The organism is Streptomyces sp. rh34 (assembly GCF_002551245.1).
Lineage (GTDB): Bacteria > Actinomycetota > Actinomycetes > Streptomycetales > Streptomycetaceae > Streptomyces.
The window spans coordinates 1-41,891 of the sequence record NZ_NTGZ01000036.1; the positions used below are offsets into that span (position 1 = coordinate 1).

Consider the following 41,891-nt stretch of genomic DNA (forward strand, 5'->3'; position numbering starts at 1 on the left):
GCCCCGCCCCCAGCGGGTCGTCCACCAGCCGCTGGGCGGCCTCCGCCCGGACCAGCACCTGGGCCGGATCGGTGTCCGGCAGGGCGCGCAGGGCGGCAGCCGCCTTCGCGGCGTCGCCCGGGGCGGCGCTCAGCCACCATTCGGTCGCCTCGATCGTGGCGGTGGGCCGGTGGGCCAAAACCTCGGTGACGGCCTTCAGGTCCAGCAGCAGCGCGCCGCCGCTCGCCACCGGGTCCGGGGCGCCGGACGAATCGGCGGCCCCGGTGGTCGGCAGCCGTCGCACCGCCTCCGCCAGGGTCACCCGGACGGTGTTCCCGGCCAGGGTGAGGTCGATCTCGTCGCCCAGCTTCGAGCTCGTGCTCTTCAGATAGGCGTCCGTCGCGACCGCCTTGACAGCGGCGGCCTTCGGCCGGGCGGCGGTGATCCGCAGAGTGCCGGAGGCCTGCTCCCAGGTGTCCTGGCTGCCCACCCCGGTGTCGTACGTGAAGTCCGGCACGCCCGACGTCCCGTTGCGCACCGGCGGTGCGCCCGGCCGGTCCTCACCGAACTCGGTGAGCGTCATGGACGCGTCCCAGCGCACCGATTCCGGTGCCGCCACCGGGCGTTCGGAGCCGGCCCCGGTGACCACCCGTACGTCGCTCACCGAGATCCTCCGCTTCTGCGCGTAGTCGGACGGCGGCACGGCGTCCACCTCCAGGCCCGTCACGGCCAGACCGCCCGCCGCCGACACCGGTACGGACACGGGGACCGGGCGGCCGTCCACGGGCACCGGACCGGCCAGGGCCCGGTAGGGGAGCCCGTAGCGGTCCTCCAGGAGCACGGTGACCACCGGCGGTTCCTCGTCCGTGGGCGCAGAGGATCCGGAGCGCTTCGGCGACACCGTGGTGATCCGCAGGTCCAGCTTCAGCCGGGTGCTGTCCTTCGGGAGTACGAGCCCGGGGCGCGACGCCCGCTCCGGGGCGATGGCCGCGAACAGCTCGCGCGGGCTTCCGTCGGCGAGGTCGGAGCGCATCAGCATCCGCTCGTCCGCGTGGGCCGTGTCCAGGGCGAGGACCTCGGCGGTGCGCCCGCCGGAGGCCTCCACCGTCGCACGGTAGGCGGGTGCCGCCTGCCGCACCCCCTCCAGGGCGCTGTAGGCGCCGGCCGTCGCCGGACCGCTCCCGTGCCCGCCCACGAGCCGGACCGAGGCGCCGGAGCCGAAGTCGGCCTGGTCGGACTGCGAGCGGTTCCAGGAGGCGCTCTGCCCGATCGCCAGCATGCCCATCGCGACCGACAGGACCAGCAGCAGCACCGGCCCCGCGCCGCGCAACGGGCGCCGGCTGAACTGCCAGCCCGCCAGGGCCGCGGGAAGCCCCCGGCCCTTGGCCGCACGCCGTTCGGCGAGCTTCGCCGCGGGCGGCAGCAGACGCAGCGTGAGGACCGTCCCGGCGAGCAGCGCCAGGGCCGGAGCGGTGACCAGCAGGGGGTCGATCCCGAGGTTGCCCGCCTGGTCGCCGCTGAGCGCCCCGCTGCCGGACTGCCGGTCCAACTGCCAGTACGCCACCGCCGCGATGAGGAGCAGCCCGAGGTCCGCGCCCGCCCGCACCGGACCGGGCAGCGACGCGGCCCGGGTCCTGAGCCCGCCGGCCCCGGCCGCCAGCGACGGAGCGACCACGGCCAGGGCGCAGGCAAGAGCGACGGCCGCGGAGACCAGCCACACGGTGCCGGTCGAGGCCTCCTGGACCTTCAGCCCGATCCGGGACAGGGCGCTGCGCTCGGCCAGCAGCCCGGTCAGCGGCCCCGCGAGCAGGGGGGCGATGACCGCGGCGGGCACGGCGAGCAACAGTGCCTCGATCGCGGCGAACGAGGTGATCCGGCCCCGCGAACCGCCCCGGGCCCGCAGCAGTTCGCGCTCCCCGTCGCGCTCGCTGTTCAGCAGCCGGGCCACGAGCAGCAGGGCGTACGCGGCGAGCAGCACCAGCTGCACCGCGACGATCATCAGCGTGGAACGGGAGACCAGCAGCGCCCGGTCGAGCTGGTCGAGCACGGTGGGCAGCGACGTCCGCACGGTGAGCCCGGACGCGAACACCGGTGCGGCCGCGAGGGCCTTCGGGGCGGCGGCCGACGTCTCGCGCAGCCCCTCCATGGAGCCGGTGGTCAGCTCGGTGAAGTCGGCGGACGCCAGCCAGGACGTCTCGCCCTCACTGAGCACGCCGGCGGAGAGGACCGAGGGATCGGTGAGCAGGGGGCCGTACGTCGTGAAGGCGAGCTTGCGCACCCCGCGCCCGCCGAGCGGATCCAGCTGCCAGTACGGGTCGGACCGGTCGGCGGCCTCGTAGACGCCGGTGACCAGGACCCGCTGCTGCTTCTTGTCGTGCAGCCGGTCGGTGACGGTGAGCCGCGCGCCCGGCTTCAGCTTCAGAGCCTCGGCGGCGACGACGGGCAGCGCGACCTGGACGGGGCCGGAGCCGTCGGGGGCTTCGGGCGCCTTGCCCCCGGTGATCCGCACCCGGCTCGGGTCGAGGGCGGCGAAGTGGGTGAGGTCCGGCTCGCCGCGCCGGGCGGCCGGGTCCTGCAGGTCCCGCGGCAGCGCGTAGGACCCCGAACTCTCCAGCTTCCCCACGGTCACGGGCAGGCCGTCGAACGCGTCGCGGGAAGCCTCGCGGACGGCTTCGTCGGCTTCCGTGCGCTGTTCGTGGTCCACGGACGCGGAGACGACGAGGGCGGCGGAGGCGGCCGACCCGTGGGTGAGCGTGTGGCGCAGGGCCGCGTCGCCCACGGAACCTACGAGCGCAGTGAGCGCCGCCAGGACGGAGGTGGTCAGCAGGACGGCCAGAACGGCCGCGGACAGCAGGAGGCGATGAGCCCTCACCCGCAGAAGGACGAAACCCGTCACCTGATCCCCCAGCCCCGGAAACACCGCGTGCGCACGCCCCCCGACGTACGGGTGATGCTTTCAGAGGCGACAGGTTCTGGTAACCGCTTGCAGGCGCACCTTGATGCGATCGTGATCGTTATGCGGAGGTGCGGTGGCGAATTTCGGAGTTGCCCGGTTACAGATCGTGCATATGTGATCAGTGGGCGCTGGTGGCGGTGATCAGTCGACGTGATCTGTCGACGGTGATCAGTCGACGGTGTTGACCATTGAGGCGGCGGCGTACGTCAGGTAGTCCCACAACTGCCGCTCGTGCTCGGGCGCGAGCCCCAGTTCGTCCAGCGCGACCCGCATATGGGCGAGCCAGGCGTCATGGGCCGCCCGGTCCACCCGGAACGGCGCGTGCCGCATCCGCAGCCGCGGGTGGCCCCGGTGATCGCTGTAGGTGCGCGGGCCGCCCCAGTACTGCATCAGGAACAGCGCGAACCGCTCCTCGGCCGGCCCCAGGTCCTCCTCCGGATACATCGGCCGCAGCAGCTCGTCGCCCGCCACGCCCTCGTAGAAGCGATGCACCAGGCGCCGGAAGGTCGCCTCGCCGCCGACCTGCTCGTAGAAGGTCTGCTCCTGAAGCGTGTCGCGCGGAATCTCAGTCACCCGTCCATGGTCGCAGACGCACCGACCGGGAACGGGGGTCCTAGGACCAAGGACCGGGAGCCCGGCCGAATACCGTCGGACGGGGAGCCCGCCGCCGGATACCACCCGACGGAGACCACCGGCCGCATACCGCCCCGCCGTATCCGCGTCCCCCCGCCCCGGCCCGTCGCCGCTCGCCCGCGCGGCTCCGGCGCAGGACAGTGGAGACATGGGTGCACACCGGCAAGGCCCCTCCCCGACCGACGCCGAGGCCGACGCGGCGCGGGAAGCCCTCGTGCGGGAGATCGCCGCGCGGGGCGCGTTCACCGACCCCGCCTGGCGCACCGCGTTCGCCGAGGTGCCCCGCCATCTGTTCGTGCCGTTCTACTACGTGCACGGCATCCGGGGCTACGAGCGCCTCTGGGGCGAGGACCCCGACCCCGAACGGCGCTCCCGCTGGCTGCGCGGCGTGTACGCGGACGGTGCGCTGGCCACCCGGCTCAAGGACGGTGAACTCGTCTCGTCCTCCAGCCAGCCGTCCCTGATGGCCCTGATGCTCGACGCCCTCGACGTACGGGACGGACACACGGTCCTGGAGATCGGCACCGGCCCCGGCTACAACGCGGCGCTGCTCGCCCACCGGCTCGGCGACTCCGCGGTGACCAGCGTCGACCTGGACCCGGAGATCACGGAGTCGGCCCGGAGCCACCTCGCCGCGGCCGGGTACCACCCGACGGTGGTCACCGGCGACGGGGCCCGGGGCTGCCCGCGACGCGCCCCCTACGACCGGATCATCGCGACCTGCACCCTGCCGTCCGTGCCGGAGGCCTGGCCGGAACAGTGCCGTCCGGGGGCGCGCATCCTCGCGCCGCTCGCCACCGGCCTGGTCCTGCTCCAGGTCCGCACGACGGCGCACGGTCCGCGCGCCGAAGGGCACTTCCTGCACACCCCGGCGTACTTCGTGCCCCTGCGCGGAGCGCTCCCGGGCCCCGGCGAGCTGCCGCACCTCGGCGGGCTGCCGCGCCGGGTCGCCGGGGACGATCTCTTCCGGTTCCTCCTGACGCTGACGGCGGGCACCCTCGATCCGCACGAGGCCCTCTCCCTCTGGGAGCGCGAGGAGCGCCCGCAGCGGGAGAGGTACGGCATCACGGTCGGCCAGGGCCGCCAGTGGGCCTGGCTCGACGACCCGCAGGGCCCGTACACCTGGCCGCTCGCCGCCGGGTGAGGCGGCGCGTGCTGCCTCAGTCCCGGCGCACCGTGATCGTCGTCCACGCCCCGACGTGCACCTGGTCGCCGTCCTGGAGCGCTACGGGGACGTAGGGCTGGATCGGGTCCTCGGCGCCGTTCAGCGTGGTGCCGTTGGTCGAGTTCTGGTCCACGACCGCCCAGCTGCCGTCGGGCTGCTGCACCAGTACCGCGTGCTGGTGCGAGACGCCCGGGTCCTCCGGGGGCACCGACAGATCGACGTCGGGGGACTCGCCGGTGCTGTGCCGGCGACGCCCGATGGTGATCTGGCTCCCGGTGAGCGGAAGGCGCTGCTCCGGGGAGTACGCGGGCAGGTTCAGCCCGGTCGCCTCGGGGCCGCTGCGCTGCATCATCGCGAGGAAGTACGCACGGTCGGGAGCGATCACGGCGGTCCATGAGGTGGACTGCTGTGGCCGACCCTGGCCCGGCACCCCACCGTGCTGCTGGCCCTGGTCGTATCCCTGGTCCTGACCCTGGTGGGGGCCCGGCTGCTGGAACGCCTGCGGCGGCTGCGGCGGCTGTTGGGCCTGCTGGGCCTGCTGGGCCTGGGAGGGCGGCGGCAGCATCCAGTCGTCCCCGCCGCCGGTGTGCCCCGACGGCTGCGGCGGCCCGGGCGGTGCCGACTGCTGCTGCGGCGGCGCGAAGGGAGAGGCCTGCTGGGGCTCGAACGGCGAGGGAGCCGATGGCTGCGGTTCGAACGGCGAGGGCGTCGAGGGAGCCGGCTGCCGGGGTTCGAACGGCGAGGGTCCGGACTGCTGCTGCGGCGGGGGACCCTGCTGGAACGCCTGCGGCGGAGGCCCGCCCTGGATGCCGTTCCCGTGCGGACCGCCGTTGCCTTGCGGGCCGTTCTGCTCGGGGGCGAGCGGTTCGGCGGGACGGTTCATCTGCGAGGGACGCGAGCCCTGGTAGTCGAACAAGTCGCGCGGCTGGGGCGCGCCGGGCGGACCGCCCTGGCCACCGGGGCCACCGGGACCAGCTTGTCCGCCGGGGTTGCCGGGGCCGCCGGGGTTGCCGGGACCAGGCTGTCCACCGGGGCCACCGGGGCCACCGGGGCCACCGGGGCCACCGGGCCCGCCGGGGCTCTGTGCCTGGAATCCGGGCGGCAGGTTGAGGCCGGGCGGGGATCCGCCGGGCGTGCCGTGCTGCGGGGCCAGCGGGGTGTAGGAGGTCGCCGTGTTGGTGAGGAAGTTCCAGCGGCACTCCTCGCAGTACGGCGCCATCGCCTCACGCGGCGTGCGGCACTGCGGGCACAGCTCCGCCTGCATGGTGGGCTGGCCACCGCCGGAACCCTGCTGCGGGTAGCCGTAACCGGGCGCGGGCGGCGGCGGGGGAGGCGGGGGCACCGCGCCCGCGGGCGCACCGCCGTTGGCCATGCGGTGTCCGCAGACCTCGCACCAGTCCTCGGAACCCGACTGGTGTCCGTTCGGGCAGGTCGGCATGTCGGCGCTTCCCCCTCTCCTCTTCCGGCCCGGAGGCCGTCATGCTGTCGATCGCGGGCGTCCTCGCCCGACGCGTACGCAGGGTTGTTCTGTGCTCACGGCCCGGTGGTCGTCCGATGACCGTGCCGTGCTACTTCTTGACGCGAACGGTCTTGGTGGAGCGCGTTTCGAGGGTCATCTCGTCCGCTTCCGCAACCTTCGCCTTCAGTCGCACAGTACCTGTCGCGGCATCGACGACGTCGACCACCTTCGAAAGCAGCCTCGCGGTGTCCTGGTTCCCGGACGCCGACGCCAGCTGCACCGCACGGCCCAGTTTCGCCGTCGCGCCGTCGAAGTCACCCGACTTGCGTGCGTCCAGGCCCTGCTGGATGACCTGTGCCAGCTCCGCCTGACCCGTGTAGTGCGCGACCTGCGGATTGATCGAGGTCGACGCCACCATGTCGTCCGTCCACACCGCCCGTACGAGCCCCTGCGACAGCGGCTGCGGAGCGCCCGCGCCCGAGGGGCCGGGCAGGATCAGCGAGACCCGGGCGGCCAGCATCTCCTGGCCGATCCCGGCCTCCGGCACCAGGACGCACACGTGGTAGTCGCGGGACTCGTCGCCCCAGGAGCCGGTCGGGTAGTCACCGGCGCGCGGGCCCGCCTCGGCCCGCCGCCCGGTCAGATCCGCGACCGTGGGTGCGACCTGCTTCACGAACCGGATCTCCACCCCCACCGGCGTCCAGAGCCGCAGCGCCACGTCCGCGACCTCCTTGCCCATGACGTTCTCCATCATCCGCGTGAAGTCCGCCGCCAGGCCCGCCGGGTCGGCGACGATGTCGGCCGTGCCGAGGAGGGCGGCGGCGATGCCGGTGACCTCCTTCACCTCCCAGTCGGTGCCCACCCCGCGGGCGTCGCAGGTGAACCGGCCGGCGCAGGAGTCCAGGGCCGCCCGCAGGTCCTCGGGCGCCTCGTGCTCGTTGCGGCCGTCGGTCAGCAGGATGCCGTGCCGGATGCCCACCTCGGCCGCGCCCAGCAGCCGGTCGGCCAGCCGCAGCCAGGTGCCGATCGCGGTGCCCCCGCCCGCGCTCAGCTTCCGCAGGGCGTCCTTGGCCTGGCCCTTCGTCTGCCGGTCGGCGACCGCGAGCCGCCCGTTGCCCGGATAGACGTCCTTGGCCACATGTGTTCCGGCGACCACCGCGAAGCGGGTGCCCTCGCGCAGGGCGTCGATGGCCGCCGCCGTCGCGTCGCGCGCGTTGCGCATCTTCGTCGGCGGGTAGTCCATCGAGCCCGAGCAGTCGACCATCAGCACCACGGCCGCGTCGGGACCCTGCCCCGGCCCGTACGTGGGCGCGGGCGCCGAACCCGCCAGCGGTACGCCGCCGGTGGTGCCGCCGCCGGTCGAGGTCACGGTGACGATCGCGTTGACCTCACGGCCGCCCTCGGGCAGGAACGCGTTCTGGTACACCTCGACGGAGAACTGCGGCACGTTCGACTTGGAGAAGTTGGCCATCTGGTCGGCTCCTTGAGGCTCCACGGGGGATCAAGTGATGAGAGGACGCGGGCGGCTGACACGGGGTCGGGGCAAGGGCGGAAAACCGGCTCAAACGGTTTCGCAGGCCGATCCTGCCCCGTCCGGCCGTACGGCGAACGGCAGTAGCGCCACTGTTACGTTGTCGTGGCCCCCGCCGTCGAGGGCGTGCCCGACGAGTACCTGGGCCGCGTGCAGCGGCTGTTCCTGGGCGTCGGGCGGGACGGCGGCGGCCATCTCCCCGGCGGATTCCGCGTAGTTCCACAGGCCGTCCGTGCACACGACCACCAGGCCCGGCCGGTCCGGCTTGAACGCGGCGGTGTGCGGCTCCAGTTCGTACGCGTCGGCGCCGAGCCAGCCGGTGATGGCGTGCGCGCGCTCGTCGGCGTACGCCTCCGCCTCGTTCATCAGGCCGGCCGCCACCATCTGCGCGGCCCAGGAGTCGTCCTCGGTGAGCCGGGCGGTCGGCTGGGTCCGGTCCTCCGGCACCCAGTAGACCCGGCTGTCGCCGACCCAGCCGACGACCAGCAGGCCGCCCGCCGTGATCGCGCCGACCAGGGTGCAGGCCGGGGCGTTCTGGTGGCGGTGCGCGTCGTGCTCCCTCGCCCCGGCGGGTTCCCGCGCCAGGGCGTTGACCGCCTCGGACGCGGCGACGATCGCCTCGTGCATCGCCTGCTGCGGGTGCGTACCGCGCGGCAGGGACTCCAGCAGCGCCTCGTTGGCGGCGCTCGCGGCGGCCGCCGACGCCTCGTCGGGCCGGCTCGCCGAGGAGACGCCGTCGCAGACGATCGCGACGACGGCGGGCGAGCCGTCGGGCAGCGCGGTCGAGGACACCGCGAAGGAGTCCTCGTTGCGGTGGTGGCGCAGGCCCCGGTCGCTGACGGCGGCCACCGCGTCGAGCTCCTGCTCCATGTGGTCGCGCTCACGGGGCTGGGCGTGCCCGCAGTTCTCGCAGTAGCCGTCGGGGTCCACCCGGCCGGAGCGGCAGGCCACACAGACCTTCGCCCCGGGAGCGGCGGCGGGCGCGACGGTGTGTTCCGCCGTACGGGGGTCGGGCGCGGCCGGCGCGAAGTCACCGGAGGCCTCCGAACCACCCGGGGCCGCCCGGTCGTCGTGCCGTACCTGGGCGGCCGGGGACTCCGGCCCGCCCGCCCGCTCCGGCCCGGGCGGCGGGGCGCCCAGCCCGGACACCGCGTCCGGCGTGTCCGGCTCCGTCAGCGGCCTGCCGGCCGAGTCCGTCCCCGGCACGTCCGCCGGACGGACCACGGGCGCGGGCATGTCCGAGCTGTCGGTCTCCTCGGCGGCGGGCCACCGGGTGCCTCCCGCCGGGGCGTCAGGAGGCACGGTGATGGCCAGCGTGGGCCGGTCGGCGGGGCGCGCCGGTACGGCCGAGAAGTCGTAGCCGCACGCCCCGCAGAACAGGTCGCCCGCAGCCGGCGGCTCCTCGCAGCCCGGGCACTTCGGCAGGGCGGGCTGCTGGTGGCTCTGTGACATCTTCACACCCACGTTCGGGGGCGGAAACGGTTGGCCCGCTCCACCAGTTCGATCCTTTCGTCGCCCCGCTGCGCGAGCCGGGCGAGCAACCGGTACGAGCGTTCCAGCCCGAACCGCAGGCCCCGCTCGTTCAGTTCGGCGCCGAGCAGCTTGCGTGCCCCCGGCGGACCGGCGGCCGGTCCGGCCAGCCCCGGAACACCGGGACTACCGGAGAGTACCCAGTCCAGCGCCTTGCCCAGTACCTCGGTCGACAACTGCTCGTGACGCACCGGGTCCAGGCCGAAGGCGGCCAGCGTCGCCACCTGGATACCGGCGGCCGTCAGGTCGGCCAGCAGCGGCTCCCGGTGCGAGCGCTCGCGCAGCCGCGCCCGGACGGCGGCCACCCGCGCCGCCGTGTAGTGGATCGAGGCCTCCGGTACCGACTCCAGGGTGCGTACCGCCCCGGCCCGCTCACCGGCGGCGATCTGTACCCGGGCCAGGCCGAACGCGGCGCTGACGAACCCCGGATCGGTCGCCCACACCAGGCCGTAGTACTCGGCGGCGTTGTCCAGCTGGCCCAGCACCTCCGCACAGATCCCGAGCGCCAGCTTGGGCGCCATCTCCCCGGGGAAGGCGTCGTAGACCGCGTCGAAGGAGAGCGCCGCCGTCTCGTGGTCACCGGTCACCAGCGAGGTCACGCCGCGATACCAGACGACCCGCCAGTCGTCCGGGTGTTCACCCTCCAGGCTGGTCAGCGCACGGGCGGCCGACTCCAGCTCCCGCATCTCCAGCCGGGCCCGCAGCTCCCGCAGCCGGGTCTCCAGCGAGGGGGCCGGCACCGTGTGCAGGGCCGTGATCAGCTCGGCCGGGGCGGAGGCCATGAGACCGGCGAGGAAACCGGCGTTCGGGTCCATCGCGTCGACCCGGGGGACCGGCAGCGCCAACGACGTGGCCCGCGTGTCGAACAGGGCGAGCAGGACGCCCCCGGAGGTCGCCCCGAAGGGGCCGTACGGTCCGGTCGCGACGTACGGCCCGACGGACGTGCCCGGGGCCGGCTCGGCGGCCCGGGGCGCCGGGAGCGGAGCCTGCGCCGGGGGAGCACAGGCGAGCGGGGCGCCGCCCTGGGCCGAGCCCCGGACATGGGTCGGCGGCGCCGCCAGCGGAGAGGCCCCCGCCGGAGACGACGGGCGTGCCCCCGCAGGACCGGGCGGCTGGGCGCCCACCGGCAGCGCCCCGGCCACCGCGGACGTCACGGCCCCCGGCGCGACCGATGGCGTGCCGCCGTGGCTCTGCCACGTACCGCCCTGCGCCGGAACGCCGGACGGCGAACGGCCGCGGCCCGTGCGGCGGGCCCGGAGCCCGCCACGCCCCGAGCCGGTTTCCCGGCCGCCCAGCTGCGAGACGTCGTCCGTCTGGCGGGCGAACAACTCGGTGTCGATCACGCGTAGTTCCGCGCCGAACAGCGTCGACAGAGCGGGACGCGGACGACCCGTCCGGAGTGCCACGACCTCCCGCAGCACCCCCGTCAGCTGCTCGGCCATCTCCGCGGCGGAGGCGAACCGGCGGTCCGGGTCCGGGTCCGTGGCCCGCACCAACAGCCGGTAGAACGACTCGTAGGTCCGGAACACGTCGATGGTGTCCGGGTCCGGCAGCGAGTCCACGAAGACGTTCGTGTACCCCTGGAAGTCGAAGGTGAGGACCGCCAGCGTCCGGGCCACCGTGTAGAGGTCGGAGGCGACGGACGGACCCAGCTCAGCGACCTCGGGGGCCTGGTAGCCGACCGTCCCGTAGATGGCCGACTCGTCGTCGTCCATGCGGCGCACCGCGCCCATGTCGATCAGCTTGAGCTGGTCCTCGGTCTGGATCGCGTTGTCGACCTTGAAGTCGCAGTAGAGGAGGTTGCGGCTGTGCAGGTGGCCGAGCGCCTCCAGCGCCTCGATCCCGTACGCGCAGGCCTGCTCGACCGGCAGCGGGTCGCGCTCCCCGGTGGGGGTGCGCCGCTCGTTGGCGATCTCCTTGAGCGACTTGCCGCCGACGTACTCCATCACGATGTAGCCGTCGAGCGAGCCGGTCCGCTGGTCGAGGTGCTCGACGAAGTTGTAGATCCGCACGATGTTGGAGTGTTCGATCTCGGCGAGGAAGCGGCGCTCGGAGATCGCGGCGGCCATCGCGTCCTGGTCGCCGGTGTCCAGCAGGCCCTTGAGGACCACCCAGCGATCCGACACGGCCCGGTCCACCGCCAGATACACCCAGCCGAGCCCGCCGTGCGCCAGGCATCCCACGACCTCGTACTGGCCGTGCACGATGTCGCCGCCGCCCAGCTTCGGCACGAAGGAGTACGGGTGGCCGCACTTGGTGCAGAACCCCTCGGTGCGGCCCTGCCGTTCACCGCGCGAACGGCCCACCGGAGCACCGCAGTCCGAACGGGAGCAGAACCGCTTGCGCTCGGGCACCTCCGGGTTCTTCATCACCGCCGTGCGCGGATCGGGCCGCGGCACGTCCGGGACCTCCACCAGACCGACCCCGAGCCGCCCCCGGGCCGAGGCCGCCGACGTCGAGCCCGAGGAACGCACCGAGACCGAACGGGACGTGGACGCCCCGGACAGCGAGCGCGACAGCCGGCCGGAGACCGAGCGGCGCGAGGTCGACGAACGCGACGAGGAGCGCGCGGAGGCACGGGAGCCGGAGCGCGCCGATGAGCTGTCCCGGCTGCTCGCCCGGCCGCCCCCGGCGATCCCGGTCGGCGGCGAGGAGACCATGCCCGTCGGCGAGACGACCGGAGCCAGACCGCAGGTGTCGCAGTACAGCTCACCGCCGCCCATGTCCTCGTAATTCCCCTCGCACGCGGGGCGCTGGCACTGCGTACTCATCGTGTCTCCCCCTCATCGCCGGTGCCGGTGCCGGTGCCCCACCGGTCCTGCGGTCCGTCGGGCCGGTGAGGCGTCAGCGTGTCCGCGACCGCGTGCTGGTACCGCAGGACGGCCTGCTCGGCGACCCGCAGATCGCACGGCGCGCTCCACAGCATGCGGCGCGCCGCGTCGTACCGTTCGATCAGCACCGGGTCCTCCGCCAGACCGTGCCGGGCCACCTTCGCCTTGTACGCGTCGAGCCGGCCGCGCAGCTCCGCACGGATCGCCAGCGGGGCCGTCACCGAGGTCAACGACTCCCGGGCGCGCAGCAGTTCGTCCTCGGCCTCCTGCTCCAGCGACTCCAGGAGCGGCGACAGCCGGTGCCACTGGGCGTACCTGCGGTGGTCCGACGCGGCCGCCAGCCGCTCCTGGAGGGCGGTCGGAGGCCCACTGACCGCGGGCACCTCGGAGGCGGCGATCTTGGCCAGCACCTCGCCGCGCGCCGCCCGTGCCTCCGTCAGGGTGCGGTCGGCCCGCGAGAGCACGTCCCGCAGCCGCACCAGCCGCGCCTCGGCGTCCTGCCGGACCGCGAGCACCGCCTCGATCTCCCGCCGTACGTCCTCCAGGGCGCGGGCCGCCCGGTCGTAGCGCGAGGTGTCGGGCCGGCCGCCGCCCGGCGCGGCGCTGCCGGGCCCCGGCAGCCAGAACGCCAGCGGGTCGGAGATCACCTGCACCCGCAGCGTGGCCAGCTCCTCGGTGATCTCCGCCAGGTCGTCCCCGGCCGGATGCTCACCGGGCCGGACCCCCACGGAGTGCGCCAGCGAACGCGTCCGGTGCAACTCGGCGGCGAGCAGGTCGATCCGGGCGGGCAGCGCCGACCACACGGAGTCGGAGGAGACGACCATGTCCAGGGACCTGGCGTACAGCTCGTTCATCCGGGCGACCAGCTCCTGGAGGGAGAACCGCTCGGAGAGCCTTGCCGGGCCCGTGACCGAAGGCGGCGGCACCGCGCCCGGGTTGGCGACGGTGACGGACTCGCCGCGCAGCAGTTCGGTCAGCGCGGCGAGGTCCTCCCGGTTCGGGTGGCGCCGCCGCGCACGGATCTCCCGGGCCTCGGACAGGGCGCCGGCGTACGCGTCGAAATAACCCCACAGCAGGGTGATCGACTGCTCGGTCGTGGCCCAGCGCTCCCGGGTGACGCCGGTCAGCTCGGCGCCCTCCAGGAGCCGGCGGCCGGCATGGTCCTGGAGCGCGAGGAGCGAGGTCTCGATGGCCTCGTGCTCCGCCCCGAGCCGGGCCAGCGCACGGTCCGCCTCCTCCCGGTCCATGACCGGGCCGGGGGGCCTCCCCGCGAAGCCGGGGAAGGATCCCGCGACGCCCATCGATCACCTCTCCGCTCTCCCCGCCGGGCCGGTGGCCCGGCGGGATCGGTCTGTCTCGGTCTGCTCCGGCCCGCTCGCCCCGCCCGTGCGCGTGGGGGCGCTCCGGGTCAGTCGCCGCGGTACTTGGGGGCGGGCGGGCCCGCTATGCCGGGCAGTCCGGCCGCCAGCCACTTGCGGTACGACTTCATCCAGGGGCTGTTCTCCTCGCCCGCCCGGTAGTCGACGAGGACCTTGTTCACCCGGGCCACCAGGTCGTCGGCGCCCTTCTTCGTCGCGACGCCGTAGAACTCCGTGGTGAACGGGGCCTTCCCCTTGAGCTCCACCGCAGGGTCCTGCGCCGCCTGACCGGCGGCCAGGGCGTTGTCCGTGACGATCGCGTCGACCTCGCCGAGCTGGAGCCGCACCAGACAGTCCAGCTGGTTGGGGACGGTCAGCAGGTCCCGGTCGCGCTCGGTGCCGTCGAAGTCGTCCCGGTAGAGCGCCCCGAAGGACTTCTTCTCCAGCGCCTCGTACGCCGTGGAGCCCTCGGCCGAGCAGACCCGCTTGCCCTTCAGCGACGCGTCGTAGCCGGTGATCGTCGACCCCTTCGGGGCGAGCACCTGCTGTCCGGCCTGGAAGTAGGCGGTGGAGAAGGAGACCTGCTCCAGCCGCTTGCAGTTGATCGTCATCGTCCGCACGACGACGTCGACCCGGTCGTTCTGCAGGGCGGCGATGCGCTGGTTGGTGGGGATCGCGCGGAAGATCACCGCGTCCGGGTCGCCCAGGACGTCCCTGGCGATGGCCCGCACCAGATCGATGTCGAACCCTTCCAGCTCCCGGGCCGCCGGATTGCGGTAACCCCAGCGGAAGCTGTTCTGGTCGACGCCCGCGATCAGCTTGCCGCGCTCCTTGATCCTGTCGATGCTGGGCCCGTCGGCGCTCGACGCGGGCAGGCTCGCCTCCGGCTCGGTGCACTCCTCGGCCCGCGCCCGGTCGGCCGTCGCCGCTCCGCCGCCCGAGAGGCTCGCTCCGGCCGCCCCGTCGCCGTGGTGGGCCAGCGGCAGCAGGGTGACCGCCGCGGTGACCGCGCACGCCGCCGCCATCCCCGCCACGCCGCCCCAGCCGCGCAGGCCGCCGCGTGCCGGCCGCTCCTTCGACCTGCTCATCGCTGCCCCTCTCACCGGTACTCCGCGAGCCTGCGGTTGACCCCGACGATCACGGCGGCGGCCCCCAGGACCGCCAGCGCCGCAGCGCCGATCGGCAGGCCCCGCAGGGCACCCCGCCCGTCCTTCGCCGCCGAGGAGAACTCGCCCTGCTCATGGGCGAGCGCCTTCTCCAGCGCGGCGTCCACCCGCTGGAACGACTGCCCGGTGGACTTCTCGGTCCCGATGATCTGCTTCAGGGCGCCGTCGTAGTCGCCGCGGTCGTCCGTGGCACGGGCCTCGCGGTGGCGGGCCTGCCACTCGGCCACGCGCTTGGTCGCGTCGAGGACCGGCGCGTTCCCGCGCTCGTCGTCCGCGAGCCGATCGGCCGTCTCCAACCGGGCTTTCAACGCCTTCATCCCCGTGCCGTAGTCCGTCTCGTACTGGTCGGCGGAGCCGTCGGGGGTCAGCACCGCGCCCCGCGCCACCAGGGTGAGGTTCTCGTTGGCGCGCGCCTTCAGGGAGTTGATCCGCGCGTCGTTGAGCACATCCAGGGACGCCTGGCCGTGCACCATCGCCGACCGCAGCTCCGCACGGGCCACCGCGTGCCCCACGGCCAGCCAGAGCACCACCACCGAGACGGCGGCCGTCGCCGCCAGCAGCCCGTGGTTCAGCACCCGGTTCGTCCGGCGGTAGGTGCGCCACTGCATCCACGCCAGCGCGCCGAGCACCAGGATCCCGGCGCCGAGCGACAGGAGGGGCCACTGCCGGGCGTCTGCGGAGTCCGTCTCCAGCCGGCCGGTCTCCGCCGCGTACAGCCGCTCGGCGGCCGGCAGCATCTCGCCGGTCATCTTCTGGTTCGCGTACCGGAGATAGGCGCCGCCCAGCGGCAGGCCCTGGCGGTTGTTGGCGCGGGCGCGCTCGATCAGCCCCGTGTAGACCGGGAGCAGCTTGTTGAGGGTGGCTGTCTCACGGCTGGACGCGCTGTCGGAGCCGGTGCTCCCCGACGCCTTGACCAGCAGCCGGGCCGCCTCCTCGATATCCTTCCGATACTGCTCGTGCACGGCCTCGGGCTCCTGCGCGCCCGCGAGGAACCCACTGGCCGCCGTCGTGTCCGCGTCCGCCAGGAAGCGGTAGATGTCCGCCGCGTCTGCGCTGAGCGGCTGACTGCGACTGACCACGTCGTCGGCGGAGGAGGCCCGTGACGAGATCTCCAGGGTGGTCACCGCGCCGAACGCCACGACCAGCAGGGCCAGGACGGCACCGATGATCTGGAGCCGGCCGGGCTCGGTCGTCGCCACGGCGCGCAGGCGCTCCGTCCGCGCGGCCCACGTGGTGCGGTCCTGTGCGTCCACGCCGGCGTGCGCGGACACCGGGTCCGGCGGGCGCAGCGTTTGCGTGCCGCCGCTCGGCGGGTGTGTCACTCGACCTCCCCCTCGGTCACTGACGGCGGGCCCCGTCCCCGGCCCAGGGACGCGCGCCCGGCCAGAAGTATGGCCGCGGGGACGGGCATCCACACCAGGAACGCCTGTTTCCCGCATCGGCCGCCGCATCGGCCCCACATCAGTCCCCGCATTCGATCAGGGCGGACGCGGCCGATCAAGGCAAGTGGCGCAACGTGCCCTGATACATCCCCATAAGCGAACGGACTCCCCATCAGGTACACGTTCCGGGAGCCCGATCGGTTCCCTCCGGCCCCTCGCGTGCCCGGCGTTCACCCGTACGAGGAACGTCCCCCCACGCGAACCGCGTGGGGGGACGCCCCGTGACGTACGACGGGCTCCGGTCCTCAGACGTACTGCGCGCGCAGTCTCCGGCGGACCTCCGGCGCCGCGCCGGTACGGTCCAGGCCCAGCAGCGCCGCGCCCAGCACCGGCGGCTCGGACACGACGCGCACCTCGGCCTTCGGGGCGCGCGCCGCGAGGAGTTCGGCGATCCGGTCGTCGAGCTGCGGATGGCGTGCGGCCAGCACACTGCCGCCCAGCAGCACCGGAGCCTCCTCCTCCAGCAGACCGAGCCGCCTCAGCGCGACGGTGGCCATCGCCACCACCTCCTCGGCCAGCCGCTCCACCAGCGCGAGGGCCACCGGGTCCCCGCCCGCGGCCGACGCGAACAGCACCGGCGTCAGCTCGTGCCGCCGCGCCGACGGGATCGCGCCCCGGTGCAGTGCCTCGATGAGCGCGTACATCGAGTCGAGCCCGAAGTGGCCGGGCAGCACACGGGCCAGCTCGGAGGGTTCGCCGCGACCGTCCTCGGCGCGCGCGGCGAACCACAGTGCCTCCTCCGCGAGCCCCGAACCGCCGCCCCAGTCACCGGACAGCCGCCCGATCGCGGGGAAGCGGGCGGTCCGCCCGTCCGGGGTCATGCCCACGCAGTTGATCCCGGCCCCGCACACCACCGCGACGCCCCGGGGCTCGTCCACCCCGGCGCGCAGGATCGCGAAGGTGTCGTTGCGCACCTCCACCGAGGCGCCCCACCCGCGGGCCTCCAGGGCCCCGGCCAACTCGGCCTCCTCGACCGGCAGATCGGCGTTGGCCAGGCACGCGGAGACATGGGCGGACGCGCCGGGCGGGCCACCGCCGTCCGGCAGCTCCGCGACGGCCCGCTCCAGCACGGCGGCCAGCACGTCGATCGCGGCCTCCACCCCGACCACGGGCGGCTGGAAGCCGCCGCCGCGCGCCGTGGACAGCACTGTGCCGTCCTCGCCGATCAGCGCCACGTCGGTCTTGCTGTTGCCCGCGTCGATGGCGACGACCGACACGTTCACGCCCACGGGAGGTGCTCCCGGTTGTGCGCGATCAGCCGGTCGGTGAGGCCCTCGGCGTACGCGTACTGGCCGATCAGCGGGTGCGCGAGGAGGGCCTTGAAGACCCGGTCCCGGCCGCCGCGCAGCGCGGCTTCCAGGGCGAGGTCCTCGTACGCCGTCACGTTGGCGATCAGACCGGCGTACAGCGGGTCCAGCGCCGGGACGGCCAGCGGTGTCGCGCCGTCGTGCCCGACCCGGGCCTGGACCTCGATCACCGCGTCGTCCGGGAGGAACGGCAGGGTCCCGTTGTTGTACGTGTTGACCACCTGGACCGGGGAGCCGCCGTTGCCCAGCAGCGAGGCCGCCAGGTCCACGGCCGCCTCCGAGTAGAACGCGCCGCCGCGCTTGGCGAGCAGCTCGGGCTTCTCGTCCAGCGTCGGGTCGCCGTACATCGCGAGCAGTTCCTTCTCCATCGCCGCGACCTCGGCGGCCCGGGACGGCTTGGTGCCGAGCTCCCTGACCACCTCGTCGTGGGAGTAGAAGTAGCGCAGGTAGTAGGAGGGGACGACGCCGAGCCGGTCGACGACCTGCCGGTCCATGCGGAGGTCGTCGGCGATGGCGTCACCGTGCTCGGCGAGCAGCTTCGGCAGGACGTTCTCGCCGTCCGGGCCGCCCAGGCGCACGCCCAGCTCCCAGGTCAGGTGGTTGAGCCCGACGTGGTCCAGGTGCACCTCGGAGGGGTTCACATCCAGCAGCCGGGCGAACTTCCGCTGGAAGCCGATCGCCACGTTGCACAGGCCGACGGCCTTGTGCCCGGCCTGGAGCAGGGCGCGGGTGACGATGCCGACCGGGTTGGTGAAGTCGATGATCCAGGCGTCCGGGTTGGCGCGGCGGACCCGCTCGGCGATGTCCAGGACGACCGGCACGGTGCGCAGCGCCTTGGCGAGGCCGCCGGCGCCGGTGGTCTCCTGGCCGACGCAGCCGCACTCCAGAGGCCAGGTCTCGTCCTGGTTGCGCGCGGCCTGTCCGCCGACGCGCAACTGGAGCAGGACCGCGTCGGCGTCGGCGACGCCCGCGTCGATGTCGGTGGTGGTCGTGATCCTCCCGGCGTGGTCCTGCTTGGCGAAGATCCGCCGGGCGAGACCTCCCACCAGGTCCAGGCGGTCGGCCGCCGGATCGACGAGCACCAGCTCCTCGATCGGCAGCGTGTCCCGCAGCCGGGCGAATCCGTCGATCAGTTCAGGGGTGTAGGTGGACCCGCCACCCACTACTGCGAGCTTCATGTCAGCCCTTTACTCCGGTCAGTGTGACGCCCTCGACGAATGCCTTCTGGGCAAAGAAGAAGACGGCGATCACGGGGGCCATGACCAGAACGGTCGCGGCCATGGTCAGGTTCCAGTCGGTGTGGTGTGCACCCTTGAAGGATTCGAGGCCGTAACTGAGCGTCCAGGCGGCCGGGTTCTCGGAGGCGTAGATCTGCGGTCCGAAGTAGTCGTTCCAGGCGGCGAAGAACTGGAAGAGGGCGATGGCCGCGATGCCGGGCTTGGCCATCGGCAGGACGACCTTCATCAGCGTGCGGAACTCACCGCAGCCGTCGACCTTGGCGGCGTCCAGGTACTCGTTCGGGATGGTCAGCAGGAACTGCCGCAGCAGGAAGATGGAGAACGCGTCGCCGAAGGCCAGCGGGATGATCAGCGGCCACAGCGTGCCGGACAGGTCCAGCTGCTTCGCCCAGAACAGGTACATCGGGATGATGATGACCTGTGGCGGCAGCATCATCATCGAGATGACGAGCATCAGCGACAGCTTGCGGCCCCGGAAGCGGAACTTCGCCAGCGCGTACGCCACCGGGACGGACGAGACGACGGTGAGGACGGTGCCGAGGCCCGCGTACAGCAGGGTGTTGCGCCACCAGGTCAGAAAGCCCGGGGTGTTGAAGACCCGCTCGTAGTTGCCCCACTCCCAGGTGTTCGGGGTGAGGTCGCGGGTCAGCGCCTGCTGGTCGCTCATCAGCGAGGTGAGCACCACGAAGACGAACGGCAGCACGAAGAAGAGCGCGGCGGCGATCCCGAGCGAGTGCACGGCGATCCAGTGCAGCAGCGCCTTGCGGCGGGCGGTGCGCGCGGCGGGCGTCCGCGGGGAGTTCTCCGGGGCGGCGGCGGTCTTGTCGACGGTGTCGAGGAGTTGGGTCATGGCTCAGTCACCGGCCTGGATCAGGTTGTTGCGGCCCCGCATCAGCAGCGCGGTGAAGGCCATGGCCAGGGCGAACAGGACGAGCGCGACGACACAGGCGGCGCCGTAGTCGAAGCGCTGGAAGCCCAGGTTGTAGACGAGCTGCGGGAGCGTCAGCGTCGACTTGTCGGGATAGCCGGGTTCGAAGGACTGGCCGGAGCCGCCGATGACCCCCGAGGCGACCTTCCCGGCGACGAGTGGCTGCGTGTAGTACTGCATCGCCTGGATGACGCCCGTCACCACGGCGAACAGCACGATCGGCGAGATGTTCGGCAGGGTCACGAAGCGGAACTTCTGCCAGGCGGACGCGCCGTCCAGCTCGGCCGCCTCGTACTGCTCGGTCGGCACGTCCAGCAGTGAGGCCATGAAGATGACCATCAGGTCACCGATGCCCCACACCGCGAGCATGGTGAGCGCCGGCTTGGACCAGGTGGCGTCGTTGAACCAGCCCGGCGTCGGCAGCCCCAGGTCCCCGAGGATCGCGTTGACGGGCCCGGTGCCGGGGTTGAGCAGGAACACGAACGCCAGGGTCGCGGCGACCGGCGGGGCCAGGTAGGGCAGGTAGAACAGCGTCCGGAAGACCCCGGTGCCCGTCTTGATCCTGGTGATCAGCATCCCGACGCCGAGGCCGAAGACGACCCGGCAGGTGACCATGACGAGCACCAGCCACAGCGTGTTGCGCAGCGAGGGCCAGAACATCGGGTAGTCGCTGAAGACGTAGCTCCAGTTGGTCAGCCCGTTGAAGACCGGCGCTCCGAAACCGTCGTACTGGGTGAAGGAGAAGTAGACGGTCGAGATCATCGGGTAGACGAAGAAGACCGAGAACCCGATCAGCCACGGCGACATGAAGGCCGCCGTGCGCAGCGCCGACCTGCGGCGCTTCGAGCGGAGTGTGTGCGTCGTCATCAGGGCTACTTGGCCTTGGCGATGTCGGTGTCGATCTGCCGCGCCGTCTTCTCCAGACCGGCCTTCAGGTCCTTCACCGCGCCCTTCTCGTACTGGTAGCCGAAGTCCTGGATCGTCAGCTGGTACGTCGCCCCGTTGACGGCCCCGTCCGACGTGCTGGACTCGGGGTGCCGGGCGATGTCCAGGAAGGTCTTGAAGCGCGGGTCGAACTTCAGGTCGGGCGACTTCAGCGCCTCAAGGGTGGAAGGCACGTTGCGGATGCCGTTGGCGAAGGCGACGACTGCCTCCGTGTCGCTGGTCATGTACTTGACCAGCTCCCACGCGGCGTTCTGCTTCTTGCTGGCCGGGGCGATGCCCACGATGGTGCCGGAGAGGAAGCCCTTGCCGTAGCTGTCGGCCTCGTCGTCGGCGACGGGCATCGGCGCGACGCCGATCTCGAAGCCCGCCTTGGCGGCCTCGGCCATCCCGAGCCGCCACTCGCCGTCCAGCTGCATGGCGACCTGGCCGGTGTGGAACGGGTGCTTGGCGCCCCACTCGTCACCGAAGGTGCCCCGGTACTTCTCCAGCTTGTCGTAACCGCCGAGGTCCTCGACGAGCTTCTTCTGGTACGTGAACATCTCCGCGAACGCCGGGTCCTTGGCGATGTTGGACTTGCCGTTCTCGTCGAAGTACGTGTGCTTCCACGAGGACATGTAGTGGCTGGCGACGGTCTCGTAGCCGTGGAAGGTCGGCATGAAGCCGAGCTGCTCGTAGCTGTCGCCCTTCTCGACCGTCAGCTTCTTGGCGACGCTCGCCAGTTCGGACATCGTCCTGGGTGGCGCGGTGATCCCGGCCTTCTCGAAGGCGTCCTTGTTGTAGTAGAGGCCGTAGGCGTCCGTGAGCAACGGCAGGGCGCAGCGCTTGCCCTCGAACCGGGTGTAGTCGAGGAGCACCTTCGGGAAGGTCTTCTCCAGGTCGAGCTTCGACTTCTCGATGAACGGCTTCAGGTCCGCGAACGCACCGGAGGAGCAGAACTTGCCGACGTTGGCGGTGGTGAAGGAGGAGACCACGTCGGGCCCGTCCGAACCGCCGGCGCGCAGCGCCTGGTTGAGCTTGTCGTCGTTGATGTTGCCGGAGACCTTCACCGTGATGTTCGGGTGGGCCTTCTCGAACCGGTCGATGTTGTCCTCGACCGCCTTCACCTCGGCGGGCGCGCTCCAGCCGTGCCAGAAGTTGATCGTGGTCTTCGCGTTCGGGTCGTCGGAGGCGCCGGCCTCGGACTGGCCCGTACACGCGGTGGCGAGCACCGATATCGCGGCGACGGCGACAGCGGTGGTGGTGAGACGGCTTGTGCGCATGACAAAACTCCCAGGGACGGGGAAGAGGCAGACGACGGAGTACGGGGGACGGGCGTGGTTCAGCGCGAGGTGTCGAACACTTCGTCTCGGGTGTCGGCGAGCGCCCTCTCCAGGGCGCCGCGCAGTACGGGGGTGCGGTCGATCTCGCCGACCACCAGCCGGGGCCGGGAGGCGGCGAGCTCGGCCAGCTCCGACTGGATCAGGGAGCGCAGGATCTCGCCGCCCGCGGCGACCGCTCCGCCGGAGAGCACGATCAGCCCGGGGTCCAGCACGGCGGTGACGGAGGCGAGCCCGGTGGCGAGCCGCTGGGCGTACTGGCGCAGCAGCTCGGTGAGCGCCTCGTCCCGCTCGTACGCGTCGGCCGCCCGCGCCAGCAGGTCCGCGGCGACCTTCGCGTACGGCTGCTGCGGGGTGTCGACGCCCAGGGCCTTCGCGAGCCGGGGGACCGCCTGGGCGCCCGCCAGCTCCTGGAAGCCGCCGCTGTTGGCCTTGACGACCTGGCGCACGAGCGGGGTGCCCGGCACCGGCAGGAAGCCGACCTCGCCCGCGCCGCCGGTGAAGCCGCGGTGCAGCCGGCCGTTGATGACGAGGGCGGCGCCGAGGCCCTCCTCGTTCCACAGCAGGACGAAGTCCTCGTGGCCGCGGGCCGCGCCGAGGCGCTGCTCGGCGACGGCGACCAGATTGACGTCGTTCTCGTACTCCACCGGCATCGGCAGGAACGCGGCCAGCTCGTCCAGCAGGGTGGGGGAGTGCCAGCCGGGCAGGTGCGAGGCGTACCGCAGCCGCCCGGTGCCCGGGTCGAAGGCGCCCGGCGTGCCGATGACGACCCGGTGGACGTCGGCGCGGGTGAGCCCGGCGTCCTTCACCGCCCCGTCCAGCGCGTCGGCGACCTGGCGCACCACGCTGTCGGCGCGCCGGCCCGGGGTCGCCAGTTCGAACTCCCCGACGGTCCGGCCGGTCACGTCCGCGACGGCGGCGACGATGCGCCGGCCGTTCACGTCGAGCCCGGCCACATGGGCGGCCCGCGCGTTCACCGTGTAGAGCTGGGCGTTGGGCCCGGGGCGCCCCTCGCTGGTCCCGGTGGCGACGACCAGCCCGGCCGCCTCCAGCCGGGCCAGCAGCTGGGACGCGGTGGGCTTGGAGAGGCCGGTCAGCTTCCCGATCCGGGTCCGGGAGAGCGGCCCGTGCTCCAGCAGCAGATCGAGGGCGGCCCGGTCGTTCATGGCCCGCAGCACCCGTGGTGTGCCCGGGGTGCCGGGTGCGCCGGGAGTGGGTCCCGCCATCGTGGATGCACCGCCCTCTGTTCTCAGGACCTCCGGAGCTGATCCGGAGAGACTCTGTTAGGAAAGTTTCCTATTTGGTTGAGAGGACGGTAGAGCGCAGGTCACCGGGGCGTCAATGGGTGACCCCCGTCCGGCAATCAAAGTGTTACCTGACATGGCGACGCCCCCGGTCGCCGTCCTGGGGCCCAGGGGCGGCCGGGGGCGCTGCGGAGGGGCTACTTGTTCAGGTTCGCCGGCGGTATCGGCGTCGCCGCCAGCGACTGCGGGGAGACGGCCGAGGCGTAGGCGGAAGGGGCGGCCATCCCGGCCGTCGGGTCGGGTCCCTCGCTGTCCGTCTGGAGCGGCATCGTGCCGACCATCCGGATGCCCGCCTCGTCCAGCGCCTGCTTGATGCGCCAGCGCAGCTCGCGCTCCACGCCGAGCGCCTTGCCCGGCATCGTCTTCGCGGTCACCCGGAGCGTCATCGAGTCCAGCAGCACCTCGTCCAGGCCGAGCACCTCGACCGGGCCCCACAACCGCTCCGACCAGGGCTCTTCCTTCGTCATCGTGGCGGCGGCGGTGGCGATCGCCTCGCGGACGTGCTCCAGGTTCTCCGTCGGGCGCACCGTGACGTCGATCCCGGCGGTGGACCAGCCCTGGCTGAGGTTGCCTATCCGCTTCACCTCACCGTTGCGGACGTACCAGATCGCGCCGTTCTCGCCGCGCAGCTTGGTGACGCGCAGCCCCACCTCGATGACCTCGCCGGAGGCCACCCCCGCGTCGATGCTGTCCCCGACCCCGTACTGGTCCTCAAGGATCATGAAGACACCGGAGAGGAAGTCCGTGACCAGGTTGCGGGCGCCGAACCCCAGTGCCACACCCGCGACACCGGCGGAGGCGAGGAGCGGCGCCAGGTTGATCTTGAAGGCGCCCAGGACCATCAGGGCGGCCGTCCCCATGATCACGAACGAGGCCACCGATCGCAGCACCGAGCCGATCGCCTCCGAGCGCTGCCGTCTGCGCTCGGCGTTCACCAGCAGCCCGCCCAGTGCCGTGCCCTCCACCGCCTGGGCGCTGCGGTTCATCCGCTCGATCAGATTGGTCAGGGCGCGCCGGATCAGATAGCGCAGCGTGACCGCGACCGCCACGATCAGCAGGATGCGCAACCCGGTGCTCAGCCAGGTGGACCAGTTCTCCTCGACCCACCCCGCGGCGTTCCCGGCCTGTTCGGCGGCTTCGCCCAGCGAGCCGCCCGGCTCGGGAGACGGGGCTGCGGCCAAAAGGACGGACAGCGACACGACAGGGACCTCCAGGAGGACGACGGCTGGTCGATAACACTAACGAAGCCGGGGGAGTGGATCGTTGCCGTCGCGGGAGGAGAGACAGGTCTCACCGGGAACACCTCCGCTGTGGCCGATCGCACAGCGCGGACGGCCGCCCAGGTGAAACACCCGTTCGGCACCGCCGGACGGCTCGTGGAACCCGGAGTGAGAAAAATCCTCCCGGCCCGTTACCCGTACGTGGTGGCGCTTCGACCAGGCATGAGGAGAGACTGAGATCGGATCGTCCCGGCGCGAGCCACGCGCCGCCGGCGTACAAGGAGGCATCCACCGTGCCGCACGTCCTGGTTCTCAACGCGTCGTACGAGCCGCTCGGCGTCGTACCGCTCCGCCGCGCGCTCGTCCTCGTCCTGGAGAACAAGGCCATCTGCCTTGAAGAGTCCGGCTCCTTTCTGCACAGTGCCACCCGTGCCGTGCCCGCACCCAGTGTGGTCCGGCTCAAGCGCTTCGTCCGGGTCCCCTACCGGGGCCCCGTCCCGCTGACGCGGCGGGCGCTGTTCGCCCGGGACGGCGGGCGCTGCATGTACTGCGGGGCCGCCGCGACCAGCGTCGACCACGTCATCCCGCGCAGCCGCGGCGGACAGCACGCCTGGGACAACGTGGTGGCGGCCTGTCGCCGCTGCAACCACGTCAAGGCCGATCGCCATCTGCCCGAGCTGGGCTGGCGGCTGCGCCACCAGCCCGCCCCGCCGACCGGCCTGGCCTGGCGGATCATCGGGACCGGACACCGCGACCCGCGCTGGCTGCCGTATCTGCAACCGTTCGGCGCGGACGACGTGATGGCCCGGATCGACGGCGTGTCCGCCTGAAGCCGGGCCTTCGTCGTCCTCCGCTAGTCGTCGGCGACCGCGTACGCCTCCACCGACCAGAGCGAGTAGCCGTACTCCGTCGCCCGGCGCTCGCCCTGGACCCGGATGAACCGGGTGTCCTTCGCGTCCATCCGGACCGACTCGCGCCCGCCCCGGCCCTCCGTCACGGTCGCGGCGGTGCGCCAGACGCGGCCGTCGGCGGAGACCTGGACGCGGTAGCGGGAGGCGTAGGCGTCCTGCCAGTTCAGCACCACCTGTCCCAGGCGCACCGGCGTCGGCAGCTCGGCCCCCCACCAGGCCCCGTCCTCCACCGGCGATGACCACCGGGTCTCCGGATCGCCGTCGGAGGCGGCCGACGCGGGGAAGTCCGGGGTCTCGTCGCCGGACGACGAGGCCTTCGCCGCACGCGCCAGGTCGGGGCCGGCCGTACGCGGGAAGGCCCGCACGGTCAGCGTGGACTCCTGGCCGCCGAAGGTCAGCGGAACCTCGTACTCGCCCGCCGGGGTGTCCGCCGGGACGGTGATGTCCACGGGCACCTCCGTACGCGACCCGCGCGGCACGGTCGTCTGCTTCGGGACCCGCACCTCGATGCCCTCGGGGGCCTTCGCGGTGAGCTTGCCCTTCACCTCGACCGGACGCCGCCCGGCCAGCCGCGCCGCGACCCGCTGGGGCTCGCCGCCGATCTCCGCGTCCGTCTCGCCGTGCTTCAGGTCGAGCGTGGCGGCGGGCTCGTCGCCGAACCACGGCACCAGGGCGCGCACCTGCGGGGACCCCGCCACGACGGCGGGGGCGGGGGGCAGGGTGGGACTCAGGTAGGAGGGCGGGGAGGTCCGGGCGGCCTCCGGCACGGTGACCCGTACGGCGTCCGCGCGCAGCCCCTTCGCGGCGGTCTGGGTCCAGCCGCTCGGCGAGAGCTTCCCGAGGGCCCGCCACCCCTCACCGGGCACGTGCGCCTCCACGACCGCGTCGGTGAGGGCGGCTCCGGGTTCGGCGAGCGCCGTGACGGCCTCCACCGGGCGGGGTCCGGCCAGCCGGACCGTATAGCTGTGCGCGTCCTTCGTGACCCGGCCCGAGGCGCGGTCGGTTCCGTTCCACCCGGCGGACACCTTCGCCGCCTTGTCCAGGAACGGGTCCAGCACGCCCTCGCCGACCGTGGCCCGGCTCGCCTCGATCTCCTTGCGCAGCGGCTCCAGGGCCAGTTGGACGCGCCAGGCGGCGGCACCGTCGCCGGCGGCCTGGGCCTGGAGCAGGTCCACCGCGAGCTCACCGGCCCGGCCGTAGCGGGCCAGCTGCTCCGTCCAGGGGCGCACCTCGTCGGTCAGCCGGCCCTCCGCGGGGGTCTTCAGCCGCTCGGGGGCCCCGCGCATCACGGAGAAGGCCGCGCGCAGCTCCGCCGCCGCCCGGTCGCGGCGGGAGGCGTCCGCGCGGGAGTTCCAGAACGCGTCGAACAGGGGCTGGAGGTAGGCGGACTCCTCCGCGCCGAGCACCGAGCCCGCGCTGTTCCCGGCCAGCGCCAGCAGCGCCTCCCGGGCGCCCGCGTCCCCGCCCGCCAGATCCTCGACGGCCGCCCGCCACGACTCGTCCGGGCGGTATCCCTTCGGGTTCCAGGCGAAGTCGGCGGCGGTGAACAGCGGGATCCGCGAGGCGGACGCCTGCTCCATCGCGTTGGCCAGCAGCGCCGCCGACCCGCTCGCCACCGCCGGGTCCCGGCCGGTGTACGGACCGAGGAAGATGCGGTCCTGGGCGTAGTCGTTGACCGGGTAGTTGTCCATCGTCACCAGGGGATGGCGGAACGCGGTGCGGGCCCCGGCCAGTTCACCGCCGGTGATCTTCTTCGGCACCACCCCGACACCGGTCCAGGCCACCTGCACCCGGTCGTCCAGTTCGGCCGCCAGCGCGGTGCGGTAGTCGGTGGCCCCGTCCTGGTAGAACTCCGTCGGCAGCACCGACAGCGGGGCGGCGTCCGGGTGCCGTTCCTCCAGATGCCGGGCGAGGGCGCCCGCGACCCGGGCCTGGGCGCGGGCCGCCGCCTTCGGGCCGCTGCCGAAGGTCTCCGCGTCCAGGTCGCAGTGCCACTCGCTGTAGCTGACGTCCTGGAACTGGAGCTGGAAGACCCGGATGCCCAGCGCCCACATGGCGTCGACCTTCTTCGTCAGCGCCCGGACGTCCTGGTCCGAGGCCATGCACATCGCCTGACCGGGAGAGACCGCCCAGCCGAGCGTCACGTGCTCGGCGCGCCCCCGCTCGGCCAGCGCCCGGAAGTCGGCCCGCTTGTCGGCCGGGTACGGCTCGCGCCAACGCGCCAGCCGGTAGGGGTCGTCGCCCGCCGCGTAGAGATAGCGGTTCTGCTTGGTGCGGCCCATGAAGGAGATCTGGGCGAGCCGCTCCTCGCGGGTCCACGGCTCTCCGTAGAACCCCTCGGCCATGCCGCGTACGGCGGTTCCCGGCCAGTCCCGTACCGTCACGCCGGCCACCGAGCCGTCGACGATCAGCTGGCGCAGGGTCTGGACGGCGTGGAAGAGGCCGTCCGCGCCGAGCCCGTCCACCGCGACGGTGGCGCGTCCGGAGACCTGGCCGACCGCGATCCGGTAGCCGCCCGGGGGCAGATCGGCCCGGTCGGGAGCGCGCAGCGCCCGCAGCGCCTCGCCGGCTCCGCTGCCGCCGACACGGACCACGGGCCCCTTGCCCGGCAGGCTCTCGTGCAGGGTCCGCACGCCCGCCCCGCGCAGCAGTGAGCGCGCCTGCTCGACGGCGTACGGATCGGCGTCCGGCGTGGCGACGAGCGTGGCCTCGGAGCCCAGCGGCACGGCGGGCCCGGTGGCCTTCAGGCTCTGCGGGCGGGGCCATACGGACGGTGTCCGCGCACGGTCGGCGCGGTCGGTGGCACCGGCGACGGGCCTGCCCGGATCGGCGGGAGCGGCCGTCGCGGCCGGAGCGACGGAGACGGACCCGAGGAGTCCGCCGATCACGGCGGCGGCCACGGCCGTCGCCTGCCTTCTGCGCCCGATCCGCACGTCGCGCTCCCCTTCGTAACGACCAACTGCCGGCGATGGACCGCCGCGCCGACCGCCTCGTACCGCAGGCGGTGGACCCCGGCGGGGTCCGAGCCCACCACCCGGGCGCGAGGGTGTCAATGCGCATGGCCGTTCCGCCGCATTTGCCGGGAATAGCGACGCCTTCGAGCCCTGTGGGGCTCGTGTGGCGGCCGGGAGTGGCTGAAATCGGCCTATTCCTGCCGTCCAGGGGAACGGGATGTGACCCAGAGCACGTTGGGCTCGTTGTCATAACGCCTGCATCACGTCCACGTCTGCCGCGGCGAGGCTTGGGTAGGTCTGCTGTGTCCTGTTCTCCATGGCCAGGAGGCCACCATGCCCGCTGCCGCGCAGCTTCTGCTCTCCGCCCTCTCCAAACAGGTACCCACGCAGTCCGAATCCGGACCGCTGACCAGCGAACTTCCCCTTGCCGAGGTCGCCCACCTGATCAGCGGGCCGCCGCTCGCCGATGTCTCCCTCCTGCTCGGCGAATCCTCGTTCGCCGATTCCGCGCCGCTGACCAGCGAGCCGCCGCTCGCCGATGCCACCCCTCTCACGAGCGAGCCACCGCTCGCCGCCGTCGCCCCTCTGACCAGCGAGCCGACCGCACCCGGCACCGCAGGGGGCATGGAGTTCCCAGGAGTCTGAATGGGCTTGTCCCGGCTCGCCGCACTGCACGGTGTCGCCACCTCCTACTCCCCGTCGCCGGATGTCACGGTGTCCGTCCCCGACGACACGGTCATCGCCGTGCTCGCCGCGCTGGGCGTCGACGCCGGCACTCCGGCGGACGTACGGAAGTGCCTCGTCGCCGCGGAGTCCCGCTCACGCCTGCTGCCGCCGACCGTGGTGGTCTGGGCCGGCGAGCCCCTGCCGCCCGCCCTGTCCGGGCTGCCACCCGGCTCGACCGTCACGGTCGAGCCGGAACCGGCCGAGGCCCCGGGACACCCCTCGGGCCGCCCGCCCGCGCCGCTGAGCATGCGGACCCGGGCGGCGGCTCCCGCCTCGTCCATGACGCCTCCGGGCGCCTCTGCCGCACCGGTGACGTCCGAGATGGCCCCGGGGGGCGCCGCCACCGCATCCGCGCCGCCCGTGACGCCTCGGGGCAGCGCCGCCACCGCGTCCGCCCCGCACCCGCAGCGCGCCGACGGGGAGCCCCACGCTCCGGCGGCCGTCCCCGCCTGGTGGATCGCGCCGGCCCCCGGCGTCCACCGCATCCACGTCCGTACGCCGGACCACCGCCGCGCCACGGCCACCCTCCTCGTCGCCCCGGCCCGCGTCCCGCAGCCGCCCGAGCGGTCCCACGGCTTCCTGGTCCAGCTCTACTCCCTGCTCTCCGCCCGCTCCTGGGGCATGGGCGACCTCGGCGACCTCGCGGACCTCGCCGCCTGGTCCGGGCGGACCGTCGGCTCCGGGTTCGTCCAGGTCAACCCGTTGCACGCGGCCGTTCCCGGACACCCCACCGACCCGTCCCCGTACCGCCCCTCCTCGCGCCGCTTCCCCGACCCGGTGCACCTGCGCGTCGAGTCGATCCCCGAATACGGCCACGTCCGCGACCGGGCCGCCCTGGACGACCTCCGGCAGGACGCCGCGGCCCTCAGTGAGGCCGTGCTGAACAAGGGCGCGCTGATCGACCGGGACGCCGTCTGGGAGCTGAAGCGGCAGGCCCTGGAGCTGGTCGTCGCGGTGCCGCTCACCCCCGGCCGCCGCGCCGCCTACTGCGACTTCCTGGCCGAGCAGGGGCGGGCGCTGGAGGACCACGCCCTGTGGTGCGCGCTCGCCGAGGTGCACGGCCCCGACTGGCACGCCTGGCCCGAGGCCCTGCGCGACCCCCGCTCCCCGGGAACCGCCCGCGCCCGGACCGAGCTGCTGGACCGGGTCGACTTCCACTGCCGCCTCGCCTGGCTGACCGCCACCCAGCTCGCCGCCGCCCAGCGGGCCGCCGAGGACGCCGGGATGAGCGTCGGGATCGTCCACGACCTCGCCGTCGGCGTACACCCGGCCGGCGCCGACACCTGGGCCCAGCAGGAGGCCTTCGCCCACGGCATGTCCGTCGGCGCGCCCCCCGACGCCTTCAACGCGCGCGGCCAGGACTGGGGCCTGCCGCCCTGGCGCCCCGACGTCCTCGCCGCCACCGGATACGCCGCCTACCGGGGCCTGCTGCGCGGGCTGCTGGCCCACGCCGGGGCCCTGCGCATCGACCACGTCATGGGCCTGTTCCGGCTCTGGTGGGTGCCCGAGGGGCGCCCACCCACCGACGGCACGTACGTCGCCCAGGACGCCGAGGCGATGCTCGCCGTCCTCGTGCTGGAGGCCCACCGGGCCGGGGCCGTCGTCGTCGGCGAGGACCTCGGCACCGTCGAGCCCGGCGTCCGCGAGGCGCTCGCCCGGCGCGGCGTGCTCGGCACCTCGGTGCTCTGGTTCGAGCGCGACTGGGACGGCGACGGACGGCCGCTCGCCCCGGAGAAGTGGCGCCGGGACTGCCTGGCCACCGCCACCACCCACGATCTGCCCTCCACCGCCGCCCGGCTGACCGGCGACCATGTGACGCTGCGCCACCGCCTCGGCCTGCTCACCCGCTCCCTGGAGGAGGAGCTGACCGAGGACGCCACCGACACCGCCGAGTGGCTCGCCCTCCTGGCCCGGCTGCGGATGCTCCCCGAGGGCGACGGCGACGAGGAGGCCGCCGTCCGCGCCGTCCACCGCTTCCTGCTGCACACCCCCGCCCGGATGACCGGTGTCTGGCTCCCCGACACCGTGGGCGACCGCCGCCCGCAGAATCTCCCCGGCACCTGGGACCAGTACCCCAACTGGCGCCTCCCGATCGCCGACGCCGAGGGCCGTCCGGTCACCCTGGAGGAGATCACCGCCTCACCCCGGCTGCACGCGCTGATGGACGTCCTGCGGACCTGAAAAGCCCCGTACGGCACCCCCGGGCGAGCGCCGTCCCCAGGCGTTCGCTACGTTGGCACCGTGGAAAAGATGAACGCTATGCGCGCCGGCGTCGTTGCGGCCGGGACGACGCTGATGATGCTGCTCATGTCGAGCCCGGCGCTCGCGCTCACGCCCGACGACGGCGACGACCCGGCTCCGCGCCTGAGCGCGATCGAGACCATCGGTCTCTACGTCGTCGCGCCCATCGCCCTGTTCGTGGTGATCACGGGCCTGGTCATGGTCCTGGACAAGTCCAAGAAGCAGGTCTGACCCGCACACGTACGCCCTGCGTGAAGGATGCGCCGCCGGTGGGAACCACCGCGCGGCGCATCTGTGCGTCCGGCCCCGCACGTCGACGGGTGCACGGCCCGGGGCAGGAGCACGGCCCGCGCCGGGCCGGTAGGTTGCGCCCATGACCGAGTGGGACGTCAAGAAGCTCCGCATCCTGCGCACCCTGCGCGACCGGGACACGGTGACGGCGACCGCCGAAGCGCTCCTGATGACCCCCTCGGCGGTCTCCCAGCAGCTCACCAACCTGGCCAAGCAGCTCGGCGTGGACCTCCTGGAGGCCCAGGGCCGCCGGGTCCGTCTCACCGACGCCGCCCACCTCGTCCTGCGCCACGCGGAGGCCGTCTTCGCCCAGTTGGAACGGGCGGAGGCCGAACTGACCGGCTACCTGCGCGGCGAGGCGGGCGAGGTCAGGGTCGCCGCGTTCTCCACCGCCGTGCCCGCCCTCGTCGTCCCCGCCGTCCGGCTGCTGCGCGCCGAGGACCGCCCGGGGCCCGACGTACGCGTACGGGAGGCCGAGGCCGCCCAGGCCTACGAGCTGCTCACCGCGGGCGAGGTGGACCTGGCCCTGTCGCTGGCCGCCCACGCGCCCACCGCCCGCGACCCCCGCTTCAGCCTCTTCCCGCTGCTCGCCGACCCCCTGGACGTGGCGCTCCCCGCCGACCACCCGCTGGCCGCCGCCCCCGCCCCGCGCCTCGCTGACCTGGCCGCCGACCGCTGGATCTTCGGCGGCTCGGGACCCTGGTCCGAGATCACCACCGCCGCCTGCGAGGCGGCGGGCTTCGTCCCCGAGCAGGCCCACAGCGCCGCCGGGTGGACCGCGATCCTCGCCCTGGTCGAGGCGGGCATGGGCGTCGCGCTGGTCCCCCGGATGGCCACCCGGGAGCGTCGCGAGGGCGTGGTGATGCGGGTGCTGGAGGCGGACCGGCCGCGCCGCCACGTGGTGGCGGCGGTCCGGCACGGGGCGGAGAGCGGACCGGCGGTGGCCCGGGTCCTCGCGGCACTCACCGAAGCGGCCAGTTCGTTCAGCTGAGCTGAACAATATCTGCGAAAACTTTCGATGGACCTGATGGGTGCGATGGCGCGAAGGTGAGAAGCATGACCTTCGACGCGAGCGAGACCACATTCCAGGACACCGACACCGACCCCCACGCCAATGACGCCGCGCCCTACGGCGGCGGCGACCCCTACGCCGACTACCGCGAAGCCGGAGACCTCCCCTTCACCGAGCTCGTCGACCTCGCCGACCGCCGCCTCGGCGCGGGCGTGATCGCCGCCAACGACGAGTTCTTCGCCGAGCGCGAGAACCTCCTGATCCGTGAGCGCGCCGTCTTCGACCCCGAGCACTTCGGGCACAAGGGCAAGATCATGGACGGCTGGGAGACCCGCCGCCGCCGCGGCGCGGACGCCGACCACCCCTTCCCGGCCCCCGAGGACCACGACTGGGCCATCGTCCGCCTCGGCGCCGCCGGTATCGTCCGCGGCCTGATCGTGGACACCGCCCACTTCCGCGGCAACTACCCGCAGCGCGTATCGGTGCAGGCCACCTCCGTCGAGGGCGCCCCGAGCCCCGAGCAGTTGCTCGCCGACGACGTGAAGTGGGAGGAGATCCTCCCGCCCACCCCCGTGCGCGGCCACGCCGCCAACGCCTTCGAGATCACCGGCGGCCGCCGCTACACCCACCTGCGCCTCTGCCAGCACCCCGACGGCGGCATCGCCCGCCTCCGCGTGCACGGCGAGGTCGTCCCGGACCCGGCCTGGCTCGCCGCGCTCGGCACCGTCGACCTGATCTCGGTCCTCAACGGCGGTACGTACGAGGACGCCTCCGACCGCTTCTACTCCTCGCCCACCCAGATCATCCTGCCGGGCACCTCCCGCAAGATGGACGACGGCTGGGAGAACCGCCGCCGCCGGGTCCGCGACACCAACGACTGGGTACGCTTCCGCCTCCCCGCCCAGGGCGCGGTCCGCGCGATCGAGATCGACACCGCCTACCTCAAGGGCAACTCCGCCGGCTGGATCGCCCTCCAGGGCCGCAACGGCGACACCGGCGAGTGGTTCGAGATCGTCCCGCGCACCCGCCTCCAGCCCGACACCCTCCACCGCTTCGTGCTGCGCGCCCAGGCCGTCGTCACCCACGTCCGGCTCGACGCCTTCCCCGACGGCGGCGTGGCCCGCATGCGGCTGCACGGCACGCTCACGGAGTCCGGCGCGGCGGAGCTCACCCGCCGCTACGAGGAGTCGGGCGCGTAACCCCGTAACCCTCAGGCCGGCACCCCCAGTTCCCGCCCGGCGGACGGTTGCGCTCCTGCGCCCGCCCGCCGGGCGGTTTCCACCCGGGGCGGAACCCGAAGGGCGCCCACTCCGCCGCGACGAAGAGGGCGCCCCCAGGGCCGTACGTGCCGCTACGCGGTGGCCGCCGCCGTGTCCGCCGCCTGCGCCTTCAGGGCGCGCTCCACACCGGACCGCGACTCCGACATCAGCCGGCGCAGAGCCGCGCTCGGCTCCGCCGAGGCCAGCCAGGCGTCCGTGGCGTCCAGGGTCTCCTGGGAGACCTGGAGGGCCGGGTAGAGGCCCACCGCGATCTGCTGGGCCATCTCGTGGCTGCGCGAGTCCCAGACGTCCTTCACCGCGGCGAAGAACTTCTCCGTGTACGGGGCCAGCAGCTCGCGCTGGTCCGTCTGGACGAAGCCGCTGATGACCGCTTCCTGGAGCGAGTTGGGCAGCTTGTCGGACTCCACGACCGAGGCCCACGCCTCGGCCTTGGCCTCCTCCGACGGCATGGCCGCCCGCGCGGAGGCCGCGTGGCGCTCGCCCGCCGCCGTCCTGTCGCGCTCGTACTCGGCGGCGATCTCCTCCTCGTCCAGCAGCCCGGTGGCCGCCAGCCGCTGCACGAACGCCCACCGCAGCTCGGTGTCGACGGCCAGGCCCTCGATGGTCTCCGTGCCGTCCAGCAGCGACTGGAGCAGGTCCAGCTGCTGCGGGTTGCGGGCCGTCGCCGCGAAGGCACGGGCCCAGGCCAGCTGGTGGTCGCTGCCCGGCTCCGCCGCGTGCAGGTGCGCCAGCGTCGCGTCGGTCCACTGGTTGAGCGCGCCCTCACGGGTCTCCGGCGCCGCGTACAGGTCCAGGGCCAGCTTCACCTGGCGGTGCAGCGACTGCACGACGCCGATGTCCGACTCCTTGCCGATGCCGGAGAGCACCAGCGCGAGGTAGTCGCGGGTCGCCAGCTCGCCGTCGCGTGTCATGTCCCAGGCCGAGGCCCAGCTCAGGGCGCGCGGCAGCGACTCGGCGAAGTCGCCCAGGTGCTCGGTGACGACCCGCAGCGACTCCTCGTCGAGGCGGACCTTGGCGTAGGAGAGGTCGTCGTCGTTGAGCAGGATGACGGCCGGGCGGGCCTTGCCCTCCGGGAACGGCACGGTGGTGCGCTCGCCGTCGACGTCCAGCTCGATCCGGTCGGTGCGCACGAGCTTGCCGTCCGCGTCGAGGTCGTAACAGCCGACGGCGATGCGGTGCGGGCGGAGCGTCGGCTCGCCCTTCGCGCCGGCGGGCAGCGCGGGGGCCTCCTGGAGCACGGTGAAGGAGGTGACGTGACCGTCTCCGTCGGTCTCGATCTCCGGGCGCAGGATGTTGATGCCCGCCGTCTCCAGCCACGCCTTCGACCAGGTCTTCAGGTCGCGGCCGGAGGTCTTCTCCAGGGCGCCCAGCAGGTCGGAGAGGCGGGTGTTGCCGAAGGCGTGCGCCTTGAAGTACGCCTGCACGCCCTGGAAGAACGCGTCCTTGCCGACGTACGCCACGAGCTGCTTGAGCACGGAGGCGCCCTTGGCGTACGTGATCCCGTCGAAGTTGACGAGGACGTCGTCCAGGTCCTGGATGTCCGCCATGATCGGGTGCGTGGAGGGCAGCTGGTCCTGCCGGTACGCCCAGGTCTTCATGGAGTTGGCGAACGTGGTCCAGGAGTGCGGCCACTTCGATCCCGCGGCGTCCGCCTGGCAGGCGATCGAGGTGTAGGTGGCGAACGACTCGTTCAGCCAGAGGTCGTTCCACCACTCCATCGTGACGAGGTCGCCGAACCACATGTGGGCCAGCTCGTGCAGGATGGTCTCGGCCCGCACCTCGTACGCCGCGTCCGTCACCTTGGAGCGGAAGACGTACTGGTCACGGATGGTGACCGCGCCCGCGTTCTCCATCGCGCCCGCGTTGAACTCCGGGACGAAGAGCTGGTCGTACTTGGCGAACGGGTACGCGTAGTCGAACTTCTCCTGGAACCACTCGAAGCCCTGCCGGGTGACGGCGAAGATGTCGTCCGCGTCCAGGTACTCCGCGAGCGAGGGACGGCAGTAGATGCCGAGCGGGACGGACTGGCCGTCCTTCTCGTAGCTGCTGTGTACCGCGTGGTACGGCCCCACGATGAGCGCCGTGATGTACGTGGAGATGCGCGGCGTCGGCTCGAAGGTCCAGACGTCGTCCTTCGGCTCCGGCGTCGGGGAGTTCGAGATGACCGTCCAGCCGGACGGGGCCTTCACGGTGAACGCGAAGGTCGCCTTCAGGTCGGGCTGCTCGAACGAGGCGAAGACGCGGCGCGCGTCCGGGACCTCGAACTGCGTGTACAGATAGGCCTGCTCGTCGACCGGGTCGACGAACCGGTGCAGGCCCTCACCGGTGTTGGTGTACGCGCAGTCGGCGACGACCTTCAGTTCGTTGGCGCCCTCACGCAGATGCGGCAGGGCGATCCGCGCGTCGCGGAACACGGCGGCCACGTCCAGGTCCTTGCCGTTCAGCACCACGTCGTGGACGGCCGGGGCGACCAGGTCGATGAACGACTCCGCACCCGCCTCCGCGCAGTCGAAGCGCACGGTGGTCACGGACCTGTAGGTGCCGCCCTCCTGCGCTCCGGAGAGGTCGAGATCGATCTCGTACGCGTCCACGGTCAGCAGGCGCGCCCGCTCCTGTGCCTCTTCGCGGGTCAGATTCGTGCCAGGCACGCGGTCATCTCCTAGGTGTGCGACTTGATAAGCGGCGTTTCCGACCATCCTTCCACGTAGCGTGCTCCCAGCGCGATGTCCGTTTCCCGCCGGACGCGGAGGGCTCCGCGGGACACGCTCGAACCATGACCGGACACCAGCCGCGCCCCATCGCCCCCGCCGCTCTCGGCGGACTCTGCACCACCGACGACGCGGGCCGGCCCTGCCGCCCGTACACCGCGACCGAGGGCGGCCACCCCCTGCGCTGCTGTCTGCGCGGCAGCGAGCCGGGGGAGCGCATCGCCCTCGTCTCCTACGCCCCGCTGCGCCGCTGGGCCCGCGCGACCGGGGCGAGCCCTGGGGCGTACGACGAGCAGGGGCCCGTCTTCATCCACGCCGAGGCGTGCGCCGGCCCGGACCCCGAGCGGGCCGGATACCCCTTCGCACGCCCCGGCGCACTGCGGGTCGTGCGCCGCTACGACGCCCGGGGGCACATCGCGGGCGGCCGGCTGCTGGAGATCCCGGCCGACACGGAGAAGGGCTTCGACGCGGCCCTCGACGAGGCGTTCGCGGACCCGGAGGTGGCGTTGGTGCACGTGCGGGCCGTGGAGTACGGGTGCTTCCACTTCGAGGTGCGGCGGGGCTGAGCGGGGCAGGACACGGGGAGGGGCGGCCACCGGTGCGCGGTGGCCGCCCCTCCCCGTACGCGTACGGCTGCGGTCAGCCCTTCAGCTCGGCTGCCACCAGTTCCGCGATCTGCACGGCGTTCAGCGCCGCGCCCTTGCGGAGGTTGTCGTTGGAGACGAACAGCGCGAGGCCGTGGTCCACCGTCTCGTCGACCCGGATGCGGCCCACGAAGGAGGCGTCCTTGCCGGCCGCCTGGAGCGGGGTCGGGATCTCCGAGAGCTCGACGCCCTCGGCGTCCTTCAGCAGCTCGTAGGCGCGCTCGACGCCGATCGGGCGGGCGAAGCGGGCGTTGATCTGGAGCGAGTGGCCGGAGAAGACCGGGACCCGGACGCAGGTGCCGGACACCTTCAGCTCCGGAATCTCCAGGATCTTGCGGGACTCGTTGCGGAGCTTCTGCTCCTCGTCGGTCTCGAACGAGCCGTCGTCGACGATGGAGCCCGCCAGCGGCAGCACGTTGAACGCGATCGGGCGCTTGTAGACGGCCGGCTCCGGGAAGTCCACGGCCTCGCCGTCGTGGGCCAGCTTCTCGGCCTCGGCGACGACCTTGGCCGCCTGGCCGTGCAGCTCGGCGACCCCGGCGACCCCGGAGCCGGAGACGGCCTGGTAGGTGGCGACGGTCAGCGCTTCGAGACCGGCCTCGTCGTGCAGGGGGCGCAGTACGGGCATGGCGGCCATCGTCGTGCAGTTCGGGTTGGCGATGATCCCCTTCGGGCGGACCCGGGCGGCGTGCGGGTTGACCTCGGAGACGACGAGGGGGACCTCGGGGTCCTTGCGCCAGGCGGAGGAGTTGTCGATCACCACGGCGCCCTGGGAGGCGACCTTCTCGGCCAGCGCCTTCGAGGTCGCGCCGCCGGCGGAGAACAGCACGATGTCCAGGCCCGTGTAGTCGGCCGCGGAGGCGTCCTCGACGGTGACGCCGGAGCCCTTGAAGTCGATCGTGGAGCCCGCGGAGCGGGCCGAGGCGAACAGCCGCAGCTCGTCGACCGGGAAGTCCCGCTCGGCCAGGATCCTGAGCATGACTGTGCCGACCTGACCGGTGGCGCCGACGATTCCGACCTTCACGAGGACTCCTCTGTTCTGCACGTCCGGAGTCTGTCCGTCCGTGCGTCTGTGCGGCCCGTTTGCCGCTCCATGATGCGTATGTCCTGGCCCGCCTTGTCCAATCCATTGTCCGACCTGCGGACTCCTCGCGCGAGGACCGCAGATTCCGCAACGTCCGTGCGTACGCGGGAAACATCCGCGGCGGGCGTCCGGGGGGTGTGACGAGGAACACGCAGGCGGGGCGGGTGCTCGTGAGAGCGCGTGTTGACCAGCTGGACCTCGCCGAAGAACTGACGGCCCTCGGGAGCCGCTCCGGCGACCACGACCTCGGCGCCGACCTGGGCCGACGCACCGTTGGCCAGGTTCACGGCCTTGGCGGAGTCGACCTTGATCGTGCCGAGCGAGGCCGAGTAGAAGACGTCGCGGTAGTCGTACGTGGTGGACCCGGACGGGACCGCGTAGCCGTCGACGACGACCGTGTACGTGCCCGCGGCGGGCTTGACCAGGCTGACCGACTCCTCGGAACCGGCGGAGGTCGAGCTGCCGACCTGCGTGGCGCCCCGGAAGACGAGCAGGTCGATGTCCGCGTTGGCGTCCGACGTGCCCCCGATGGCGATGTCGAGCTTCTCGACACCCGCGCCGATGGTGACCGTGGTCTCACGGGTCTGGCCCGTCGAGATCGACGGCTTCTCCACCTTGGCCGAGCCCAGCGAGCCGCCCTGGAGCTTGCCCTGGAGGGCGGCGGCGCCGTTGGTGACCTTCCAGTCCACCGCGGCGGGAGCGCCGATCTTCGCCTCGGCGATGGTCCGCACCGCCGGGTCGAAGGTCACGCCGAGCAGCGAGACATCCAGCTTGTACGGGTTGTCCAGCAGCGGCGACGTACGGCGCGCCTCGACCTCGATCTCCCACACGCCGGGCTGCGGGTCCTTGTAGGAACGCGCGTCCGGGCGGCAGGTGTTGGCCGGGTTCTCGTAGTTCGGGTAGCAGTTGATCGTGGAGGTCGGGTCGACCGGCGTCCCGTACGGGTGCAGGGAGACGAACCGGGTCTGGCTGCCCGAGCGCAGGGCGCTGAGGGCGACCTCAAGGGTCTTCGCGCCCTCCGGCACGTTGACGAAGTACGACGTGGTGCCGTTGCGCTGGACCGAGCCGGACGCCTTGTAGGCGTAACCGGGCTGCTGCAGCTCCTGGGCGATGACGACCGTGGTCATGATCTGGTGGTCGACGCCGGAGGTCTTCTTGTCGTCGACCCGCAGGATGGCGCTGTGGACTCCGGCGGTCTTCGCCTTCGCCCTGACCTTGAGCTTGACCGGCGTGTCGAGCGGCAGCGAGACGTACCGGGGGCTGCTCAGCTCGAAGGTGCCGTCGTTGTTCTTCCAGGACAGCTTGTGCTGGACGTCGCGGTCCGGGCCCGTGGTGCGGGTGACGACGACGTCGTAGACCTTGGACTCGCCGACCTTCAGGCCGCCCTCGCGGTCGTAGAGGCCGGTGCCGAAGCCCGGGTCCTTGAGCGCGAAGTCGATCGCGGTGTCGACCGGGGCCTTCACCGAGAACTCGTGCGCGGGCTTGCCCTGCTTGGCGATCTGCTTCCACGCCTTGACGATGTTGATCAGACCGGAGCCCTGGACGTGCGCGGGCACGTCCTTGATGTGGCTCGCGGTGCTGGTCAGCGCCGAGCGCAGGTCGGCCGGGGGAAGCTCGATGTTCTTCTGCTTCGCGGCCGACAGCAGCAGCGCTGCCGCGCCCGCCGCCTGCGGGGAGGCCATCGAGGTGCCCTGGAGCATGGAGTAGCCGGCGGGCAGGTCGTAACCCGCCTCCTTGACCGGACCGCCCGGCGCCCAGGTCTGGGTGGTGTTGATGGACGCACCCGGCGCCGAGATGATCGGCGTGAAGCCGCCGTCCTCACGCGGACCGCGCGAGGAGAAGGGCAGCATGTCGTACTTCTTGGTGACGTTGGAGCCGTAGTTGGCCGCCCACGTCTCCTTGGAGATCGACGCGCCGACCGAGATCACGTGGTCGGCGAGCGACGGGTCGCCGATGGTGTTGAGCCCCGGGCCGCTGTTGCCGGCCGAGATGACCAGCTGGACGCCGTAGATGTCGACGAGCCGCTTGTACAGCTCGGCGCGCGCGTTGTTGCCGTCGTTCAGCGGCGGCAGGCCGCCGATCGACATGTTGACGATGTCGACGCCGCGGTTGACGACGAGGTCGATCATGCCCTCGGTCAGCGCGATGTTGGTGCAGCCGCCGGACCAGGTGCAGGCACGCGAGGAGACGATCTTGGCGCCGGGGGCGGCACCGTTCATCTCGCCGCCGAACAGCCCGTTGGCCGCGGTGATGCCCGCGACGTGCGTGCCGTGCGAGCCCTCGATGACACCGATGTTGACGTAGTCGGCCTTCGCGCCCGCGGCGTTGTAGACGACGTTCTTGCGGTTCTCGACGACGAACGGGATGCGCTCGACGACCGGGGTGCGCGGGTCGTCCTCACCGAAGTAGGAGACCTGGAACTTCTCCTTGTACGGCTTGAGGACCTTGTCGTCGGAGAAGTCCGCGTTCTCGTTCAGGTCGACCCGCGTGGTGCCGGTGACCGGGTCGTACAGCACGCCCCAGACGTCGGTGGTGTCACCGTCGCGGTTCAGGTCGCCCTGCATGTCGCCGCCGGTGGTGGCCGACTCGGCGAACGTGGCGAACTTGTAGCTGCCCGCCGGCGCCGCATAGGTCTTCCCGCCGGACGTGAACGTCGGGCCCGAGACCGACTGGGACATGCGCAGCCAGGTGCCGTCGCCGTCGCTCACCGGGTCGGTCGCGGTCACCCAGTCGACGATCTTGCGCTCGCCGGTGGTGGTCTTCTTCAGGGCCGGGTGACCGACGTCGACGCCGGAGTCCAGGACGCCGATGGTGATCCCGCGGCCGTCGGCCTTCGGGTTCTTCTCGACGAACTTCACCGCGCCCGTCTCGTGGGACGGGTTGTACGGGTTCTTCGCCGGGGTCTTCTTGTCCGGCGCCGGGTAACTGCCCGTGGCCTTGAGCTGCTTGGCCTTGGCCGCGCGGTCGCCCGCGGGCGTCGGGTCGTCCAGCTTGATCTCCTGCTTGAGATCGATGCCGAGGACGGAGGAGAGCTTGGAGGCCGCCGTGATGGTGGACTCGGCGCTCTTCGTCGGAACCGTCGCCCGGACGTAGCCGAGCTTGTCGTAGGTCTGGCCGAGCACGGAGCCCTCGACGGCGTCCAGCTGCTTGCTGACCTGCTCGGTCGCCCCAGGGGTGGTGGCGACCATCATGGTGACGCTCTTCTCGCCCTTGGCCTCGGCCTTCGCCAGGACGTCGGCGTCGGCCTTGCCGAGCTTGTCGCCCCGGTCGCTCGTGGCGGCCGGCTTGACGGGCGCCGGAGCCGGGTCGTCGGTGGCGAAGGCCGGTGCGGCGCCGGAGGCGGCCAGTGCGGCCGCCAGTCCGGCCGCGGCCGCGATACGAGCGGCGCGTCTCGCCCCGGGTATGGAACTGGGGGATTCCTTGGTCATCTGTGTCCCTGTAATGGAAAGAGAGAGTCCGGAATGCGGTACCGGATGACCGCTTACCCTGTCGTAAATGACAGGGGTTTGTGGAGAGTTGACGGAGGCGAGTTGGGGACATGGCATAGATCCGCCATGGGGCGCGATGTGCCACGAGGGATGAACGGGGTCAAACGGTGCGCTCGTGGCGCCTGGTGGCGGCTAGCGGTCCAGACCTGTGGCGCGTGGTCTGGACCAGCGTGTGCCGCCGGGCCCCTCGCCGCCGGGCCCCTCGCCGCCGGGCCGCCCGCCGCCGGACCGGTCGCCGTAGGCC

General features: G+C 72.7%; 27 protein-coding genes and 1 pseudogene. 8 read left to right on the plus strand and 20 right to left on the minus strand.

Annotation, left to right across the window (positions count from 1 at the left end):
- Both CR470_RS10155 and CR470_RS10160 read right to left on the minus strand, forming a co-directional pair.
- The coding region (locus CR470_RS10155; RefSeq protein ID WP_097867244.1) for an FtsX-like permease family protein at positions 1 to 2,875 on the minus strand (2,875 nt) is incomplete at its 3' end.
- 228 nt (positions 2,876 to 3,103) lie between these two features.
- A complete protein-coding gene (locus CR470_RS10160) occupies positions 3,104 to 3,508 on the minus strand; it encodes a globin (protein ID WP_097867245.1) in 405 nt (134 codons plus the stop codon).
- A gap of 208 nt (positions 3,509 to 3,716) precedes the next feature.
- Here CR470_RS10160 and CR470_RS10165 point away from each other — a divergent pair, with 208 nt between their 5' ends.
- Complete coding sequence (locus CR470_RS10165; RefSeq protein WP_097867246.1) at positions 3,717 to 4,712, plus strand: methyltransferase domain-containing protein; 996 nt, start codon at positions 3,717 to 3,719, stop codon at positions 4,710 to 4,712.
- A 16-nt stretch (positions 4,713 to 4,728) separates the two neighbouring features.
- Here CR470_RS10165 and CR470_RS10170 read toward each other — a convergent pair whose 3' ends face one another.
- The 14 genes from CR470_RS10170 to CR470_RS10235 form a co-directional block, all read right to left on the minus strand.
- Complete coding sequence (locus CR470_RS10170) at positions 4,729 to 6,171, minus strand: FHA domain-containing protein (RefSeq protein ID WP_097867247.1); 1,443 nt, start codon at positions 6,169 to 6,171, stop codon at positions 4,729 to 4,731.
- 130 nt (positions 6,172 to 6,301) lie between these two features.
- Positions 6,302 to 7,663 (minus strand): vWA domain-containing protein, encoded by a 1,362-nt coding sequence (locus CR470_RS10175; protein ID WP_097867248.1) that lies wholly within the window; start codon positions 7,661 to 7,663, stop codon positions 6,302 to 6,304.
- A gap of 90 nt (positions 7,664 to 7,753) precedes the next feature.
- Entirely contained in the window at positions 7,754 to 9,175 is a 1,422-nt protein-coding gene (locus tag CR470_RS10180; protein WP_097867267.1) for a PP2C family protein-serine/threonine phosphatase, read from the minus strand.
- Positions 9,176 to 9,177: 2 nt separating this feature from the next.
- Positions 9,178 to 12,024 (minus strand): serine/threonine-protein kinase, encoded by a 2,847-nt coding sequence (locus tag CR470_RS10185; RefSeq protein WP_097867249.1) that lies wholly within the window; start codon positions 12,022 to 12,024, stop codon positions 9,178 to 9,180.
- Complete coding sequence (locus CR470_RS10190; protein WP_097867250.1) at positions 12,021 to 13,385, minus strand: hypothetical protein; 1,365 nt, start codon at positions 13,383 to 13,385, stop codon at positions 12,021 to 12,023. Before CR470_RS10190 ends, CR470_RS10185 begins: the two co-directional genes overlap by 4 nt.
- A 107-nt stretch (positions 13,386 to 13,492) precedes the next feature.
- A complete protein-coding gene (locus tag CR470_RS10195; protein WP_097867251.1) occupies positions 13,493 to 14,530 on the minus strand; it encodes a glutamate ABC transporter substrate-binding protein in 1,038 nt (345 codons plus the stop codon).
- 11 nt (positions 14,531 to 14,541) lie between these two features.
- Positions 14,542 to 15,930 carry a hypothetical protein gene (locus CR470_RS10200; protein ID WP_097867252.1) on the minus strand — a complete coding sequence of 463 codons (1,389 nt, stop codon included), beginning with the start codon at positions 15,928 to 15,930 and terminating at the stop codon, positions 14,542 to 14,544.
- A 365-nt stretch (positions 15,931 to 16,295) separates the two neighbouring features.
- A complete protein-coding gene (locus tag CR470_RS10205) occupies positions 16,296 to 17,279 on the minus strand; it encodes an N-acetylglucosamine kinase (RefSeq protein ID WP_097867253.1) in 984 nt (327 codons plus the stop codon).
- Positions 17,270 to 18,535 (minus strand): 6-phospho-beta-glucosidase, encoded by a 1,266-nt coding sequence (locus CR470_RS10210; protein ID WP_097867254.1) that lies wholly within the window; start codon positions 18,533 to 18,535, stop codon positions 17,270 to 17,272. The genes CR470_RS10205 and CR470_RS10210 overlap by 10 nt, the downstream gene beginning before the upstream one ends.
- Position 18,536: 1 nt before the next feature.
- Complete coding sequence (locus CR470_RS10215) at positions 18,537 to 19,445, minus strand: carbohydrate ABC transporter permease (protein WP_097867255.1); 909 nt, start codon at positions 19,443 to 19,445, stop codon at positions 18,537 to 18,539.
- Between the two features lie 3 nt (positions 19,446 to 19,448).
- Entirely contained in the window at positions 19,449 to 20,390 is a 942-nt protein-coding gene (locus CR470_RS10220; protein ID WP_097867256.1) for a carbohydrate ABC transporter permease, read from the minus strand.
- 5 nt (positions 20,391 to 20,395) lie between these two features.
- The gene (locus CR470_RS10225; RefSeq protein WP_097867257.1) at positions 20,396 to 21,727 is read right to left on the minus strand and encodes an ABC transporter substrate-binding protein; all 1,332 of its coding nucleotides are present in this window, start codon (positions 21,725 to 21,727) and stop codon (positions 20,396 to 20,398) included.
- A gap of 59 nt (positions 21,728 to 21,786) precedes the next feature.
- Positions 21,787 to 23,010, minus strand: a complete 1,224-nt coding sequence (locus tag CR470_RS10230) for an ROK family transcriptional regulator (protein WP_097867258.1) — start codon at positions 23,008 to 23,010, stop codon at positions 21,787 to 21,789.
- 215 nt (positions 23,011 to 23,225) lie between these two features.
- Complete coding sequence (locus tag CR470_RS10235; protein WP_097867259.1) at positions 23,226 to 24,287, minus strand: mechanosensitive ion channel family protein; 1,062 nt, start codon at positions 24,285 to 24,287, stop codon at positions 23,226 to 23,228.
- A gap of 314 nt (positions 24,288 to 24,601) precedes the next feature.
- On the opposite strand from CR470_RS10235, the gene CR470_RS10240 reads away from it, so the two are divergent.
- Entirely contained in the window at positions 24,602 to 25,138 is a 537-nt protein-coding gene (locus CR470_RS10240; protein ID WP_003969129.1) for an HNH endonuclease, read from the plus strand.
- Between the two features lie 23 nt (positions 25,139 to 25,161).
- Here CR470_RS10240 and CR470_RS10245 read toward each other — a convergent pair whose 3' ends face one another.
- Positions 25,162 to 28,152 carry a beta-N-acetylglucosaminidase domain-containing protein gene (locus tag CR470_RS10245; RefSeq protein WP_097867260.1) on the minus strand — a complete coding sequence of 997 codons (2,991 nt, stop codon included), beginning with the start codon at positions 28,150 to 28,152 and terminating at the stop codon, positions 25,162 to 25,164.
- A 354-nt stretch (positions 28,153 to 28,506) separates the two neighbouring features.
- Between CR470_RS10245 and CR470_RS10250 the strand changes: the two genes are divergently transcribed.
- The 5 genes from CR470_RS10250 to alc all read left to right on the plus strand — a co-directional run bounded on the left by CR470_RS10250 (position 28,507) and on the right by alc (position 33,642).
- Positions 28,507 to 28,818, plus strand: a complete 312-nt coding sequence (locus tag CR470_RS10250; protein ID WP_097867261.1) for a hypothetical protein — start codon at positions 28,507 to 28,509, stop codon at positions 28,816 to 28,818.
- Positions 28,819 to 31,080: a 4-alpha-glucanotransferase gene (malQ, locus tag CR470_RS10255; protein ID WP_373561400.1), complete on the plus strand. Its 2,262-nt coding sequence runs from the start codon at positions 28,819 to 28,821 to the stop codon at positions 31,078 to 31,080. It begins immediately after the preceding gene.
- Positions 31,081 to 31,158: 78 nt separating this feature from the next.
- Positions 31,159 to 31,371, plus strand: coding sequence for a hypothetical protein (locus CR470_RS10260; protein WP_032793216.1), 213 nt, complete (start codon positions 31,159 to 31,161; stop codon positions 31,369 to 31,371).
- Positions 31,372 to 31,513: 142 nt separating this feature from the next.
- Positions 31,514 to 32,422 (plus strand): LysR substrate-binding domain-containing protein, encoded by a 909-nt coding sequence (locus tag CR470_RS10265; protein ID WP_097867262.1) that lies wholly within the window; start codon positions 31,514 to 31,516, stop codon positions 32,420 to 32,422.
- Between the two features lie 65 nt (positions 32,423 to 32,487).
- On the plus strand, positions 32,488 to 33,642 hold the full coding sequence (alc, locus tag CR470_RS10270; protein WP_097867263.1) for an allantoicase: 1,155 nt from the start codon (positions 32,488 to 32,490) through the stop codon (positions 33,640 to 33,642).
- 152 nt (positions 33,643 to 33,794) lie between these two features.
- Here alc and pepN read toward each other — a convergent pair whose 3' ends face one another.
- The gene (pepN, locus tag CR470_RS10275; RefSeq protein WP_097867264.1) at positions 33,795 to 36,371 is read right to left on the minus strand and encodes an aminopeptidase N; all 2,577 of its coding nucleotides are present in this window, start codon (positions 36,369 to 36,371) and stop codon (positions 33,795 to 33,797) included.
- A 125-nt stretch (positions 36,372 to 36,496) separates the two neighbouring features.
- Here pepN and CR470_RS10280 point away from each other — a divergent pair, with 125 nt between their 5' ends.
- Positions 36,497 to 36,997: a DUF1203 domain-containing protein gene (locus CR470_RS10280; protein WP_097867265.1), complete on the plus strand. Its 501-nt coding sequence runs from the start codon at positions 36,497 to 36,499 to the stop codon at positions 36,995 to 36,997.
- Between the two features lie 73 nt (positions 36,998 to 37,070).
- Here the strand turns inward: CR470_RS10280 and CR470_RS10285 are convergent, their stop codons facing one another.
- Together CR470_RS10285 and CR470_RS10290 are read right to left on the minus strand one after the other, a co-directional pair.
- Complete coding sequence (locus CR470_RS10285; RefSeq protein WP_097867266.1) at positions 37,071 to 38,099, minus strand: aspartate-semialdehyde dehydrogenase; 1,029 nt, start codon at positions 38,097 to 38,099, stop codon at positions 37,071 to 37,073.
- 236 nt (positions 38,100 to 38,335) lie between these two features.
- Positions 38,336 to 41,587 (minus strand): annotated as a pseudogene (locus CR470_RS10290) (S8 family serine peptidase); the annotation flags it as partial.
- Between the last annotated feature and the right edge of the window lie 304 nt (positions 41,588 to 41,891).

Coding starts and splice junctions, on each gene's coding strand:
- CR470_RS10175 (WP_097867248.1), bottom strand. CDS start 7,663: ATGGCCAACTTCTCCAAGTCGAACGTGCCGCAGTTCTCCGTCGAGGTG.
- CR470_RS10265 (WP_097867262.1), top strand. CDS start 31,514: ATGACCGAGTGGGACGTCAAGAAGCTCCGCATCCTGCGCACCCTGCGC.
- CR470_RS10170 (WP_097867247.1), bottom strand. CDS start 6,171: ATGCCGACCTGCCCGAACGGACACCAGTCGGGTTCCGAGGACTGGTGC.
- malQ (WP_373561400.1), top strand. CDS start 28,819: ATGGGCTTGTCCCGGCTCGCCGCACTGCACGGTGTCGCCACCTCCTAC.
- CR470_RS10280 (WP_097867265.1), top strand. CDS start 36,497: ATGACCGGACACCAGCCGCGCCCCATCGCCCCCGCCGCTCTCGGCGGA.
- CR470_RS10260 (WP_032793216.1), top strand. CDS start 31,159: ATGCGCGCCGGCGTCGTTGCGGCCGGGACGACGCTGATGATGCTGCTC.
- alc (WP_097867263.1), top strand. CDS start 32,488: ATGACCTTCGACGCGAGCGAGACCACATTCCAGGACACCGACACCGAC.
- CR470_RS10210 (WP_097867254.1), bottom strand. CDS start 18,535: ATGAAGCTCGCAGTAGTGGGTGGCGGGTCCACCTACACCCCTGAACTG.
- CR470_RS10190 (WP_097867250.1), bottom strand. CDS start 13,385: ATGGGCGTCGCGGGATCCTTCCCCGGCTTCGCGGGGAGGCCCCCCGGC.
- CR470_RS10220 (WP_097867256.1), bottom strand. CDS start 20,390: ATGACGACGCACACACTCCGCTCGAAGCGCCGCAGGTCGGCGCTGCGC.
- CR470_RS10165 (WP_097867246.1), top strand. CDS start 3,717: ATGGGTGCACACCGGCAAGGCCCCTCCCCGACCGACGCCGAGGCCGAC.
- CR470_RS10180 (WP_097867267.1), bottom strand. CDS start 9,175: ATGTCACAGAGCCACCAGCAGCCCGCCCTGCCGAAGTGCCCGGGCTGC.
- CR470_RS10195 (WP_097867251.1), bottom strand. CDS start 14,530: ATGAGCAGGTCGAAGGAGCGGCCGGCACGCGGCGGCCTGCGCGGCTGG.
- CR470_RS10225 (WP_097867257.1), bottom strand. CDS start 21,727: ATGCGCACAAGCCGTCTCACCACCACCGCTGTCGCCGTCGCCGCGATA.
- CR470_RS10230 (WP_097867258.1), bottom strand. CDS start 23,010: ATGGCGGGACCCACTCCCGGCGCACCCGGCACCCCGGGCACACCACGG.
- CR470_RS10215 (WP_097867255.1), bottom strand. CDS start 19,445: ATGACCCAACTCCTCGACACCGTCGACAAGACCGCCGCCGCCCCGGAG.
- CR470_RS10250 (WP_097867261.1), top strand. CDS start 28,507: ATGCCCGCTGCCGCGCAGCTTCTGCTCTCCGCCCTCTCCAAACAGGTA.
- CR470_RS10185 (WP_097867249.1), bottom strand. CDS start 12,024: ATGAGTACGCAGTGCCAGCGCCCCGCGTGCGAGGGGAATTACGAGGAC.